The organism is Streptomyces viridifaciens (assembly GCF_001888885.2).
GTDB classification, from domain to species: domain Bacteria; phylum Actinomycetota; class Actinomycetes; order Streptomycetales; family Streptomycetaceae; genus Kitasatospora; species Kitasatospora aureofaciens.
Genome location: NZ_CP090841.1, coordinates 2480299 through 2537969 on the forward strand (window position 1 = coordinate 2480299; position 57671 = coordinate 2537969).

The 57671-nt window shown below is 72.4% G+C and carries 41 protein-coding genes, 5 tRNA genes and 1 pseudogene (2 of these 47 only partly in view); 12 read left to right on the forward strand and 35 right to left on the reverse strand.

The genetic code is table 11. From position 1 onward, the window contains the following. Positions 1–602, reverse strand: partial view of a lysophospholipid acyltransferase family protein gene (locus tag BOQ63_RS18135; RefSeq protein ID WP_046386900.1) — the 5' portion only. The gene continues 232 nt to the left of window position 1, outside the view; only the first 602 of its 834 coding nucleotides appear in the window; its start codon is at positions 600–602; its stop codon lies off the left edge, out of view. Between the two features lie 229 nt (positions 603–831). Between BOQ63_RS18135 and cofC the strand changes: the two genes are divergently transcribed. Continuing rightward, the gene (gene cofC / locus BOQ63_RS18140) at positions 832–1515 is read left to right on the forward strand and encodes a 2-phospho-L-lactate guanylyltransferase (protein WP_046386901.1); all 684 of its coding nucleotides are present in this window, start codon (positions 832–834) and stop codon (positions 1513–1515) included. Positions 1516–1597: 82 nt separating this feature from the next. Then, positions 1598–1822: a hypothetical protein gene (locus tag BOQ63_RS18145; RefSeq protein ID WP_030288047.1), complete on the forward strand. Its 225-nt coding sequence runs from the start codon at positions 1598–1600 to the stop codon at positions 1820–1822. A gap of 190 nt (positions 1823–2012) precedes the next feature. Here BOQ63_RS18145 and BOQ63_RS18150 read toward each other — a convergent pair whose 3' ends face one another. The 4 genes from BOQ63_RS18150 to leuC all read right to left on the reverse strand — a co-directional run bounded on the left by BOQ63_RS18150 (position 2013) and on the right by leuC (position 5423). Then, positions 2013–2726: an HU family DNA-binding protein gene (locus BOQ63_RS18150; RefSeq protein WP_030288049.1), complete on the reverse strand. Its 714-nt coding sequence runs from the start codon at positions 2724–2726 to the stop codon at positions 2013–2015. A 133-nt stretch (positions 2727–2859) separates the two neighbouring features. Further along, positions 2860–3129 carry an SCO5555 family protein gene (locus tag BOQ63_RS18155; RefSeq protein WP_454130567.1) on the reverse strand — a complete coding sequence of 90 codons (270 nt, stop codon included), beginning with the start codon at positions 3127–3129 and terminating at the stop codon, positions 2860–2862. Between the two features lie 263 nt (positions 3130–3392). Beyond that, a complete protein-coding gene (gene leuD / locus BOQ63_RS18160) occupies positions 3393–3989 on the reverse strand; it encodes a 3-isopropylmalate dehydratase small subunit (RefSeq protein ID WP_030288053.1) in 597 nt (198 codons plus the stop codon). A 3-nt stretch (positions 3990–3992) separates the two neighbouring features. Further along, the gene (gene leuC, locus BOQ63_RS18165) at positions 3993–5423 is read right to left on the reverse strand and encodes a 3-isopropylmalate dehydratase large subunit (RefSeq protein ID WP_030288056.1); all 1431 of its coding nucleotides are present in this window, start codon (positions 5421–5423) and stop codon (positions 3993–3995) included. Between the two features lie 231 nt (positions 5424–5654). On the opposite strand from leuC, the gene BOQ63_RS18170 reads away from it, so the two are divergent. Beyond that, positions 5655–6368, forward strand: a complete 714-nt coding sequence (locus tag BOQ63_RS18170; protein WP_030246527.1) for an IclR family transcriptional regulator — start codon at positions 5655–5657, stop codon at positions 6366–6368. Positions 6369–6496: 128 nt separating this feature from the next. Here the strand turns inward: BOQ63_RS18170 and BOQ63_RS18175 are convergent. From BOQ63_RS18175 to BOQ63_RS18210, 8 genes are all read right to left on the reverse strand, one after another. Next, positions 6497–6571 (reverse strand) — tRNA-Gln (locus tag BOQ63_RS18175). Between the two features lie 49 nt (positions 6572–6620). Beyond that, positions 6621–6693, reverse strand: a tRNA-Glu gene (locus tag BOQ63_RS18180). Between the two features lie 26 nt (positions 6694–6719). After that, positions 6720–6792 (reverse strand) — tRNA-Glu (locus tag BOQ63_RS18185). Positions 6793–6819: 27 nt separating this feature from the next. Then, positions 6820–6892 (reverse strand) — tRNA-Glu (locus tag BOQ63_RS18190). A 48-nt stretch (positions 6893–6940) separates the two neighbouring features. Next, a tRNA-Gln gene (locus BOQ63_RS18195) sits at positions 6941–7012 on the reverse strand. A gap of 249 nt (positions 7013–7261) precedes the next feature. Continuing rightward, positions 7262–8761, reverse strand: coding sequence for a glutamate--tRNA ligase (gene gltX, locus BOQ63_RS18200; RefSeq protein ID WP_030288059.1), 1500 nt, complete (start codon positions 8759–8761; stop codon positions 7262–7264). Continuing rightward, positions 8754–9554: a fumarylacetoacetate hydrolase family protein gene (locus tag BOQ63_RS18205; protein ID WP_030288062.1), complete on the reverse strand. Its 801-nt coding sequence runs from the start codon at positions 9552–9554 to the stop codon at positions 8754–8756. The genes gltX and BOQ63_RS18205 overlap by 8 nt, the downstream gene beginning before the upstream one ends. Positions 9555–9791: 237 nt before the next feature. After that, positions 9792–10058 carry a hypothetical protein gene (locus BOQ63_RS18210; protein ID WP_305953132.1) on the reverse strand — a complete coding sequence of 89 codons (267 nt, stop codon included), beginning with the start codon at positions 10056–10058 and terminating at the stop codon, positions 9792–9794. A 590-nt stretch (positions 10059–10648) separates the two neighbouring features. On the opposite strand from BOQ63_RS18210, the gene BOQ63_RS18215 reads away from it, so the two are divergent. From BOQ63_RS18215 to BOQ63_RS18250, 8 genes are all read left to right on the forward strand, one after another. After that, positions 10649–14356 (forward strand): nitrate- and nitrite sensing domain-containing protein, encoded by a 3708-nt coding sequence (locus BOQ63_RS18215; RefSeq protein ID WP_223885967.1) that lies wholly within the window; start codon positions 10649–10651, stop codon positions 14354–14356. A 10-nt stretch (positions 14357–14366) separates the two neighbouring features. Then, the gene (locus BOQ63_RS18220) at positions 14367–14780 is read left to right on the forward strand and encodes a roadblock/LC7 domain-containing protein (protein WP_030291361.1); all 414 of its coding nucleotides are present in this window, start codon (positions 14367–14369) and stop codon (positions 14778–14780) included. A 159-nt stretch (positions 14781–14939) separates the two neighbouring features. After that, positions 14940–15365, forward strand: coding sequence for a DUF742 domain-containing protein (locus BOQ63_RS18225; protein ID WP_030291321.1), 426 nt, complete (start codon positions 14940–14942; stop codon positions 15363–15365). Continuing rightward, on the forward strand, positions 15346–15924 hold the full coding sequence (locus BOQ63_RS18230; RefSeq protein WP_050366561.1) for a GTP-binding protein: 579 nt from the start codon (positions 15346–15348) through the stop codon (positions 15922–15924). Before BOQ63_RS18225 ends, BOQ63_RS18230 begins: the two co-directional genes overlap by 20 nt. Positions 15925–16629: 705 nt before the next feature. After that, on the forward strand, positions 16630–19974 hold the full coding sequence (locus BOQ63_RS18235) for a nitrate- and nitrite sensing domain-containing protein (RefSeq protein ID WP_072654632.1): 3345 nt from the start codon (positions 16630–16632) through the stop codon (positions 19972–19974). Positions 19975–19984: 10 nt separating this feature from the next. Further along, the gene (locus BOQ63_RS18240) at positions 19985–20398 is read left to right on the forward strand and encodes a roadblock/LC7 domain-containing protein (RefSeq protein ID WP_030291361.1); all 414 of its coding nucleotides are present in this window, start codon (positions 19985–19987) and stop codon (positions 20396–20398) included. 161 nt (positions 20399–20559) lie between these two features. After that, positions 20560–21228, forward strand: coding sequence for a DUF742 domain-containing protein (locus BOQ63_RS18245; RefSeq protein ID WP_072654633.1), 669 nt, complete (start codon positions 20560–20562; stop codon positions 21226–21228). Further along, the gene (locus BOQ63_RS18250; protein WP_046386153.1) at positions 21209–21793 is read left to right on the forward strand and encodes a GTP-binding protein; all 585 of its coding nucleotides are present in this window, start codon (positions 21209–21211) and stop codon (positions 21791–21793) included. Before BOQ63_RS18245 ends, BOQ63_RS18250 begins: the two co-directional genes overlap by 20 nt. 111 nt (positions 21794–21904) lie before the next feature. Here BOQ63_RS18250 and cimA read toward each other — a convergent pair whose 3' ends face one another. From cimA to BOQ63_RS18270, 4 genes are all read right to left on the reverse strand, one after another. Then, complete coding sequence (gene cimA / locus BOQ63_RS18255) at positions 21905–23509, reverse strand: citramalate synthase (protein ID WP_030286958.1); 1605 nt, start codon at positions 23507–23509, stop codon at positions 21905–21907. A gap of 387 nt (positions 23510–23896) precedes the next feature. Then, on the reverse strand, positions 23897–25009 hold the full coding sequence (locus BOQ63_RS18260; protein WP_030286959.1) for a branched-chain amino acid aminotransferase: 1113 nt from the start codon (positions 25007–25009) through the stop codon (positions 23897–23899). Positions 25010–25222: 213 nt separating this feature from the next. After that, a complete protein-coding gene (locus BOQ63_RS18265; RefSeq protein ID WP_030286960.1) occupies positions 25223–26260 on the reverse strand; it encodes a 3-isopropylmalate dehydrogenase in 1038 nt (345 codons plus the stop codon). Positions 26261–26319: 59 nt separating this feature from the next. Next, on the reverse strand, positions 26320–26883 hold the full coding sequence (locus BOQ63_RS18270) for a Uma2 family endonuclease (RefSeq protein ID WP_030286961.1): 564 nt from the start codon (positions 26881–26883) through the stop codon (positions 26320–26322). A gap of 158 nt (positions 26884–27041) precedes the next feature. Between BOQ63_RS18270 and BOQ63_RS18275 the strand changes: the two genes are divergently transcribed. Continuing rightward, complete coding sequence (locus BOQ63_RS18275; protein WP_191093573.1) at positions 27042–29516, forward strand: YfhO family protein; 2475 nt, start codon at positions 27042–27044, stop codon at positions 29514–29516. Between the two features lie 102 nt (positions 29517–29618). On the opposite strand, the gene BOQ63_RS18280 is transcribed toward BOQ63_RS18275, so the two are convergent. The 18 genes and pseudogenes from BOQ63_RS18280 to BOQ63_RS18365 all read right to left on the reverse strand — a co-directional run. Further along, positions 29619–32960 (reverse strand): S8 family serine peptidase, encoded by a 3342-nt coding sequence (locus tag BOQ63_RS18280; protein ID WP_150475981.1) that lies wholly within the window; start codon positions 32958–32960, stop codon positions 29619–29621. Between the two features lie 248 nt (positions 32961–33208). Then, on the reverse strand, positions 33209–33370 hold the full coding sequence (locus BOQ63_RS18285) for a hypothetical protein (protein WP_167395758.1): 162 nt from the start codon (positions 33368–33370) through the stop codon (positions 33209–33211). Positions 33371–33658: 288 nt separating this feature from the next. Next, positions 33659–35239 (reverse strand): phosphoglycerate dehydrogenase, encoded by a 1581-nt coding sequence (gene serA, locus BOQ63_RS18290; RefSeq protein WP_030286965.1) that lies wholly within the window; start codon positions 35237–35239, stop codon positions 33659–33661. A gap of 242 nt (positions 35240–35481) precedes the next feature. Then, complete coding sequence (gene ilvC, locus BOQ63_RS18295; RefSeq protein ID WP_030286967.1) at positions 35482–36480, reverse strand: ketol-acid reductoisomerase; 999 nt, start codon at positions 36478–36480, stop codon at positions 35482–35484. Positions 36481–36551: 71 nt separating this feature from the next. Continuing rightward, positions 36552–37076 carry an acetolactate synthase small subunit gene (ilvN, locus tag BOQ63_RS18300; RefSeq protein ID WP_030286969.1) on the reverse strand — a complete coding sequence of 175 codons (525 nt, stop codon included), beginning with the start codon at positions 37074–37076 and terminating at the stop codon, positions 36552–36554. 34 nt (positions 37077–37110) lie between these two features. Further along, positions 37111–38964, reverse strand: coding sequence for an acetolactate synthase large subunit (locus tag BOQ63_RS18305; protein WP_030286971.1), 1854 nt, complete (start codon positions 38962–38964; stop codon positions 37111–37113). Between the two features lie 329 nt (positions 38965–39293). Then, positions 39294–42230 (reverse strand): putative bifunctional diguanylate cyclase/phosphodiesterase, encoded by a 2937-nt coding sequence (locus BOQ63_RS18310; RefSeq protein WP_030553720.1) that lies wholly within the window; start codon positions 42228–42230, stop codon positions 39294–39296. Between the two features lie 477 nt (positions 42231–42707). Further along, positions 42708–45755 (reverse strand): helix-turn-helix transcriptional regulator, encoded by a 3048-nt coding sequence (locus BOQ63_RS18315; RefSeq protein ID WP_223885968.1) that lies wholly within the window; start codon positions 45753–45755, stop codon positions 42708–42710. Positions 45756–45889: 134 nt separating this feature from the next. Beyond that, positions 45890–46048: a hypothetical protein gene (locus tag BOQ63_RS18320; protein WP_157846589.1), complete on the reverse strand. Its 159-nt coding sequence runs from the start codon at positions 46046–46048 to the stop codon at positions 45890–45892. Between the two features lie 289 nt (positions 46049–46337). Next, positions 46338–47849 (reverse strand): Asp-tRNA(Asn)/Glu-tRNA(Gln) amidotransferase subunit GatB, encoded by a 1512-nt coding sequence (gatB, locus tag BOQ63_RS18325; RefSeq protein ID WP_030286977.1) that lies wholly within the window; start codon positions 47847–47849, stop codon positions 46338–46340. Positions 47850–47935: 86 nt separating this feature from the next. After that, a complete protein-coding gene (locus tag BOQ63_RS18330) occupies positions 47936–48196 on the reverse strand; it encodes a hypothetical protein (RefSeq protein ID WP_078656666.1) in 261 nt (86 codons plus the stop codon). Further along, entirely contained in the window at positions 48193–49686 is a 1494-nt protein-coding gene (gene gatA, locus BOQ63_RS18335; RefSeq protein WP_030286981.1) for an Asp-tRNA(Asn)/Glu-tRNA(Gln) amidotransferase subunit GatA, read from the reverse strand. The genes BOQ63_RS18330 and gatA overlap by 4 nt, the downstream gene beginning before the upstream one ends. A gap of 5 nt (positions 49687–49691) precedes the next feature. Continuing rightward, the gene (gene gatC, locus BOQ63_RS18340; protein WP_030057414.1) at positions 49692–49988 is read right to left on the reverse strand and encodes an Asp-tRNA(Asn)/Glu-tRNA(Gln) amidotransferase subunit GatC; all 297 of its coding nucleotides are present in this window, start codon (positions 49986–49988) and stop codon (positions 49692–49694) included. A gap of 409 nt (positions 49989–50397) precedes the next feature. Further along, a pseudogene (locus BOQ63_RS18345) lies at positions 50398–51903 on the reverse strand (putative bifunctional diguanylate cyclase/phosphodiesterase); the annotation flags it as partial. Between the two features lie 385 nt (positions 51904–52288). Further along, complete coding sequence (gene ligA, locus BOQ63_RS18350) at positions 52289–54577, reverse strand: NAD-dependent DNA ligase LigA (protein ID WP_030286985.1); 2289 nt, start codon at positions 54575–54577, stop codon at positions 52289–52291. A gap of 19 nt (positions 54578–54596) precedes the next feature. Next, the gene (locus tag BOQ63_RS18355; protein WP_046386616.1) at positions 54597–55616 is read right to left on the reverse strand and encodes a methionine synthase; all 1020 of its coding nucleotides are present in this window, start codon (positions 55614–55616) and stop codon (positions 54597–54599) included. Between the two features lie 185 nt (positions 55617–55801). Further along, the gene (locus tag BOQ63_RS18360; protein WP_078867470.1) at positions 55802–57139 is read right to left on the reverse strand and encodes an MFS transporter; all 1338 of its coding nucleotides are present in this window, start codon (positions 57137–57139) and stop codon (positions 55802–55804) included. Positions 57140–57197: 58 nt separating this feature from the next. Then, a protein-coding gene (locus BOQ63_RS18365) for a non-ribosomal peptide synthetase (protein WP_072654637.1) crosses the window boundary here: on the reverse strand, positions 57198–57671 show its 3' end. It continues 4575 nt past the right edge of the window; the window shows 474 of its 5049 coding nt (coding positions 4576–5049); its start codon lies off the right edge, out of view — the gene reads right to left on this strand; its stop codon occupies positions 57198–57200.

Here is a 57671-nt window from a genome sequence, read left to right on the forward strand (position 1 = left end):
TCCACCGCCGGTCCGGCCGCCACGGTCACCCGGTGCCGCGGGAACAGGTTGAACTTGCCCTTGCCGTAACCGGCCCGGCCGTACGGCGGGATGATCTCGTGGGCGCCCCAGTGGGCGACCGGGATGACCGGCGCACCCGTCATCAGCGCGACCCGGGCGACCCCGTTCTTGCCGGTCATCGGCCACAGGTCCGGATCCCGGGTGAGCGTTCCCTCCGGGTAGAACTGCACGCACTGGCCGTTGTTGACGGCGTCGATCGCGGCCCGGAAAGCCTGCGCGGCGTCGGTGGACTCGCGGAACACCGGAATCTGGCCGGTCTTACGGAGCATGAATCCGATGAAGGGAATCGAGAACAGCGAGGACTTCCCGAGAATCCGCGGCGGACGCCCGCTGTTGTACTGCCAGTGCGCGTAGATCACCGGGTCGATGATCGAATTGTGGTTCACCGCGGCGATGAAGCCGCCTTCCTTCGGAATGTGCTCCCAGCCCCGCCAGTCGGGCTTCACCAGGGCAGTCGTCACCGGCTTCACCAGCACGGCCGCGAAGCGGTACCAGATGCCGTAGTCGGCGTTGCCGAACTTGGCGTACGAGCGGCGGGCCACCCCAGCTCCTTCTCTTCGATGCGGCACGTGGGGTGCCGCGGTCATAGCCTCCCGGCGCCGCGCACCACTGCGACCGGGGCCCGGCGCACGGGCGCGGAACAGTGTCGCCCGCCTGCTCACCGGCTGTCGAGCGACCGCACCAACCCGCCGGGCGGGCGTGATCAAACGCACGTCCGCACAGGTCGGACGGCCTGGCGACGGCTCCGGGACCGGCGTCACAATGACGCCGATGACCCAGGACACCGTACGCCCCAGCGGGCCCGTCGCGCCCGCCGCACCCGCCACCGACTGGTCGCTGGTGCTGCCGCTCAAGCCGCTCGCCCTGGCGAAGAGCCGGCTGGCCCCGTACGCGGGGCCGCACCGGGCCGGTCTGGCCCTGTCCTTCGCCCTCGACACGGTCACCGCCGCACTGGCCACCCCTGGCGTCGCACGCGTCCTGGTGGTCACCCGGGACGCCGCGGCCGGCGCCCGGCTGGCCGCGCTCGGCGCCGTGGTGGTCGCGGACGAACCCGGCGGCGGCCTCAACCGGGCGCTGTCGCACGGCGCCTCGGCCGCCCTGGCGCTCGCGCCGCGGGCACCGCTGGCCGCCCTCTCGGCGGACCTGCCGGCCCTGCGCCCGGCCGAACTGGCCAGAGTGCTGCGGGCGGTGCCGCCGGACGGCCGGGCCTTCCTGCCCGACTCCCCCGGCCTGGGCACCACCCTGCTCGCCAGCGCCCCAGGCCGTCCGCTCTCCCCCGCTTTCGGGGACGGCTCACGGGCCCGGCACGCGGCCGGCGGGGCGCTCGAACTGCGCCTGGCGGGCGTGGAGTCGGTGCGCCGGGACGTCGACACCGGCACGGACCTCGGCGAGGCGGCGGCGCTCGGCCTGGGCCCGTACACCAGTGCGCTGTTCGCCCGGATGAGTCGTCCCTGACCCGCGTCCGAGGCGTTGCGGAGCCGCTCCCGGAGCGCTCCTGAGCGGTGGGCCCACCCCGGCCGATCGCTATGCTGCTGGCATGCAGGCCACCGCGTTCACCTTCGACCCCGCCACCCGGGCCGGCTCCGTGCTGCTCGACGACGGGACCCCGGTGCCGTTCGACGCGGCCGCCTTCGACGCCGGCGGCCTGCGGCTGCTGCGGCCCGGACAACGGGTGCGGATCCGCACCGAGGGCACCGGCGAGGCCCGCCGGGTGGTCTTCGTGACGCTGCAGACCTTCCCCGACCCCGCCGACGGGCGCTGACCCCTCGGGGCTCCGCCCATCCCCCCGGTCCCCCCGGTCCCGCGGTTCCCCGCACCCGGCCGACGGCTGCCGCCGAATCCTGACTGAGCGCCCGGATATCGAGAGAGCCGCGGCCACCCCGGTCTCCGCGTTCGCGGAAGGGGTGCCGCGGCTCTGAGCCGAAGGCCGTCCGAGGACAGTCGCGCGGGACCTACTTGGCAGAGGTCTTGCGCGCGGTGGTCTTGCGGGTGGCGGTCTTCTTCGCCGGCGCCGTCTTCTTGGCCGTGGCGGTCGCCTTCTTGGCGGTGGCCGTGGTCTTCTTGGCGGCAGCCGTGGTGGTCGCCTTCTTCGCGGCGGCCGTCTTCTTGGTCGCGGTCGCCGTGGTCTTCTTGGCGGCGGCGGTGGTGGTCGCCTTCTTCGCGGCGGGCGCCTTCTTCGCGGCGGTGGCCGTGGTCTTCTTGGCGGCAGCCGTGGTGGTCGCCTTCTTGGCCGCGGTCTTCTTGGTGGCGGCCGGGGCGGCGGCGGCAGCGGTGGCGGCGCGCTTGGTGGCGGCACGCTTGGCGGCCGGGGTCGCGGCGACGCCGGTCTTGCCCGGGGTGAGGGAGCCCTTGGGGGCCTTCTTCACCGAGGGGCCTTCCTTCGGCAGCTTCTTGCTGCCGCTGACCAGGTCCTTGAAGCCCTGGCCCGGACGGAAGCGGGGGACCGAGGTCTTCTTGACCTTGACCCGCTCGCCGGTCTGCGGGTTGCGGGCGAAGCGCGCGGAGCGCTCCACCTTCTCGAAGGTGCCGAAACCGGTGACCGAAACCCGGTCACCGGCCACAACGGCACGGACCATGGTGTCGAGCACTGCGTCGACGGCCTCTGCGGCAGCCTTGCGACCGCCCAGCTGCTCGGCCACCGCTTCGACAAGCTGAGCCTTGTTCACGTCTTCCCCTTCGGAAACGGGCGCCGGATGATTCCATCCGTTCTTTTCGCACGTTAGGTATGTATCTGCGGACTTTCAATTACCAAACGCGCGAATCACCCTAGTGTCGCAATGGATTTGCGCGTCCGCGACCTCAGTCGAGCGGCGGGTGCCCCTCGTCGAGGTCATGTACAAAGCGACTCAACCGCCTTGCCGCCTCCGGAAGATCGCGCTTGGCGGTCTCGGTGACGATGAGCAGTTGACGGGTGAGAGCGGTCTTTGCATCGACAGACACGTTCAGCGCATGCACGCGGGCGTGAGCTTGCTTCAACCGCTCGGCCACGAGCGCGTAGAGCGCTGCGACTTCCGGGTCGTCCGGCGCCTCAGCTGGTGTTGCGGAGGTGACGTCCGGCCGATCGTCAATTCGGCGTTCGGATCCCCGGCCCATGGACTCCTCGGACGCGGGTTCGCCGCCCGCGTACGGAGGTTCATGGTGCCGGTGCATGTACTGATTGTGCCATCTACCCGCAGTTGTACTTGCGCGGGGCCCTCTTCCGCAAAGCCGAATGGGCAATCCGGGGAGGGCCCGGCGCTAACTCGTGCTCCGGAACGCCGGATGGCCCGGCCCCCCCGAGGGGGAGCGCGGGCCATCCGGTCGATCGTCAGAATGCTTGTTCTGAGGGGAACTCAGGAGACCGGCAGAGTACGGGGCTTGAACGCCGGACGGGTCGCCTCGAAGGCGGCGATGTCGGCCTCGTTCTGCAGGGTGATGCTGATGTCGTCCAGGCCGTTGAGCAGCCGCCACCGGACGTTGTCGTCCAGTTCGAAGGACGCGGTGACGCCTTCGGCCCGGACTTCCCGCTTCTCCAGATCAACGGTGATCTCGGCCGAAGGGTCACTCTCGGTGAGCGACCAGAGTCGTTCCACGGTCTCCTGGGGCAGTACGACGGTCAGCAGGCCGTTCTTCAGCGAGTTGCCGCGGAAGATGTCGGCGAAGCGCGAGGAGATGACCGCGTGGAAGCCGTAGTTCTGCAGCGCCCAGACGGCGTGCTCGCGGGAGGAACCGGTGCCGAACTCGGGACCGGCCACCAGGACGGTGGCGCCCCGGCGCTCGGGCCGGTTGAGGATGAACGACTCGTCCTTGCGCCAGGCCTCGAACAGCCCGTCCTCGAAACCGGATCGGGTGACCTTCTTGAGCCAGTGGGCCGGGATGATCTGGTCGGTGTCCACGTTGCTGCGGCGCAGCGGGACGGCCCGGCCGGTGTGGGTGGTGAACTTCTCCATGGCTCAGGCCTCCACGGCGACGTCGGCGAAACGGTCGGACAGGTCGGACGGGGAGGCCAGGCGGCCCAGGACGGCGGTCGCGGCGGCGACCTGCGGGGAGACCAGGTGGGTGCGGCCGCCCTTGCCCTGCCTGCCCTCGAAGTTGCGGTTCGAGGTGGAGGCGCAGCGCTCGCCGGGGGCGAGCTGGTCGGGGTTCATGCCCAGGCACATCGAGCAGCCGGCGTGCCGCCATTCGGCCCCCGCGGCGGTGAACACCTTGTCCAGACCCTCCTCGACGGCCTGCAGTGCGACCCGGACGGATCCGGGGACGACCAGCATCCGCACCCGGTCGGCGACCTTGCGGCCTTCCAGAACCGCGGCGGCGGCGCGCAGGTCCTCGATCCGGCCGTTGGTGCAGGAGCCGACGAAGACGGCGTCGACGGCGACCTCGCGCAGCGGGGTGCCGGCCTCAAGGCCCATGTACCTCAGGGCGTTCTCGGCGGCCACCCGCTCCTGCGGGTCCGCGAAGTCCTCGGGGTGGGGGACGTTCGAGCCGAGCGGGGCGCCCTGACCGGGGTTGGTGCCCCAGGTGACGAACGGGGTGAGCTCGCTCGCGTCGATGAACACCTCGTGATCGAAGACCGCGTCCTCGTCGGTGACCAGGGTCCGCCAGTACTCGACGGCGGCGTCCCAGTCCTCGCCCTGCGGGGCGTGCGGGCGGCCCTTGAGGTACGCGAAGGTGGTCTCGTCCGGGGCGATCATGCCGGCCCGGGCACCCGCCTCGATGGACATGTTGCAGACGGTCATCCGGGCCTCCATGGACAGGCTCCGGATCGCCGAACCGCGGTACTCCAGGACGTAGCCCTGGCCGCCGCCGGTGCCGATCCTCGCGATGACGGCCAGGATCAGGTCCTTGGCCGTGACGCCCTCGGGCAGTTCGCCCTCGACGGTGATCGCCATGGTCCGGAACGGCGCCAGCGGCAGGGTCTGGGTGGCCAGCACGTGTTCGACCTGGCTGGTGCCGATGCCGAACGCCAGCGCGCCGAAGGCGCCGTGGGTGGAGGTGTGGGAGTCACCACAGACCACGGTGGTGCCGGGCTGGGTCAGGCCGAGCTGGGGGCCGACCACGTGCACCACGCCCTGCTCGACGTCGCCGAGCGAGTGGATCCGGACGCCGAACTCGGCCGCGTTGCGGCGCAGGGTCTCCAGCTGCACCCGGGAGACCGGGTCGGCGATCGGCTTGTCGATGTCCAGGGTCGGGGTGTTGTGGTCCTCGGTGGCGATCGTCAGATCGGTGCGGCGGACCTTGCGGCCGGCCAGCCGCAGCCCGTCGAAGGCCTGCGGGCTGGTGACCTCGTGGAGCAGGTGCAGGTCGATGAACAGGAGGTCGGGCTCGCCCTCCACGCGCCGCACGACGTGGTCGTCCCAGACCTTCTCTGCGAGTGTCCGTCCCATCGGATTCCCTCCAGCCGGCCGCGTTGCCGGCCTTCTCGTGTCGTCGGGGTCACTGCGTGCGCCGTCCGTGCGGAGCGCGTTCGCGAGACCTGCACGCCGGATCGCTGTCCACGATGCGGACACTCTGGCGAGGTCCCATCCTGGATGTCTCCCGGGCTGCTGCATCCAGAGTGGCGCTTTTCCCGGAAGATTGAACTTGCGTCTCGCGGAATGAGACTGCAGTCTTAGGGCATGGACAACACTAGCGGCGTCGGCGTTCTCGACAAGGCCGCTCTGGTGCTGAGCGCACTGGAGTCGGGCCCCGCCACGTTGGCGGGGCTGGTCGCCGCCACCGGTCTGGCGCGCCCCACGGCCCACAGACTCGCCGTCGCACTCGAACACCACCGTCTGGTCACCAGGGACATGCAGGGGCGTTTCATCCTCGGCCCCCGCCTGTCCGAACTCTCCGCCGCGGCGGGCGAGGACCGGCTGCTCGCCACCGCGGGCCCGGTCCTGACCCACCTGCGCGACGTCACCGGCGAGAGCGCACAGCTCTACCGCCGCCAGGGCGAGATGCGGATCTGCGTAGCCGCCGCCGAGCGGCTCTCCGGCCTGCGGGACACCGTCCCAGTCGGCAGCACCCTGCCGATGAAGGCCGGCTCGGCCGCCCAGGTCCTGCTGGCCTGGGAGGAGCCCGAGCGGCTCCACCGCGGTCTCCAGGGCGCCCGCTTCACCGCCACCGCGCTGAGCGGCGTCCGGCGGCGCGGCTGGGCCCAGTCGATCGGCGAGCGGGAGCCGGGCGTGGCGTCCGTCTCCGCGCCCGTGCGCGGCCCCTCCAACCGCGTGGTGGCCGCCGTCTCCGTCTCCGGCCCGATCGAGCGCCTGACCCGCCACCCGGGCCGGCTGCACGCCCAGGCCATCATCGAGGCCGCGAACCGGCTCACCGAGGCGCTGCGCCGGAGCTGACCCGCCCACCCCTCCCCCACTCCCCCGCCGAAAACGAAAGGGCCCCGCTCGACTCCGAGCGGGGCCCTTCGAAAGCATTCGGGGGCGGAAACAAAAAAGACCCCGCCGGGCGGGGCCTTTCCATTTACTGGCTGGGGTACCAGGACTCGAACCTAGACTAAATGAACCAGAATCACTCGTGCTGCCAATTACACCATACCCCAACACAAAGCAAGGGCCGATGGGCGAGCCCACCGGCTTCCTGCTCTGAAGTACCCCCGACCGGATTCGAACCGGCGCTACTGCCGTGAGAGGGCAGCGTGCTAGGCCGCTACACAACGGGGGCTTCCTGGCGATCCCTTGCGGGATCAGTACCCCCGACCGGATTCGAACCGGCGCTACTGCCGTGAGAGGGCAGCGTGCTAGGCCGCTACACAACGGGGGCTTTCCAGGTGATCCCTTGCGGGATCAGTACCCCCGACCGGATTCGAACCGGCGCTACTGCCGTGAGAGGGCAGCGTGCTAGGCCGCTACACAACGGGGGCTTGGATCTTCATTTGTACTGCGGTGCGACCGTTGCCGATCGTACAGCGCTGGGGTACCAGGACTCGAACCTAGACTAACTGAACCAGAATCAGTCGTGCTGCCAATTACACCATACCCCACCAGAGTTGAACCCCTGCGGGGCCTTCTCAGGCGTTGCGCCTCTCGGTCGGTCCCGTTCCGAGGGGCTTTCGCTCCCTCGTCCGTTCCCTCCCGGGCGGCGCAGAAAGAACATTACCCGACGTCTGCCCTGGCTCCAAAATCGATAACCGCAGGCAGCGGCCGGGAGGCCGTCCCGTGGCCTCCGGGTGCACCGCGGGCCCGGCACGGAGCCGGGCCCGCGGGCTGCTCAGCGGCCCGTCCGCACGGTCTCAGGCGGCCGGGAGGGCGTCCAGGGCGGAGCGCAGCCGGCGGAGCGTCTCGGGGCGGCCGAGCAGCTCCATCGACTCGAACAGCGGCGGCGAGACCCGGCGGCCCGTGACGGCCACCCGCAGCGGCGTGAAGGCGAACTTGGGCTTGATGCCCAGGCCCTCCACCAGCGCCTCGCGCAGCGCGGCCTGGATCGGCTCCGGAGTGAAGTCCGCGAGCTCCTCCAGCGCCTTGACGCTGGCCTCCAGCACCGGGCGGGCGTCCGCGGTCAGCACCTTGGCGGCGTCGTCCGGGTCGACGGTGAAGTCGGCCGGGTCGACGAACAGGAAGCCGGCCATGTTCACGATCTCGCTCAGCACGACCATCCGCTCCTGGGTGAGCGGCGCGATCCGGGCGAGCAGGTCCATCTGCTCGGCGGTCGGCTCGGCCGGCAGCAGGCCGGGGCCCTGGAGGAACGGCACCAGGCGCCGGACGAAGTCCTCCGGGGCCAGCCTGCGGACGTGCTCGGCGTTGATCGCCTCGCACTTCTTCAGGTCGAAGCGGGCCGGGTTGGAGTTCACCTTGGTGACGTCGAAGGCGGCGACCATCTCGTCCATGTCGAACAGGTCGCGGTCCTCGGCCAGCGACCAGCCCAGCAGGGACAGGTAGTTGAGCAGGCCCTCGCGGATGAAGCCGCGCTCGCGGTACAGGTTGAGCGAGGACTGCGGGTCGCGCTTGGAGAGCTTCTTGTTGCCCTCGCCCATCACGTACGGCAGGTGGCCGAAGCGCGGGGTGGCGCCGGTGCCCACGCCGATCTCGGCGAGTGCCGCGTACAGCGCGATCTGCCGCGGGGTGGAGGACAGCAGGTCCTCGCCGCGCAGCACGTGGGTGATGCCCATCAGGGCGTCGTCCACCGGGTTGACCAGGGTGTACAGCGGGGCGCCGTTGGCCCGGACGATGCCGTAGTCCGGCACGTTCTCCGGCTCGAAGGTCAGGGTGCCGCGGACCAGGTCGTCGAAGGAGATGGTCCGGTCGGGCATCCGGAAGCGCAGGATCGGCTCGCGCCTCTCCAGCTTGTAGACCGCGACCTGGTCGTCGGTCAGATTCCGGCAGTGGCCGTCGTAGCCGGAGGGCTTGCCGGCCGCGCGGGCTGCCTCGCGGCGGGCGTCCAGCTCCTCGGTGCTGCAGTAGCAGTGGTAGGCGTGGCCGGCCTCGTGCAGACGGCGGGCGACGTCGGCGTAGATGTCCATCCGCTCCGACTGGCGGTACGGCGCGTGCGGGCCGCCGACCTCCGGACCCTCGTCCCAGTCGAGCCCGAGCCAGCTCATGGCGTCGAGCAGCTGGGTGTACGACTCCTCGGAGTCGCGGGCGGAGTCGGTGTCCTCGATCCGGAAGACCATGGTGCCGCCGGTGTGGCGCGCGTAGGCCCAGTTGAACAGGGCGGTGCGGACCATGCCCACGTGGGGGTTGCCGGTCGGGGACGGACAGAAGCGAACCCGGACGGCCGGGTCAGTGTTAGCCACGCTTGATCACCTTGTTGGTGAGAGTGCCGATGCCTTCGATGGAGACGGCGACCTCGTCGCCGACGTTGAGCGGGCCCACCCCTGCGGGCGTGCCGGTGAGGATGACGTCGCCGGGCAGCAGCGTCATGGCCTCGGAGATGTGGACGATCAGCTCGGCGACCGAGCGGACCATCAGGGAGGTGCGGCCGGTCTGGCGGAGCTCGCCGTTGACCGTGCAGGTGATGGCGAGGTCGCCCGGGTCCAGGTCGGTCTCGATCCACGGCCCCAGCGGGCAGGCGGTGTCGAAGCCCTTGGCCCGCGCCCACTGGCCCTCGCGCTGCTGGACGTCCCGGGCGGTGACGTCGTTGGCGCAGGTGTAGCCGAGGATCACCTCGGGCACCCGGTCCAGCGGCACCTCGCGGCACATCCGGCCGATCACGACGGCGAGTTCGGCCTCGTGGTGGACGTCGGAGGAGAACGGCGGGTACGCGATGTTCTCGGTCGGGCCGATCACCGAGGTGGACGGCTTGAAGAAGGTGAGCGGGACGTCCGGGACCTCGTTGCCCAGCTCGGCCGCGTGGGCCGCGTAGTTGCGGCCGACCGCCACGATCTTGTTGGGGAGCATCGGGCTGAGCAGCCTGACGTCCTGGAAGCGGTAGCTCTCGCCGGTGGGCTGGGGTTGGCCGAACGGGTGGCCGGCCAGCTCGTGGACGACCAGCGAGTCGGGCCGGGAAGGGTCCCCCTCGACCACGCCGAAGGAGACGCTGCCGGCGGCAGGGCTCCCTTCCCGAACGGAAAACCTGGCAATGCGCACGGCTGGGCTACCCCTCGCTTCGTCGGCCGCCCGGGGCGCCCCCGGGCGCTGCGCGGGCGCCTCGCCCGCACCGGGCGCGGCCCCGTCAATCGACGTCCAGGCTATCGCGTGGGGCCCCTCCCGACCGCTTTACCCCTGTTCAGCGTGGTTGGGGTGGAAACCGGCGGGACGCAGCACGAGGGCGCCGTGAACCCCGCGCGCAGGGTCCACGGCGCCCTCGGCGGAGCGCTGGCCGGATCAGTCCCGGACGGTGACCACCGGGGCGACCATCAGCTGGGTGCGGCGCGGGTTCGCCGTGACGGCCGGCAGCTCGGTGCCGTAGGTGACGACGTCCTCGGGCTTGCGGGCGCCCGGGATCTTGCTGAAGTCCTCGACCGAGGCCAGCGTGGTCCGGCGCGGGTTCGCCGTCGAGCGGCAGGACAGCGTGGACTTGGTGGCCTTCTTCGCCAGGGACATCGAGAGCACCTCGTGGTCGTGGCCGGGCGGACCGCCAGGGATCTGCACCGGCCGGAGTGGTTCCGATTGATTCGGAGGGGTTCTGGGCAGGCTGGTCAGGGCCGTGCTCCGGAGACAGCCAGATTACGAGATCTCATTCCACAGAGGCCGTGACCAAAGCTACACATTCGTCTGTGATTTTGGCCACAAATTGACGCACAAATTACCGATAACCGACATTTCGCCGCATCGGAATTTTCCGACATTCCGCGCATAAGGGGCACTCCGGCAGGTCTGCGACTCTTGTCGATCTCGGGCCACGTTGGCATGTATCCGGCGAGTGTCCGAAAAAGGCGGTATTCCGGTCCGGTTACCGCACAGTCAGTGAGAACGTGCGTGCGGTCGGTAGTACCCGGCGGCCGGTCCCGGCGGCCCTTGTTGGGATTCCCTCGCTGTGCTGGAATGCCACGGACCGTGGGTAGGGAGCAGTCCACCCCGGTGACCCGCTCTCCCGGACCGGCCGGGGTGCGGATGGAAACTCGACACCGTCCAGGCCGTGGCGACGCGGCGGGACGCCCGGTCCAGAGGTTGCGACGCCAGTGCAGGGACGTTTCAAAAGGGGTAGCGGCGCCGCGGGTGACCCGGAGTCGCGCGAGCCTGTGGCAGCCCCCCAGCAGGCGGCGGCCCCCGGCGGCCCGGCCGACCCGGTGACGCCCGAGGCCCCCGGCCGCCCGGAGGACGACGGCCAGGAGCAGAAGTCCACCCGGGACAAGCTGCGGACCACCCTGACCAGGCGCCGCGCCACCGGTCTGAGCCGGCTCGCGATGCGCAACTGGCGCATCCGCACCCGCCTGATCGCCCTGCTCGCGCTGCCCGTCCTGGTCTCGCTGGTCCTCGGTGGCCTGCGCATCCAGACCTCGATGGAGAACTCGCAGCAACTCGCCCAGATGGCCAACCTGTCCGACCTGGCCAAGAAGGCGACCAACCTCGCGGACGCCCTGCAGACCGAGCGCGACATCAGCGCCGGCTACATCACCAACAAGCCGAACGCCCCGCTGGACGACGAGATCGTCGCGGCCCGCAAGTCCACCGACGACCTCAGCCGCACCTTCACCGCCTCGTCGGACAAGTTCGAGAACCTCGAACTCTCCGGTGGGAAGGCGCTGCTGTTCCAGATCCGCAAGGACCTGAACTCGATCGCGGACGCGCGCAACACGCCGTACCAGAACAACCAGAACATCCAGGCGACGATCACCGCGTACGACGTGATCATCCGCGACCTGCTGGACATCACCCAGGACATCGCGCTCGCCTCCAACAACAAGGACCTGCTGGTCGCCACCCGCGCCCTGCAGCAGTTCTCGCTGGCCAAGGACGCCACCTCGCAGCAGCGCGCGCTGATCAGCGCCGGTCTGGCCAACCCCAAGGCCCCGGACCTGAGCGCGAGCGACGAGTCCTTCGGCATCCGCCTGCGCACCACGTACGACAACGCGCTCAACGGCTTCAACAACATCTACTCCGCGCACGACCTGGACAACCTGCGCGGCCAGCTGAGCTACAACAACGTGGTCGCCGAGGCCGACCGCTACTCGCGCTCGATCCTCCAGCCGGGCGGCATCCACCAGACCGAGCCGGTCACGTACAAGGACTGGTACGAGAAGGCCAGCACCAAGATCACCGCCGAGCGCCGGATCGAGTCCAAGCTGATCGAGGACCTCGACGGAAAGGCCCAGGACCTGCAGTCCCAGGCCGACACCGAGGCCCTGATCATCGGTGCCGCGGTCGCCCTGACCCTGCTCGTCGCCCTCGGCGGCGCCGGTCTGATCGCCCGCTCGATGGTGCGCTCGCTGACCCGTCTGCAGAAGGCGGCCGAGGACGTCGCGGAGCGGCGCCTGCCCGAGCTGGTCAAGACGCTCTCCGAGAGCGACCCGCACGACGTCGACACCACGGTCGAGCCGGTCGCCGTCGACTCGACCGACGAGATCGGCCACGTGGCCCACGCGTTCGACATGGTGCACAGCGAGGCCGTCCGCCTCGCCGCCGAGCAGGCCCTCCTGCGAGGCAACATCAACGCGATGTTCACCAACCTCTCGCGCCGCAGCCAGGGCCTCATCCAGCGCCAGCTCTCGCTCATCTCCGAGCTGGAGAGCCGCGAGGCCGACCCGGACCAGCTGGCCAACCTGTTCAAGCTGGACCACCTCGCGACCCGCATGCGCCGCAACGGTGAGAACCTCCTCGTCCTCGCCGGTGAGGACCCGGGCCGCCGCTGGACCCGACCCGTCCCGCTGGTCGACGTGCTCCGCGCCGCCGCCTCCGAGGTGGAGCAGTACGAGCGCATCGAGCTCGCCGCCGTACCGTCGGCCGAGGTCGCCGGCCGCGTCGTCAACGACCTCGTCCACCTGCTCGCCGAGCTGCTGGAGAACGCCACCTCCTTCTCCAGCCCGCAGACCCGCGTCCGGGTCACCGGCCACGCCCTACCCGACGGCCGGGTGCTGGTCGAGATCCACGACACCGGCATCGGCCTCAGCCCGGACGACCTCGCCGACATCAACGAGCGCCTGGCCAACCCGCCGACGGTGGACGTCTCCGTCTCCCGCCGCATGGGTCTCTTCGTGGTCGGCCGCCTGTCCCTGCGACACGGCATCCGGATCCAGCTGCGCCCGAGCGACTCCGGCGGCACCACCGCGCTGGTCATGCTCCCGGTCGACGTCACCAACTCCGCCGAGCGCCGGACCCCCGGCCGTCCGGGCCCCGGCGGCCCGGGCAAGCAGCAGCGCGGGGTCGCCCCGACGCCGCGCCAGCAGCGCCAGGTGCCGGCCGGTCGTCAGAATGGTCCCGCCGCGCTCGGCCAGGGCCCGTCCGGCGGTGCCCCGCAGGGCGGCCGTCCGCAGCTCGGCCAGGGCGGTCCGGCCGCCCCGGCCGCTCCCGCGGCCCCTGCCGCGCCGGCCGGCCCGGGTACGCCCGGCGGCCGCGCCGGCGGGCTGGGCGGACTGCCCACCCGTCAGGTCGGCCGGTCGCTGCACGAGAACCCGATGCCGCAGGGCCAGCAGGAACAGCAGGGTCGCGGCCAGGGTGCCGGTCTGCCCGGCCGGCGCGGCCAGGGCCGGCAGGCGCCCGCCCAGCAGGGACAGTCGCAGCAGGGCCAGCCCCAGCAGGCCCCGCAGCAGCAGGCCCCGCAGGGCCAGCCGCAGCAGTCGCCGCAGGGCGGTCTGCCGCAGCGCGCCCCCGGCCGCCAGGGCCCGCCGCAGGGCGGCCCCAACGGCCTGCCCCGCCGCGGCCAGGGCCGCCCCGGCCAGGAGCGCCCGCGCCCCGACGCCGGTCCGGGCGCCCCGGCCCCGCAGACCGGCGAGCAGCCCCAGCACGGCCGTCCGGGCGGACCCGGCGCCCCGCAGCAGCAGGGTGCCCGTCCGGGCAACCGTCCGCAGGGCGGTCTGCCGCAGCGCGCCCCCGGCCGTCAGGGCCCCGGTGCTCCCGCCCGTCAGGGTCAGGGGCCCCAGGGTCCGCAGGGCCAGCGCCGCCCGCAGCGCCCCGGTCCGGACGCGCCGCAGGCAGGCCGCCAGCCGCAGCTGCCCCCGCAGCAGCAGCCCCAGCCGCTGCCGTCGGCCGAGCCGGCGCCGGTGGAGAGCACCCAGCAGTTCGCCCGGCCGCGCTTCGAGGCCAGCCAGATCGACCCGCGTGACCCGCTGGGCCTCGGCCTGGTGGAGCCGGTGCTGCCGAACGTGCCGAACCCGGCCCAGCCGCAGCCGGTGCAGCCCCAGCCGGTCCAGCCGCAGCCGGTCCAGCAGCCGCAGCGGCAGGAGCCGATGGCGCTGCCGACCGGCCCGTCCGAGGCCACCGGCGAGCAGCCCTGGTACCCGCAGCCGGCCGAAGGCCGGTCGTACCAGCCGCGTCGGCCCGGCACCTCCGCGCCGGAGTTCCAGCAGGAGGACCGGCCGCAGCAGCAGCCCCAGCAGGCTCAGCCCCAGGTCCCGCAGCAGCAGGTCCCGCAGGGCCAGCCGCAGCCGGGCGTCGGTGACGCGCCCTGGCGCCCGTCCGCGAACGACGAGCGCTGGCGCCGGGCCGAGCAGGTCCGCGAGCCCTCGACCAGCGGTGTCACCATGTCGGGCCTCCCCCGGCGGACCCCGCAGGCCAACCTGGTCTCCGGCACCGCCGAGGCCTCACCGCTGACCGGTCCGCAGGTCTCCCGGGCTCCCGAGGAGGTCCGCGGCCGCCTGACCAACCTGCGCCGCGGCATCCAGCAGGGTCGCCGGGCCGGGGCCGAACAGGCCGCCAACCCGCCGGGCTTCCAGCATGGTGCCCAGCAGTCCGGATTCGATAGTTTCGGTGGCCGGACCGACGGCAACGGCGCAGATCACCAGGAGCGTTGAGTTGAACCAGATGAGCCAGGCCGCACAGAACCTGAACTGGCTGATCACCAATTTCGTGGACAACACCCCCGGGGTGTCCCACACCGTGGTGGTCTCCGCGGACGGCCTCCTGCTGTGCATGTCGGAAGGCTTCCCGCGTGACCGCGCCGACCAGCTCGCCGCCGTCGCCTCCGGCCTCACCTCCCTCACCTCCGGCGCCAGCCGGATCTTCGAAGGCGGCGAGGTCAACCAGACCGTCGTCGAGATGGAACGCGGCTTCCTGTTCCTGATGGCCATCAGCGACGGCTCCGCCCTGGCGGTCCTCGCCGCACCCGACTCCGACATCGGCCTCGTCGGCTACGAGATGGCCCTGCTCGTCGACCGAGCCGGCGCCGTCCTCACCCCCGCACTCCGCGCGGAACTCCAGGGCAGTCTCCTGCACTGACGGAACCCGCGCGGATCTTCCACCGTCCCACCCGCACCGGGTCCGACCCGACCGGACCCGGCGCCCCACCCTCAGCTACCCTCAGGCAGCTGATCCCGCCTCAGCTGGCACCGCCCCAGCTGGAACCGGCTGCCCAAGGCTGCAGCACTAGGAGGACCCATGACCCCGCCCTCGACACCCGCCGGCCCGTACGGCAACGGGTACGGCAGCGGCTACGGCGGGCAGCAGTCCGACGGCTACGAGCAGCAGCCGCTGGTCCGCCCGTACGCGATGACCGGCGGCCGGACCCGGCCCCGGTACCAGCTCGCGATCGAGGCCCTGATCTCGACCACGGGCTCGGCCGAGCGCACCACCGGGCTGCTGCCCGAGCACGCCCGGATCGTGAACCTCTGCCGTGAGGTCAAGTCCATCGCGGAGATCTCCGCACTGGCCGGCGTGCCGCTCGGTGTGGCCCGCATCCTCGTGGCCGACCTGGCCGAGGCCGGTCTCGTCGCCATCCACCAGCCCGCCGCCGCGGGCGAGTCGGGCGGAACGCCCGATGTCACGCTGCTCGAAAGGGTCCTCAGTGGACTTCGCAAGCTCTAACGGACCCGCCCGCGCCACGACCTCCGCGAAGATCGTCATCGCGGGCGGCTTCGGTGTCGGCAAGACCACGCTCGTCGGCGCCGTCTCCGAGATCAACCCCCTGCGCACCGAAGCCGTCATGACCTCGGCCTCCGCCGGCATCGACGACCTCAGCCACGTCTCCGGCAAGACGACCACCACCGTCGCCATGGACTTCGGCCGCATCACCCTCGACGAAGACCTCATCCTCTACCTCTTCGGCACCCCCGGACAGGACCGCTTCTGGTTCATGTGGGACGACCTCGTCCGAGGCGCCATCGGAGCCGTCGTCCTCGTCGACACCCGACGCCTCGCCGACTGCTTCCCCGCCCTCGACTACTTCGAGAACAGCGGCCTGCCCTTCGTCGTCGCCCTCAACGGCTTCGACGGCCACCAGCCGCACACCGCCGAAGAAGTCCGCGAAGCCCTCCAGCTCGGCGCCGAAACCCCCGTCATCACCCTCGACGCCCGCCGCCGGGACAGCGCCAAGAGCGCCCTGATCACCCTCGTCGAACACGCCCTGCTCGCCCGCCTGCGATAACCGAACACACCAACGGCCACCGCGAACACACAAGCGCGCGAGTGCGCGAGCACCGCGCCGAGCCGAAGGGGCGCGCCGGTGCCGAAAGGGAGAAGGGCCGAGCCGCCGACGGAGGAGGTGGCACAGTGCCCGCCGACCGTCGGCACCGGGTCCGAGCGCCCCGGAGGCGAGTGCGCGAGCGCCGCGCCGAGCCGAAGGGGCGCGCCGGTGCCGAAAGGGAGAAGGGCCGAGCCGCCGACGGAGGAGGTGGCACAGTGCCCGCCGACCGTCGGCACCGGGTCCGAGCGCCCCGGAGGCGAGTGCGCGAGCAACGGAACCGTCCGGCCCCGGCGAGCCGTCACACTGACGGGTCGCCGGGGCGGCGGCGCTTACCGGCCGGTGTCCTCCGGGAGCCGCGCGCAAGACCCGTGTATAAGCAGCGGATAACAGTTCGGTAGGCATTTTGTGATCAACAATGACGCAGCGTGGCGAATCAGCGTCACTCAGCGCCAGATGACCACGGATTTGCTCCGCCATGTCACTGATTGTCCGGATTGCGACAACGCGGGAGTCATACGGCAGCTGTTTGTCCCCCATCCCTGCACGTGCTGAAATTCCAGCTACCCCTGAACATCCCGCGCCGGCCGTCCGGGCGGCGGGCCAGGGCCCCGGGGGTAGCGCTGGATTGATCCATGGCCGGCAAGTCGGCCGAGAGGTAGTAGTCGAGTGAGGCGTAAGCAGCAACCCGCCCCGCAGCGGCGCTCCGAGCCCCGCCAGAGCGAGCCGAAGGGCGCCGCCGCGGAACAGGCCGGATTCTCCGCGTTCACTCCCACCGAGGAGCGCACCCCGACCACCCCGGCCCCGAAGCCTCCGACCGCGGCCAACGAGCCGCGCCCGGGCGCCGGTCAGGCGGGCGACGGCGCCAGCCGGTACGACTTCCTCCGTCCGCGCAACTGGCGCGTGCCGACCCGTCTGATCGCGATCCTGCTGATCCCCGTGATCATCAGTCTGGTCTTCGGCGGTCTGCGAGTGAACACCTCGGTCGACGGCTACATCAAGGCGTCCCGCGCCGAGAAGACCGCCGAGCTGGCCAAGGCGGCGACCGAACTCGCCGAAGCGCTCGAGAACGAGCGCGACAAGACGCTGATACCCCTGATGACCGGGCAGGACCCGAACAACGAGGTCACCAAGCGCCGCGCCGACACCGACGCCGCGCTGAAGGCCTACGAGGCCGCGTACGCGGCCTCCGACAAGTCCGGCGAGCTGCCGCGCCGCCACGAGGCCTTCGAGACCCTCGTGGTCGACCTGCCGCACCTGCGCCAGGTCGCGTACAGCAAGGAGCTGTTCGCCAGCGCCACCGCGAGCGCCTACTCGACGATGTTCGCCCCGCTGCTGGCCTACGACAACTCGGTCGGCAACGGCTCCGCCAACGCCACCAGCAAGGGCCGCGCGATCTACGCGATGTCGCTGGCCAAGGCGTCCGCCTCGACCCAGCGCTCGCTGATGCTCAGCCTGCTGGTCGGCGCCGCGACGGGCGCGACCACGCGGTACGAGAACCAGGACATGACCCAGCAGATCCTGGTCTCCGAGAAGCTGGAACAGGTCTCGATCAGCGAGTTCACCACCGGTAGCGACCCCGTGGACGCCAAGAAGTACGCGGACGCGCAGGTCGCCCTGGCCAGCGCCCAGGACCGCTCGGCCTACAAGATGCCCAACGGCACCGTGCCCACCATGCAGGGCCTGCTGGCGCTCGCGGCCAACTACGCCGAGGCCGCCGCCATCGGGCAGCAGAAGGGCAAGGCCGCCGCCGACGCCGCGTACGCCGAGGCCAAGAACGCCGGTCTGACCCCGGACAACTGGAACCAGGCCGCCGGCAACCACATCCAGGCCCTGCGGAACACCGAAGTCGCGCTGCTGGACGACGTCCTCACCGACTCCCGCAACCTCAAGGACAACGCGCTCTACGACGCCATCCTCAACACGGTCATCGTCGTCGCCGCACTGATCCTGGCCGGCCTGCTCACCGGCTACGTCGCCCGCTCGATGATCCTCGGCATGCGCACCCTGCGCAGCGCCGCCCTGGAGATCGCCGACCACCGCCTGCCGGACCTGGTCGAGAAGCTCTCCAAGACCGACCCCGACCGGGTCGACACCTCGGTGACCGCGATCCCGCTGCACGGCAAGGACGAGATCGGCGAAGTCGCCCGGGCCTTCGACCAGGTCCACCAGCAGGCCGTGGCGCTCGCCGCCGAGCAGGCGCTGCTGCGAGGGAACGTCAACGCGATCTTCACCAACCTGTCGCGCCGCAGCCAGGGCCTGATCCAGCGCCAGCTGGCGCTGATCACCGACCTGGAGAACAACGAGGCCGACCCGGACCAGCTGGAGAACCTCTTCAAGCTGGACCACCTCGCGACCCGCATGCGCCGCAACGGTGAGAACCTGCTCGTCCTCGCGGGCGAGGAGGCCGGTCGCCGCTGGAACACCCCGGTCCCGCTGGTCGACGTGCTGCGCGCCGCCGCCTCCGAGGTGGAGCAGTACGAGCGCGTCGAGCTGTCCGGCATCCCCGAGGTCGAGGTCGTCGGCGCCGCCGTGACCGACCTCGTCCACCTGCTCGCCGAGCTGCTGGAGAACGCCACCTCGTTCTCCAGCCCGCAGACCCGGGTGCTGGTCAACGCGACCCGCCTGCCGGACGGCCGGGTGCTGGTCGAGATCCACGACAAGGGCATCGGCCTCACCGCCGACGACTTCGCGGAGATCAACGAGAAGCTGTCCGAGCCGCCCACGGTCGACGCCACCATCTCCCGCCGCATGGGCCTCTTCGTGGTCGGCCGGCTCTCCCAGCGGCACGACATCCGCGTCCAGCTGCGCCCGTCCGGCGAGTCGGCGGGCACCACCTCGCTGGTCATGCTCCCGCCGTTCGTCACCCAGTCCGCGGTGGCGCCGGAGCCGGAGGAGCAGTTCACCGTCTCCCGGATCTTCGCCGACCAGGAGCCGACCTCCGAGTGGGCCCCCGACGGCCGCGACCGCAGCGCCGCGGAGCTGGGCTTCGACGATCACCTCACCGGCATCGGCAACGCCGGCTCCTCCGGCTTCAGCCCGGCCCTGGAGGCCGTCCAGCGCTCGCAGCGCCTCGACCAGGTCCGCCGCGCGGCCCTGGAGGGCGGCCCGCAGCCGCCGGTGGTGGACGCCGAGGTCGAGGAGGACTACCAGCAGGGCTACGACCAGTACGCCCCGCAGCAGGGCTACGACCAGGGCTATGCCGAGGGCCAGTACGCCGACGACCAGTACGGCTACGACCAGGGCGGCTACCAGCAGGAGGAGTACGCCCAGGACGGCTACGGCCAGTACCCGCAGCAGGGTTACGACCAGGGCGGCTACACCGACGGCCAGTACGCCGACGACCAGTACGGCTACCAGCAGGACGGGTACGCCCAGGACGGCTACGGCCGCCGGGCCGAGGATGCCCCGGCCGGCCACCCGTACACCCCGGAGCCGCCCGCGCTGCCCGCCGCCGAGCCCGCCGCCACCCTGCCGTCCGGGCTGCCCCAGCGCCGCCCCGGCCAGCAGCTGGCGGGCGGGAGCCTGGGCAGCGCCCCGGACGCCGGCAGCCCCTCCGGGGAGACCCCGAACTGGTTCGCGGGCGCCAAGGACAACTCCTCGCCCATCGAGACCCGCGGCCACGACGTGTCCGCCCTCGGCGGATACGGCCCGACCGGCCCGACCGCCAGTGCCAGCTGGCAGTCGCCGAACGACGGCGACTGGCAGCGCGCCGAGCAGCTGCGCGAGCCCTCGTCCGCCGGCACCACCGGCGCCGGACTGCCCCGGCGCGTTCCCAAGCAGAACCTGGTGCCCGGCAACGCCAAGCCCACCCCGCAGGAAGGGCCGCAGGTCTCCCGCAGCCCCGAGGAGGTCCGTGGCCGCCTCACCAACCTGCGCCGCGGTGTGGAGCAGGGCCGCAGCGCCGGCAACACCGGAAGCTTCCGGATCGACCCCGATCAGGTAGACCAGTCCGGCAACGGACAGAACCGGAGCACCGATCTCTTCGGCGGCTCGAACCACCAGGAGCGTTGAGTTGACTCAGATGAGCCAGGCCGCACAGAACCTGAACTGGCTGATCACCAATTTCGTGGACAACACCCCCGGGGTGTCCCACACCGTGGTGGTCTCCGCGGACGGCCTCCTGCTGTGCATGTCGGAAGGCTTCCCGCGTGACCGCGCCGACCAGCTCGCCGCCGTCGCCTCCGGCCTCACCTCCCTCACCTCCGGCGCCAGCCGGATCTTCGAAGGCGGCGAGGTCAACCAGACCGTCGTCGAGATGGAACGCGGCTTCCTGTTCCTGATGGCCATCAGCGACGGCTCCGCCCTCGCGGTCCTCGCCGCACCCGACTCCGACATCGGCCTCGTCGGCTACGAGATGGCCCTGCTCGTCGACCGAGCCGGCGCCGTCCTCACCCCCGCACTCCGCGCGGAACTCCAGGGCAGTCTCCTGCACTGACGGTTCGTCGGATACCGTCCAGGTATTCGAAGTACCTCCGCGTCCTTCCCGGGCCCGCTTCGGCGGGCTCGGGTTCGGACGTCGTACGGCCTTCGCACCACCGGCTCCGGACTCGTACCGAAGCTCGCACCGCACCGCCGCACCTTGTGAGGAGAGGAACCGTGACACCGCCCGACGACCGCAGCGGCCAGTACGGCGTTCCGTACCCTGGCACAGGCCATGACGCCTTCGGAGCACCCGGCGCCGGCCACGGTCAGCCGTACGGTCGGCCGCAGTACGGACAGCCCCAGCAGGACCCGTACGCCCGGCCCGAGCAGCAGTACGGCCAGTACGGCCAGCCCGACCCGTACTCCCGGCCGCAGCCCGCCTTCGACGCCCCGCCGGCCGGCTACCCGGCTTCGGCGCCCGGCCCGGCTCCCGCCCCGGCCCCCGGCTACCAGCCGGCCCAGGAGCCCGGGCACGTCGAGGAGTTCGAGGACGAACCGGACTCCGGCCCGCTGATCCGACCGTTCGCCATGACCGGCGGTCGCACCCGGCCCCGCTACGAGCTCGCGCTGGAGGCCCTGGTCTCCGCCGACGTCGACCCGCAGCGCCTGGCCACCCTCCTCCCGGAGCACCAGCGGATCTGCACCCTGTGCAGAGAGGTGAAATCCGTCGCCGAGGTCTCGGCGCTGCTCTCCCTTCCCCTGGGAGTGGCCCGCATCCTCGTGGCCGACCTGGCCGAAGCCGGCCTGGTCGCCATCCACCAGCCCGCTTCCGGCGGCGAATCCGGAAACCAGCCCGACGTCACGCTGCTCGAAAGGGTCCTCAGTGGACTTCGCAAGCTCTAACGCGGCCGCCCCCACCCGCGCCACCACCTCCGCGAAGATCGTCATCGCGGGCGGCTTCGGTGTCGGCAAGACCACGCTCGTCGGCGCCGTCTCCGAGATCAACCCCCTGCGCACCGAAGCCGTCATGACCTCGGCCTCCGCCGGCATCGACGACCTCAGCCACGTCTCCGGCAAGACGACCACCACCGTCGCCATGGACTTCGGCCGCATCACCCTCGACGAAGACCTCATCCTCTACCTCTTCGGCACCCCCGGACAGGACCGCTTCTGGTTCATGTGGGACGACCTCGTCCGAGGCGCCATCGGAGCCGTCGTCCTCGTCGACACCCGACGCCTCGCCGACTGCTTCCCCGCCCTCGACTACTTCGAGAACAGCGGCCTGCCCTTCGTCGTCGCCCTCAACGGCTTCGACGGCCACCAGCCGCACACCGCCGAAGAAGTCCGCGAAGCCCTCCAGCTCGGCGCCGAAACCCCCGTCATCACCCTCGACGCCCGCCGCCGGGACAGCGCCAAGAGCGCCCTGATCACCCTCGTCGAACACGCCCTGCTCGCCCGCCTGCGATAACCGAACACACCAACGGCCACCGCGAACACACAAGCGCGCGAGTGCGCGAGCACCAGCTGTGGCCCACGGGAACCGGTCAAGTCCCGCGGGCCACAGGGGGTTTCGGTGCGCCTACTCGGTCGGCTCCAGCCCGGAGCGGATCAGGCCGTAGGTGTACGCGTCCTCAAGTGCCAGCCAGGAGGCGGCGATCACGTTGTCGGCCACGCCGACCGTGGACCAGGTGGCGGTGCCGTCGGTGGACTCGATCAGCACCCGGGTCTTGGAGCCGGTGCCGTGCTGCCCCTCCAGGATGCGGACCTTGTAGTCCACCAACTCGAAGGTGGCCAGCGGCGGGTAGATGCCCTCCAGGGCCGTCCGCAGCGCCTGGTCCAGCGCGTTGACCGGGCCGTTGCCCTCGCCGATGGCGATCCGGCGCTCGCCCTTGGCCCACAGCTTGACGGTCGCCTCGTTGCCGGAAACCCCGTGCGGGCCCTGTTCGCTGATGGTCCGCCAGGACTCCAGCCGGTAGAAGCGCTCCCGGCTGCCGCGCACCTCGTCGCGCAGCAGCAGCTCGAAGGAGGCGTCGGCGGACTCGTAGGTGTAGCCGAGGTTCTCCTGCTGCTTCACCTTGGCCACCACCCGGCCGGCCAGGTCCCGGTCGGTGGACAGGTCGTAACCCAGCTCCTTGCCCTTGAGCTCCACCGAGGCCCGGCCCGCCATGTCGGAGACCAGCATCCGCATGGTGTTGCCGACCAGCTCGGGGTCGGTGTGCTGGTACAGGTCCGGGTCGACCTTGATCGCGGAGGCGTGCAGGCCCGCCTTGTGGGCGAAGGCCGAGAAGCCGACGTACGGCTGGTGGGTGGAGGGGGCCAGGTTGACCAGCTCGGCGATCGCGTGCGAGATCCGGGTCATCTCGGCCAGCCGGCCCTCGGGCAGCACCCGGCGGTCGTACTTCAGCTCCAGCGCGCCGACCACCGGGAACAGGTTGGCGTTGCCGACCCGCTCGCCGTAGCCGTTCGCGGTGCACTGCACGTGGGTGGCGCCTGCGTCCACCGCGGCCAGCGTGTTGGCCACCGCGCAGCCGGTGTCGTCCTGGGCGTGGATGCCGATCCGGGCCCCGGTCGCCGCGATCACGTCCGCGACGGTGTCCCGGACGCCGGCCGGCAGCATGCCGCCGTTGGTGTCGCACAGCACCACCACGTCCGCCCCGGCCCGGTGCGCGGTGCGGACCACCGCGAGGGCGTACTCCCGGTTCGCCCGGTAGCCGTCGAAGAAGTGCTCGCAGTCCAGGAACACCCGACGACCCTGGGCGCGCAGGAACTCGACGCTGTCCCGGACCATCTCCAGGTTCTCGTCCAGCGTGGTGCGCAGCGCCAGCTCGACGTGCCGGTCGTGGGACTTGGCGACCAGGGTGACCACGGGCGCGCCGGAGGCGACCAGCGCGGCCAGCTGCGGGTCCTCGGCCGCCTTGCCGCCGGCCCGGCGAGTGGCGCCGAAGGCGACCAGCTGGGCGGTGCGCAGCTCCAGTTCGGCGGCGGCCCGGGCGAAGAACTCGGTGTCCCGGGGGTTGGCACCGGGCCAGCCGCCTTCGATGAAGCCGACCCCGAACTCGTCCAGGTGCCGGGCGATGGCCAGCTTGTCCGCCACCGTCAGGTTGATGCCCTCCCGCTGCGCGCCGTCGCGCAGGGTGGTGTCGAACACGTGGAAGCTGTCGTCGGTACGGCTGACCTCGGTCATGACCCCTGGTTCTCCGTTCGGGGAGGTTGGTACTGCTCTGCCGGATTCTCGTCCCGGCTCCACTGTCCAGGATCCCGCGCGCGGCTCCGGTGTCCCCGGGCCCCTCGTGGGGGCCGTCGGCCGGTCCGGGCTGTGCTTTCAACGGGGCGGTGCCCGGAAAGCGAAAAGACCCCTCGCGGGTGCGAGAGGTCTGCGCGCGGGTCTGGACGCTCGTGGTCGCTCCGCATCGGGTCCTGCGGAAGCGGTCACTGCGGACCGGCGCGCCTGCTGCCAATAATCAGCGAAAGCGAGGACACGCTCGCAGTCTGGCACAGCCTCCGGGATCCGGCCCGCCCGTCTCGCGATGCGAAACGGGGCAGGCCGGAGCGGGTTCCGGTGTCCGGATGATCAGACGATCTTGTGCAGCCAGTTGTGGGTGTCCGGCTGCTGGCCGCCCTGGATGGCCAGCAGCGCGCGGCGCAGCTCCATGGTGATCGGGCCGGGCTCGCCGTTGCCGACGGTCCAGTCGGCGGCCGCGGACTTCACCGAGCCGACCGGCGTGATGACGGCGGCGGTGCCGCAGGCGAAGACCTCGGTGAGGGTGCCGTCGGCGTTCGCCTGCTGCCACTCGTCGGTGGAGATCTTCCGCTCCTCGACCGCGTAGCCCAGGTCGGCGGCGAGCTGCAGCAGCGAGTCACGGGTGATGCCGGGCAGCAGCGCGCCGGACAGCTCGGGGGTGACGATCCTGGCGTCCTTGCCCTCGCCGAAGACGAAGTAGAGGTTCATGCCGCCCATCTCCTCGACCCACCGGTGCTCGGCGGCGTCGAGCCAGACCACCTGGTCGCAGCCCTTCTCGGCGGCCTGGGCCTGGGCGACCAGCGAGGCCGCGTAGTTGCCCGCGCACTTGGCGGCGCCGGTGCCACCGGGCGCGGCGCGGACGTACTCCTTGGACAGCCAGACCGAGACCGGCTTGATGCCGCCCTGGAAGTAGGCGCCGGCCGGAGAGGCGATGATCATGAAGAGGTAGGAGTTCGCCGGGCGGACACCCAGGCCGACCTCGGTGGCGAACATGAACGGCCGCAGGTAGAGGCTCTGTTCCGGCTCGCTCGGAACCCAGCCCTGCTCCTGCTGGACCAGCAGCTCGACGGCCTCGACGAAGGTCTCCACCGGCAGCTCCGGCATCGCCAGGCGGCGGGCCGAGGCCTGGAAGCGCAGGGCGTTGGCCTCCGGGCGGAAGGTCGCGATCGAACCGTCGGCTTGGCGGTAGGCCTTCAGGCCCTCGAAGATCGCCTGGCCGTAGTGAAGGGTCATGTTCGCCGGGTCCATCTCCACCGGCGCGTACGGAACCAGCTGGGCGTCGTGCCAACCGCGGCCCTCCGTCCAGCGGATGGTGACCATGTGGTCGGTGAAGACGCGGCCGAAGCCGGGGTTGGTCAGCCGGGCCTCGCGCTCCGCTGCGGGAAGCGGGTGGGCGGAGGGCTTGAGGTCGAACGTGATGGGCGCCTGGGTGGGCGTACTCATGGCTGTTTCCTTCACCGTGGGGTTCGTTCGGGCCGCCCCACCGGAGGAACGTCACGGCGATCCAGCGCCGGAACGCACGCCAACGGCACGGCCCACTGTCGATACTCGCATCCAGAGGGCCGTGCCGAACAGCTGCCCGCTCCTTGGGGAGCTGCAAGCCGCGGTTATGTGGTCCGGCCCTCTCAGCCGGACCCCGCTCCCGGTTCCGGCCCGCTAGCCGGATACTCGGCCGGCGAGCGCGTCGCCGACCTGGGAGGTGGAACGGGTGCCGGTGCGCTCGGCGAGGTCCGCCGCGACGGCGGCCTCGACGCGGGCGGCCTCGGCCGCGTAGCCGAGGTGCTCCAGCAGCATGGCGACCGACAGCACGGTGGCGGTCGGGTCGGCCTTGCCCTGGCCGGCGATGTCCGGGGCCGAGCCGTGCACCGGCTCGAACATGGACGGGAACTCGCCGCTCGGGTTGATGTTGCCGCTCGCGGCCAGGCCGATGCCACCGGTGACGGCGGCGGCCAGGTCGGTCAGGATGTCGCCGAACAGATTGTCGGTGACGATGACGTCGAAGCGCTCCGGCTGGGTGACGAAGAAGATCGTGGCCGCGTCGACGTGCAGGTAGTCGGTGGTGACCTCGGGAAACTCCGCGCCGACCTCGGCGAAGATCCGCGACCACAGGTGCCCGGCGTGCACCAGCACGTTGTTCTTGTGCACCAGGGTGAGCTTCTTGCGCGGCCGCGCCTGGGCCCGGCGGTAGGCGTCGCGCACCACGCGCTCGATGCCGTACGCGGTGTTCAGGCTGACCTCGGTGGCCACCTCGTGCGGCGTCCCGGTGCGCAGCGAGCCGCCGTTGCCGACGTACGGGCCCTCGGTGCCCTCCCGGACGACCACGAAGTCGATCTCCGGCTGACCGGCCAGGGGCGACGACACCCCGGGGAACAGCCGACCCGGCCGCAGGTTGATGTGGTGGTCGAAGGCGAACCGCAGCTTCAGCAGCAGCCCCCGCTCCAGCACCCCGGACGGCACGCTCGGGTCCCCGATGGCACCCAGCAGGATCGCGTCGAAGCCCTTGAGCTCGGCCAGCACGCTGTCCGGCAGCGTCTCCCCGGTGCGGTGGTAGCGCCGGGCGCCGAGGTCGTACTCGGTGGTCTCCAGCTTCACGTCGGCGGGAAGCGCGGCCTCCAGGACCTTCAGGCCCTCGGCCACCACCTCCTGCCCGATGCCGTCACCCGGGACAACTGCGAGACGAATGGTGCGAGACATGCTCGGACCCTACTCCGCCGTCCCAGCCACTGACACCTCACGTCCAGCATCTGGACCAGTCAGGTCAGATCGATCTCCACCGGGAACGGCTGATCGACCTTCAACTGCTTGTGGTAGATCCCCGAAACGACGTAGCCGGTAGCGGGATCCAGCTCGTAGGCGTAGACGACCGGCCTGCCGTCGTCATCGCTTTCCACACGCCAGAAATGCCTGATGCCCGCCGCCGCGTACTTGCGAGGCTTGGTGTCCCGGTCCCGTTGCTGGGATTCCTCGGAGACGACCTCGACCGCAAGCAACACATCCCTCGCGTCACAGAAGGTCTGCTTCGGGCCAGTGACTCCTCGCTCGTCAACCACCAGGAGGTCCGGTTCCGGGCGGTTGCGGCGGTCCAGCCTCACCGTCATCTCCCGCCAGACGTCCCAGCCCTCCGGCACCGCCGTCTCCAGGGCGCGCTCCAGCCTGCGGAGGGTTCGCATGTGGAACGCGGTCTGCGGACTCACGAAGATCAGGCTCCCGTCGATCAGCTCGGTGTGCGGCGGGAGATCAGGCAGCCGGTCAAGATCCTCTGCGGTGTAGCCACCAGCGGGAGGCCGAATCCAGTCGGGGTACGGCGCGATGCTCATGGTTCCTCCCATACGGGCATCCTGACGGCCCTCCCAGGCTACTCGGCAAAGCCTCCTCGGACGCCACTCCTTCGAGGGAGCGCGGGTGATCAGAGTCGCGCCCGCAGCGCGCTTAGGGTGGCGTGATCTGGGGTTTCCGGCAGGAACGGGGCGCGTGGGTGAGGACCGAGTGGCGGCGGGAGCTGCTGGTCTGCGGGGGTGCGGCCGGGCTGGCGGCGGGCGGGTTCGCGCTCGCCGCGGGGCTGCGCGGGCGGTGGCCGGCCGGGGCGGGGGCGGTCGCCGTGCCGTACCACGCGCACCTGTGGGACCTGCTGCACGGCCAGGCCGCCGGGGACCTGCTGTTCAACTGGAACAGCGGCTACGGCGTCCCGTTCCTGGCCGACTTCTTCGCCTACCTGATGAATCCGTTCTCCTGGCCGGCCGCCCTGCTCCCCCGCGACCAGGGGCAGCTCGCCGTCTTCCTGGTCGCCCTGGCCACCATCGGCCTCGGCACCGCCCTGATGGCCCACCTGCTCGGGCGGCTGCACCCCGGCCCCCGGTGGCTGCGGGTGCTCGCCGCCCTCGGCTACGGGCTCTGCGCCTGGGTGCTGGACGTGGGCGGGGCCGCGCCGATGTGGCTCTGGGGCCTGGTCTCGCTGCCGCTGCTCGGCCTGGTCGGGGACTGGTGCCTGCACGAGCGCCGCTGGGTGGCCGGTTCGCTGTGCGTCGCCCTGGTCTGGGCGGGCAACCTCTACACCGCCGCGCTGGCCACCCTGATGGCCGGACTCGTGTTCGCGGTACGGCTGTTCGCCACCCCGCGCGCCTTCCGGCACCGGGTCCGGGCGACCGGGCGGGCGATCACCCTGACCACCGCCGGGGTGCTGCTCGCCTCCCCGGTGCTGTTCGTCGCCGTCCGGGCGGCGCGCGGCGCCCAGCCGGAGTCCCCGGTGCAGCCGCTCGGCCGGTCCGGGCTCGGCGGGCACCTCGCCGAGCTGCTGCCCACCACCACCGGCGGGCGGCCGCTGCCGGACATCGCGATCGGGGTGCTCGGGCTGCTGCTGGTGTGCGGGCTGCCGTTCAACCGCCGCGTGCGCGTCCGTGAGCGGGCGGTCTGGTGCGCGGCGCTGGTGCTGATCGTGCTCGGCTTCGTCTGGACCCCGACCGTGCTGGTCTGGCACGGCCTGGCGATCCCGGCCGGCGGGCCGTACCGCGTCGCCTTCGTGCTCAGCGGGCTGCTGGTGCTGGCCGGCTGGGTGTCGCTCGCCCACCGGCCGGACCTGCTCACCCTGCTGGGCGGCGCCGCCCTGGTCGCGCTGATCGTCGCGCTGGCGGCCACCCGCCGCTCGGTGCACACCTCCACCTGGGTGCTGCTGGCCGTCGGCGGCGCCGTCGTGCTCGCCGCGCTGTGGGCGCTGGAGCACCGGCACACCGACCGCCGGGCGAACGCCCTGGCCACCTGGGTGCTCGGCGGTGCGGTGCTCGGCAACGCCGTCTGGTCCGGGTACGCGTCGCTCGGCGCGGCCCCCGACGACTCCGTCCCCCCGGCCGCCGTCCGGGCCGGGCACGCGGCCGTCCGGGCGGGCGCCGACTGGCCGGACGGGCGCAGCGATCCCGGCCCGCACGCCTTCACCCCCAACGACCCGCTGCTGCTGAACGGCCAGGGCGGCGGCTACTTCAGCGGCTATCTGCCGACCGTGGTCGCCCAGCTGCTGCACGACCTCGGCGCGGGCTGGACGGCCGGCGGGCGGCAGACCGGCAGCGTCACCGACCCGGTCGGGCAGGCACTGTTCGGGATCCGCGCCCACCTCGACGACGGGCCGCCCGCGTACGGCTTCACCCCCGGCCGGGCGCCCGCCCCGCCACTGGTCACCGTGCTGCCGCCGGGCGCCCGGCCGGAGACCTCCTCGGTCTGGGCCCGCCAGGAGTCGCTGCTCGGCAGCCAGGTGTACGACGCCCCGCTGCCCGTGCCGGCCGGCGGCCCGGCGCCCACCCTGCACGGGACCAGCGGCTGGTCGGTGCCGCCCGGCGGGGACGGCACGGTGTTCACCGCAGCCTGCACCCCGGGCTCGACGGCCTACTTCCACGGGGTCTGGTACGACGGCACGGTCAGCGGCCTGGGCACCAGCTACCGCAGCGGCGGTGAACAGCCCACCACGGCGGTGGCCGTCCACCGGCTGGGGACTGTCCCGGCGGACGGGGTGGTCCGGGTGACCCTGCGCTCGGACGTGGTCAGCCAGGTCCCGGCCCGCCCGATCGGCTGCCTGCGGGCCGACGCCCTGGCCGCCGCGGTCTCCCGCCTCACCGCCACCGGCGCCACCCGCGTCGAGGCCGGCGGCCACACCGTCTCGGCCACCCTCCCGCCGGGCTCCACCGGCACCGCGCTGCTGTCCGTCCCCGCCACCGAGGGCTGGACCTGCGCCACCGACGGCGGCGCCCCCGCCGTGCCCACGCCGGTCCTGGGCATGATCGGCGTCCCGCTCGGCGCCGGCGCCTCCCGCGTCTCCTGCGCCTTCCGCCCGCCCGGCCTCACCGAGGGCCTCACCGTCACCTCCGGCACGGCCGCCACCCTCGCCCTGGTCGCCGTCTTCACCCGCCTCGCCCGCCGCGAACACCGCCCGCCCCGCCGCGAACGCCGCGCCGCCGCCCGGGCTTAGGGCCTGCCGGCGGGTCCTTCCGGCCACCCGACGCCGGACGGCGTCAGAGGCAGCGGAAGGGGCGGCCCTCCGGAGTCCGGTGGGCCACCCCTTCCGAGCGCGCTACAGCAGGGTGAGGACCTGGGCCCTCCGGTCGGCCGGGTTGAGGTGGTACAGCAGCAGGAGCCGGGAGGTGTCGCCCGGGGCGCGCCGCACGTCGAGGACGGTGCCGGGGCCGGCCGGGGTCACCATCGCGGTCGGTCCGGTGAGGCCGGCCCGGACGGTGAGGGCGGGGTGCAGGACGTCCACCGGGACGGTGGGGCGGGTGCCGCGCAGGCCGATGGCGGAGTAGGCCCCGGCCGGGTCGGGCGTGCCGGGCCCGGTGGTACCGGCCCACACGCCGTAGTGGACGGTGCTGTGGCCGGGCTTGACCCCGGGCAGGGCACCCAGCCGGACCGGGAGGACCACGACGTCGCTGTCCAGCAGCGCGGTGTCGGTGTCGCCCCAGTGGGCGTTGAGCGGCTGGACGTCGAGTTCGGCTCCGGTGCGGGCGTCGAGGGCGCGGGAGACCAGGACGTCGCTACCGCGCACCCGGTCGGCCTTGAGGATCACGTCGGTGACGCCGTCCCCGTCGGTGTCCAGCGACACCCGTACGCCGTACAGCCCGACCGGTGTGGCCGCCGGGGACCACAGCCGCGCGCCGACGTACAGCAGGTCGGAGTCGACGGCGGCGCCCGCGGCCCGCAGGTCGGCGGCCCGGTCGCCGGGGTGCTCGACGCAGAGGTCCTGGGGCGGGTCGGCCGGCTCCGTCGCGGCCTCGGGCCGGATGCCCGCCCCGGGGCCGACGGCCTTGCCGCTGTCGGGCGGGCAGTCGGGCCAGCGGGGTCCCTCGCCGCCGAGCACGAGGGCGCTGACCAGTCCGGGCGCCTCGCCGGGGGCGGCGCTGCCGCCGAGGGTGACGAGGGTGCCGTCCCGGGCGGTGCGGACGGAGGCGGTGACGCCGAGGTCGCCGGTGGGGCGCGGGGCGGCGAACACCGGGACCCGCAGCTGCGGCAGCTCGCGGTCGCCGAGCGGGCTGAACAGCACCCGTCCGGAGAGTTCGCCGCGGTAGCTGCGCGCCCGGCCGCCCTGCACGGTGTCGATGGTCGGGTCGGGCGTGCGCCCCAGCTCCCCCGGTACGGACAGCGTCACCCGCACCCGGGCGGTGCCGCCGGCCGGCACCTCGATCCGGTCCGGCGACACCTGGAAGGCGGCGCCCGGCAGTTCGGTGGCCGCCGCGTAGCCGGTGCGGTAACTGACCGGCGCGGAGGAGTAGTTGTGCAGCTCGATCGCGCGGTCCAGGGCCGTCGGCCCGCCGACCTCGACCGGCCCGTAGGAGACCCCGACACTGCCCGCCAGGGCGCCCTCCCCCGCCGCGTAGGCCACCACCGGGGTGCGGACGGCCCGGTCGGCCTGGGCGCGTCCGGCGCCGGTGCGTTCGGGTCCGTAGACCGGTCCGGAGTGGTCCTCGCCGAGGTAGGTGTCCGTGCCGGTGTTCATCAGCGCGGCCTTGACCTGCTCGACCGGCCAGTCCGGGTGGGCGGCGCGGACCAGGGCGGCCAGTCCGGCGACGTGCGGGGCGGCCATCGAGGTGCCGTTCTCGCGCTGGCCGCCGCTGCCGCTGCCGACCAGGGCGGACCAGATGGTCTCCCCGGGGGCGGCCAGGTCGGGCTTGACCACCCCGGGCAGTCCGATGCCCCGGGAGGAGAAGTCGGTGAGGGTGTCGGCGCGGGCCGGCTGGTTCTGCGCGACCGAGCCGTGCAGCGGGTTGCCGGGTGCGGCGAGCCGGACCTGCGTACCGCCCCCGGCGGCAGCCTTCAGCAGCCGTTCGCCGTCCGCGCGGCCGAGCAGGACGGCGGGGATCCGGTCGTTGCCGGAGATCTCGGCGAGGTGGTCGGTGTCGGCGGCGTAGAGCGCGCCGATCGCCCCCGCGTCGGCGGCGTGGTCGGCGCGCGGGCCGGAGTTGCAGGCCCGGTCGGCGTCGCGGGTGCGCCAGGTGAGCACCGCGATCCTGCCCTTCAGCCGTTGCCGGTCGGCCGCGCTGAAGTCCGTGCAGCCGTCCGCCTGGTCGACGGGCGCGGCGAGGGCGCCGCTCACCTCGGTGGTGGACCAGCCGCGGTAGCGCTCGCTCCAGTGGCCGGGCACGACCCCGGCGAGCGCGGCGGGGGCGAGCACGGTGATGCCGTCCACGTCGGCGTGCCCGTGCACGGAGGCGGCGACGGTGACCGCCCGCACGGCGGTGCCGGGGCTGCCGCCGACGCCGTACACGTCGCCCTCGTTGCCCGCGGCCGCGACCACCACGGTGCCCAGTTCGGAGAGCCGGTCGACGGCCAGCGCGTCGGCGTCGTCCGGGGTGCCGAAGCGGCTGCCGAGCGACAGGTTGACCACGTCGAGCCGGTCGCCGAGGTCGCCGTCGCCGTTCGGGTCGGCGGCCAGGTCGAGCGCCTGGGCGAGCCGGTCGGTGGAGCCGTCGCAGCCGAACACCCGGATCGCGTACAGCTGGGCGCCGGGGGCGGCGCCGGGGCCGATCCGGAACGAGGCCGGGTCGAGCCCGGGCCGGTACGGGCCGGTGTACGGGTGGCCGTCGGCGGTGACGCCGTACCCGGCGGCCGTCCCGGCGACGTGGGTGCCGTGCCCGTTGCGCACGCAGTCGAGCGGGTTGTCGCTGGGGTGCGGGACGGGCTGGTGGTTCGGGGCGGTCGGGTCGGGGTTGTAGTCGTCACCGACCAGGTCCTTGCCGCCGACCACCTTGGCGTTGGGGAACAGCGCGGCCGGCGCGGGCCTGCCGCGCTCGACCGAGCGGAAGGCCTCCTCGGTGCCGGGGCCGCCGAAGTCGGCGTGGGTGTAGTCGATGCCGCTGTCGATGATGCCGATCCGCATGCCCTGGCCGGTGTTCCCGGCCACCGCGGCGTCCCCGGCCCAGATCTGCGGGGCGCCGGTCAGCGGGACGGAGTAGGCGTTGTCCCGCTGCTTGTTCACGATCGGGTGGACGGCCCGGACTCCGGGCAGCGCCCGCAGCGCGGGCAGCCGCTCGGCGGGGGCGTCGACCGCCAGGCCGGTGAGCAGGGTGCGGGTGCGGTAGAGCTCGCGGGCGGCGGGGGCCGACCGGTGGACGGCCTCGGCGAGCCGGTCCAGCGCGTCGCCGGACCGGGTCCGCTGGGCGGCTCCGGCCCGGGCGGCGTCCCGGCGGACGGCCTCCGGCGAGCGCTGGGCCCGCCGGGCGGTGTCGGCGGCGCGCCGCCAGGCGGGGCCGGCCGCCTCGGTGCCGAGTTCGAGCAGGACGGCGGCCGTACGGCCCTGGCCGGGCGGTCCGGCGCCGGCCGGGCCGCCCGCGGCCGGGGTGGCGGCGAGCGCCGCACCCCCGGCCAGCAGCGTCAGGGTGAGGCCGATCCGGGCGAGCGGTCGGCGGACGGGTGGCAGGCGCACGAGGGACCCTCTCCCCCGGCAGGGGGGAATGATCCGCACACCGAGGAGGTCGCTGGCGCCCGCCCACACGGACGTCGATCACCCTTCCGGGGGCCCCAAATTAGGATGATCGCGCCACCCTGGGCGAGCAACTTCCCTCGGTCGGGCCTCAGTTGCACTCTACGGGGTGACTCGGCGCCAACCCGATCGGCCCAGTTGCCCGATGAACGCCACCCGGCGGCACCACTCGGCCGCGGCCGTGGCCGCGCTCAGTGGTGGCCGGTGGCGCCGCCGTTGTCCCGGCGGTCCAGCGAACGCTGCAGCGCGGCGGCGGCGAAGGGGTTCCGCTCAGCGGCCCGGCGGCGGCGCGGGGCGCGGACGGGGGTGGCGGCGGGGACGGGGGTGGCGTGGCGGTCGGCGGTGGTGGGCATACCGGGCTCCTTGGAAGCGGCGCTGCGCGACAGCAGCGCGATGAGGGGAGATGGGTACGCGCGGGGCAGGGATCGCCTGCCCGTTGGGGCGCACGCACAGACGGGCCGCATGCCCTGGCTACAGGGGCGGCACACCGTATGGCCCTTCCACGGTACGACCCCGCTCCGGCCGTGTCTGCACGAATACTTGGATTTCCTAGTATCTGAGACGGGTGCCACCCGGGGGAACGCAGCAGGGTCCGGACCACCGTTCCCACGGCGGTCCGGACCCTGTGGGGCGCGCGGGACTCAGCCCAGGTCGACCGAGCGCGCGAAGCGGGCGCCGATCTCGGCGGCGATCACCGTCAGCACGTCCTGCGGGATCTCGCTGTCCACCGTGATGGAGGCCAGCGCGCTGCCGCCGTCCCGGGCGACCTGCATGCCCGCGATGTTGATGCCCGCGTCGCCGAGGTGGCGGCCGAGCACGCCGACCACGCCGGGGCGGTCCTCGTACTTGAAGAAGGCCATGTGGTCGGTGAGCGCCACGTCGACGTCGAAGGTGTCCACGCCGACGATCTTCTGGGTCTGCTTCGGGCCGGCCAGCGTGCCGGAAATGGCGATCTCCTCGCCGTTCGCCAGCGTGCCGCGCACGGTGATCACGTTGCGGTGCTCGGGGCTCTCGCTGGAGGTGGTCAGGCGGACCTCGACGCCGCGCTCCTGGGCGAACAGCGGGGCGTTGACGTAGGACACCGTCTCGGCCACCACGTCCTCGAAAACGCCCTTCAGCGCGGACAGTTCGAGCACCTTCACGTCGTGCTGGGTGATCTCGCCGCGGACCTCGACGTCCAGGCGGACGGCCACCTCGCCGGCCAGCGCGGTGAAGATCCGGCCGAGCTTCTCGGCCAGCGGCAGGCCCGGGCGCACGTCCTCGGCGATCACGCCGCCCTGGACGTTCACGGCGTCCGGCACCAGCTCGCCGGCCAGCGCCAGGCGCACCGACCTGGCGACCGCGATGCCGGCCTTCTCCTGCGCCTCGTCGGTGGAGGCGCCCAGGTGCGGGGTGGCGACCACGTTGTCGAAGGCGAACAGCGGGGAGTCGGTGCACGGCTCCTTGGCGTACACGTCCAGGCCCGCGCCGGCCACCCGGCCCTCGCGCAGGGCGGCGGCGAGCGCCTCCTCGTCCACGATGCCGCCGCGGGCGGCGTTGACGATGCGCACGCTCGGCTTGACCTTGTGCAGCGCCTCCTCGCCGATCAGGCCGATCGTCTCGGGGGTCTTGGGGAGGTGGACGGTGATGAAGTCCGAGACCTCCAGCAGCTCCTCCAGCGAGACCAGCTTGACGCCCATCTGCGCGGCGCGGGCGGCCTGGATGTAGGGGTCGTACGCGACGATCTTCATCCCGAACGCGGACATCCGCTGGGCGACCAGGACGCCGATCCGGCCGAGGCCGACCACGCCGAGGGTCTTCTCGCTCAGCTCGACGCCGGTGTACTTGTTGCGCTTCCACTCGCCCTGCTTGAGCGCCGCGTTGGCCGGGGCGATGTTGCGGGCGACGGAGATCAGCAGGCCGCAGGCGAGTTCGGCGGCGGTGACGATGTTGGAGGTCGGCGCGTTGACGACCATGACGCCGGCCTTGGTGGCGGCGGCGACGTCCACGTTGTCCAGGCCGACGCCGGCCCGGGCGACCACCTTGAGCTTGCGGGCGGCGGCCAGCGCCTCGGCGTCGACCTTGGTGGCGGAGCGGATCAGGATCGCGTCGACGTCGGCGATCGCGGTGAGCAGCTCGGTGCGGTCGGCGCCGTTGCAGTGGCGGATCTCGAAGTCGGGGCCGAGGGCGTCGACGGTGGCGGGCGAAAGCTCTTCGGCGATCAGTACTACGCCAGTTTTCACAGTTGTGGCAGCGCTCACGACAGTGGGTCCTTAACTGTCCGGTTCCCCCGGGCACGTAGGTGGCGTGACGGGCGGGGGAAGGTGGCATGGCCGCGTAGGTAGACGCACGACGCTGTGGGCCTGACGCGCACTCGGGAGTGTATCGGCGGGCAGGGTACGGGGCTGCTCCCGTCCGGCGAAATCACCCGGACGGGAGCAGCCTACTTGTACAAGGGAATTGCGGAATTCCGGGGCGGGAAGGCTCAGGCCTTCTCGTTGACCCAGCTCATCAGCGAGCGCAGCTTCTTGCCGGTGGTCTCCAGCAGGTGGTCCTCGTCGGCCTTCTTGTACTCGTTGTACTTGGGCAGGCCGGCCTTGTACTCGGCGATCCAGGTCTTGGCGAAGGTGCCGTCCTGGATCTCGGCGAGGACCTTCTTCATCTCGGCCTTGGTGGCGTCGGTGATGATGCGCGGGCCGGTGACGTAGTCGCCCCACTCGGCGGTCTCGGAGACCGACCAGCGCATCTTCTCCAGGCCGCCCTCGTACATCAGGTCGACGATCAGCTTCAGCTCGTGCAGGCACTCGAAGTAGGCGATCTCCGGCTGGTAGCCGGCCTCGACCAGGGTCTCGAAACCGGCCTTCACCAGGGCGGCGGTGCCACCGCAGAGGACGGCCTGCTCGCCGAACAGGTCGGTCTCGGTCTCCTCGGTGAAGGTGGTCTTGATGACGCCGGCCTTGGTGGCGCCCAGGCCCTTGGCGTACGACAGGGCCAGCTCGAAGGCCTTGCCCGAGGCGTTCTGCTCGACCGCGACGATCGCCGGGACGCCGCGGCCCTCCTCGTACTGGCGGCGGACCAGGTGGCCCGGGCCCTTCGGGGCGACCATGCAGACGTCGACGTCCGCCGGGGGCTTGATGAAGCCGTAGCGGATGTTCAGGCCGTGGCCGAAGAACAGGGCGTCGCCGGCCTTCAGGTGCGGGGCGATGTCGGCCTCGTAGACATCGGCCTGGATCGGGTCCGGCACCAGGATCATGATGACGTCGGCCTCGGCCGCGGCCTCGGCCGGGGTGACCACGCGCAGTCCGGCCTCCTCGGCCTTGGCACGGGACTTGGACTCCGGCTTCAGGCCGACCCGGACGTCGGCGCCGGAGTCGCGCAGGGACAGCGCGTGGGCGTGGCCCTGGCTGCCGTAGCCGATGACCGCGACCTTGCGGCCCTGGATGATGGACAGGTCGGCGTCGTCTTCGTAGAACAGCTCGGCCACGGGGGCACATCTCCTTGCGTGATGGGTGCCGGGGGTCGCCCCCGGCGGGTTGGGTCTTTGCTACGGCGAAGTCAGGCGCTGCGGTCGAGGGCGCGCAGCGAGCGGTCCGTGATGGAACGCGCGCCGCGGCCGATGGCGACCAGGCCGGACTGGACCAACTCCTTGATGCCGTACGGCTCCAGCATCCGGAGCATGGCCTCCAGCTTGTCCGAACTTCCGGTGGCCTCGATGGTCACCGCTTCGGGTGACACGTCGACGGTCTTGGCACGGAACAGCTGGACGATCTCGACGATCTGCGACCGGGTCTCGTTGTCGGCGCGGACCTTCACCAGGACCAGTTCCCGCTGGATCGCAGCGGACTGGTCGAGTTCGACGATCTTTATCACGTTCACGAGCTTGTTGAGCTGCTTGGTGACCTGTTCCAGCGGGAGGTCCTCGACGTTGACCACGATCGTCATCCGGGACACGTCCGGGTGCTCGGTCGGGCCGACGGCGAGGGAGTCGATGTTGAAGCCCCGACGGGAGAACAGCGCGGCGATGCGGGCGAGCACGCCGGGCTTGTTCTCGACCAGGACGGAGAGGGTGTGCTTGGACATGTGGTTCCTCAGTCGTTCTGGGTTGGCAGGGCCGTCAGTCGAGATCGTCGCCGAAGTCGGGGCGGACGCCCTTGGCGAACTGGATCTCGTCGTTGCTGGTGCCGGCCGCGACCATCGGCCACACCATCGCGTCCTGGTGGACGATGAAGTCGATGACCACCGGGCGGTCGTTGATCTCCATCGCCTGCTTGATGACCGCGTCCAGGTCCTCGGGGCGCTCGCAGCGCAGGCCGACGCAGCCCATCGCCTCGGACAGCAGGACGAAGTCGGGGATGCGGGTGCCCTGGGCCGGCGGCTCGATGCCGTCGTGGCCGGGGCCGGAGTGCAGCACGGTGTTGGAGTAGCGCTGGTTGTAGAAGAGCGTCTGCCACTGCCGGACCATGCCCAGCGACCCGTTGTTGATGACCGCGACCTTGATCGGGATGTCGTTCAGGGCGCAGGTGACCAGCTCCTGGTTGGTCATCTGGAAGCAGCCGTCGCCGTCGATGGCCCAGACCGCCGCCTCCGGGCGGCCCGCCTTGGCGCCCATCGCCGCCGGGACGGCGTAGCCCATGGTGCCGGCGCCACCGGAGTTGAGCCAGGTGCCGGGCTTCTCGAAGCGGATGTACTGCGAGCTCCACATCTGGTGCTGGCCGACGCCGGCGGCGTAGATCGCGTCCGGCCCGACCAGCCGGCCGATCCGCTCGATGACCTGCTGCGGGGAGAGCTGGCCGTTCGGGGCCGGCTCGAAGCCCAGCGGGTAGGTCCGCTTCCACTCGTCGAGCTTCTCCCACCATTCCGCGTAGTCGCCCTTGTGTCCGGCGTCGAACTCGGCCTGGACGGCGACGATCAGGTCGGCCAGCACCTCGCGGGCGTCGCCGACGATCGGGACGTCCGCCGGGCGGTTCTTGCCGATCTCGGCCGGGTCGATGTCGGCGTGCACGATCTTGGCGTACGGGGCGAAGCCGTCCAGCTTGCCGGTGACCCGGTCGTCGAAGCGGGCGCCGAGGGTGAACAGCAGGTCCGACTTCTGCAGCGCGGTGACGGCCGGGACGGAGCCGTGCATGCCGGGCATGCCCAGGTGCTGCGGGTGGCTGTCCGGGAAGGCGCCGAGCGCCATCAGGGTGGTGACGACCGGGGCGCCGGTCAGCTCGGCGAGGATCCGCAGCTCGGCGGTGGCCTGGGCCTTGATCACGCCGCCGCCGACGTAGAGGACCGGACGCTTGCTGCTGACCAGCATCTTCGCGGCCTCGCGGATCTGCTTGGCGTGCGGCTTGGTGACCGGCCGGTAGCCCGGCAGCGCGGTCTCGACCGGCCACCGGAAGGTGGTGGTGGCCTGCAGCGCGTCCTTGGCGATGTCGACCAGGACCGGGCCGGGTCGGCCGGTGGCGGCGATGTGGAAGGCCTCGGCGATCACCCGGGGGATCTCGGCCGGGTCGGTCACCAGGTAGTTGTGCTTGGTGATCGGCATCGTGATGCCGCAGATGTCCGCCTCCTGGAAGGCGTCGGTGCCGATCGCCTTGGAGGAGACCTGGCCGGTGATCGCGACCACCGGCACGGAGTCCATGTAGGCGTCGGCGATCGGGGTGACCAGGTTGGTCGCGCCGGGGCCGGAGGTGGCCATGCAGACCCCGACCTTGCCGGTGGCCTGGGCGTAGCCGGTGGCGGCGTGGCCGGCGCCCTGCTCGTGGCGGACCAGGATGTGGCGCACCTTGACCGAGTCCATCAGCGGGTCGTACGCGGGAAGGATGGCCCCGCCCGGGATGCCGAAGACGGTGTCCGCGCCCACGGCTTCGAGCGAGCGGATGAGCGACTGGGCTCCGGTCATGGTCTCGGCGACGTGCTGGGGAGCGGGAGCGTGGGCGGCCGGGTTGTCCCCGCGGCGGGGGGATGCGGCGTGCTCGGTCATCTGCCTGTCTCTTCTCGGGTTTTGCCGGTCCGGTGCTGCGGGCCCCGGTGGTGCGAGGGTGGGGTCCCGGGCCGGGCCGATCGCCGGCTCTGCCTCAATCGTCCCGCTCGATCCGACGAGTCGGACCCTCCGGGGCGGTCGGGGCCAGGGGTCTTGCGGTGGGAACAGCGTCAGTGCAACAAAAAACCCCTCGTGCCCAAGGGCATGCGAGGGGTGGCGCGTCGGTCTGTCACGAGCGGGGCGTGCGAGCCCACTCAGCCGACGCGCCCGCCAAGTACGAGAATTCGGGTGCGCATGGCAACGACCTTCCTCCCGTCCGGGGTGGCGTGTCAAGCAGGTGGGATGACCGTCTCGCCATGCGGACCGGCTGCCGGACCGGCGGCGGCCGGGCGTTCGGGCAGGTCGGAGGCCCCGCGGTGATGTACGACACGCCCTCCCGCGGGGTCCGCACGGCCACTCGTACGGGGGTCTGCGGCCAGCTGGGCGCGGCGGGCGGACAGCGAGCCGAGCGGCTTGGGCAGCGGGTAGCCGCGGCGGGCCAGCGCCCGGCGCAGCCGGGTCTCGTCCAGCGGCGGCGCGAAGGCCGAGCCCTGGGCCAGCCGGCAGCCCAGCTCCTGCAGCGCGGCGACCTGCCGCGGGAGGTCCACCCCCTCGGCGGCGGTGGCCATCCCGAGGTCCCGGCCGAGTCGCAGGGCGTGCCCGGCCAGGGTGTGGCTGAGCGCGGACTCGCCGAGACCCTGGACCAGCGTGCGGTCCAGCTTGAGCCCGTCCAGCGGCAGCCGCGCGAGCGCCCCCAGGGAGCCGCTGCCGGCGCCGTATCCGGCCAGCCAGGTGGAGACGCCGAGTCCGCGCAGCGCGGTCAGCCGACGGCCGAGCTCGTCGGCGAGCTGGTCCGGACCCGTCCGGGCCACCTCGATCACCAGGTCGCCGGCCGGCAGCCCGGTGTCGCGCAGCGCCGCGGCCACCGTCTCGTACAGGCCGGGTGAGCAGAGCCGCTCGGCGGAGAGCCGGACGGCCACCGGGACGGGCACCGGCACGCCGCCGCGGGCCCGGCCGGACTGCGCGCGCCGGTCGGCGGCGGCCGTGACCGCCTCCTGCACCAGCCAGCGGGAGAACCGGGTCGCCGCGTCGCCGTGTTCGGCGGAGCGCAGGAACTCGGCCGGGGTGAGCAGCAGGCCGCCCGCCGAGCGCCAGCGGGCCTGGGCCTCGATGCCGGTCACCGCGCCGCTCCCGAGGTCCACCACGGGCTGGTGGAGCAGGGTGAAGCCGCCCTCCCGGACGGCCACCCGCAGCCGTTCCTCCAGCTCGGTGCGGCGCTCCAGGTCGGCCCGCATCGCGGGGGCGTAGAGCACCACCCGGCCCTTGCCCTCGGACTTGGCCCGGTACATCGCGAGGTCGGCGTTGCGCATCAGCTCGTCGGCGGCGGCTCTCGGGTCGGCGGCCGGGCCGCGTTCGGGGGTGCCGAAGGCGATGCCGATGCTGGCGGCGACGCCGAGTTCGACGCCGCCGATCCAGTACGGCTCGGAGAGCGCGATCCGCAGCCGCTCGGCCAGCTCCTGGACCTGCAGCCTGCCGAGCGGGCCGCAGACCAGCGCGGCGAACTCGTCGCCGCCGAACCGGGCGACGGTGTCTCCGCAGCGGACGGCGCCCTGCAGCCGGCGGGCGGCCTGCACCAGCAGTTCGTCGCCGACCTGGTGGCCGGCGGTGTCGTTGACCGCCTTGAAGCCGTCCAGGTCGAGGAAGAGCACGGCGATGCCGGCGCCCGTCCCGCCCTGCTGGCCGCGGGTGCCGAGGGCGGCGCGCAGCCGCTGGGCGAACAGCGCGCGGTTGGGCAGGTCGGTGAGCGGGTCGTGGAAGGCGTTGTGCTGCAACTGGGCCTGGAGCATGACCCGTTCGGTGACGTCCCGGCTGTTGAGCAGCAGGCCGTCGCGGTGCCGGCTGACCGTCGACTCGACGTGCAGCCACTCGCCGATGCCGGAGCTGATCCGGCACTCCACCCGGGCCGAGGCCTCCACGGTGCCCGGGGTGCGGTGGGCGGCCAGCCTGACCCGCGCCAGGTAGCGGCGGACCTCGGAGAGCACCCGGCCGACGTCCTCGGGGTGGACCAGGTCCAGCAGGTTGCCACCGACCAGTTCCTCCGGGTCCCGCCCGTAGACGCCGAGCGCCGCCGGGGAGACGTACGAGAGCACGCCGTTGGCCCCGGCGATCATGATGACGTCACTGGAGCCCTGCACCAGGGAGCGGAAGTGCGCCTCCTTGTGGGCGAGTTCCTGGGCCAGTGAGAGATTGTCGAGCAGCATGACGCCTTGCCTGAGGATCAGCGCCAGCCCGACGGTGCATGCAGCCGCGGCCACCACGCGGTCCAACTGGCGCCCGCCGAGGGCGTTGTAGAGGATTCCGGCGGTGCAGACCGCGGCAGCCGCGTACGGGGTGAGCGCGCTGAAGGTGGTGGCCACCCGGCGGCGCGGCAGCCCGCCGGCCGAGGGGTGCTCGCGCAGCGGGCGACGCCAGCGCTGGGACCACGGCGCCCAGGCGAGCAGCAGACTGCCGGTGAACCAGCCCGCGTCCAGCAGGTCGCCGGAGTGGTAGCTGCTGTGCAGCTGCGGGGAGGTGAACAGGGCGTCGCAGATCACCGTGACGGCGAGCGCGAGCATCGCGGTGTGCACCGCCGCCCGGTTGCCGTCCCGGCCGCTGAAGCGCAGCCCCACCACCAGGCTGACCAGCAGGATGTCCAGCACCGGGTAGGCGAGGTTGAGGGCCAGCCGCAGCGGGGAGCAGCCCTCGCCGGCCGCGATCCGGCCGAGCGCCAGGCTCCAGCTGAGGGTGAACAGCGAGCCGGCGATCAGCCAGCCGTCGAGCAGCAGGCACAGCCAGCCGGCCGCCGAGCGGGGGTGCTGGGCGAGCACCAGGACACCGGTGATGGCGAGCGGGGCGAACAGCAGGAAGGCGCAGTCGGCGAGCGAGTCCCGCGGCGGCTGGGTGCGCACGATCAGTTCGTACCAGCCCCAGGTGCCGTTGCCGAGGGAGACCACGAACGAGGAGAGGCCGAACAGTAGCCAGGCCGGGCGGGCGTGGCCGCCGACCGTGCAGCCGTACACCAGGCAGGACAGCGCGGCCGCGAGGGCAGCCGCGGCCAGCCCGAAATCACCCATGAAGATGGCCAGTTGGTGCGATCCCCAGCCGGTGGCGGCGCCCAGCGCGTAGGCCGCGCAGAGCCCGCCGAGTGCGAGGCCGGGCAGCGCGCGGCTCTCCCGGAGCCGACGCAGCGGGCCGCGCCCGGCGGGTGCCGGCGGCTCGGCGGCGGACGTGTCGGTGGGCGGTGCGCCCGGTCGTCCGGGCCCGGGCAGCACCGTATCGGTGGAGCTCACTCGGCCTCTCCCCCTCCGGCCCGGGGCCTGGCGCCCCGGCCACGGGCCACCGGCCGCGCGCCTCTCGGCCGTACGCAGGGGCCTGGCGCCCCGTCAGGACGGCGGCCCAGGGGGCGGGCGGCCTTCCGGTCGCCGCACCGCACCGATGCTCCCGATCGGGACCCTACACCAATTCCGTCACTCAATGACACGCACACTCAACTTAGAGTAATGGCGACAGAGCGGGGAACTGCACTCGATTCCGACCAATCGGCCCGGTTGGCGGCGGCGCGCGGGCAGGGGCTCACGCGGCGCGCACGGGAGCACGCAACGGCGCTCGCCCCTCGCGGCCGCCCTGGCCGCCGACCGTACGGGTACGGTCGGCGGCCTGCGGATTCACCGGCCCGCGGGGGCCAGGTCGTCGGGGAACAGCCGCAACCGGTGGGCCAGCGCGGCCGCCTCGCCCCGGCCGCCGACCTCGAGCTTGCCGAGGATGTTGGACACGTGCACGCTCGCGGTCTTCGGAGAGATGTACAGCTCCTCGGCGATCTGCCGGTTGGTCCACCCCCGCGCGAGCAACCGGAGCACGTCCCGCTCACGGGGGGTGAGCCCGAAGGAGTCGCCGACGGCCTGCACCGGGGCGGCCGCGGCGGCCGGTCGCGCGGCCGGGGTCAGGGTGAGTCCGGCCCGCTCGGCCAGGGCGGCGATCTGCGCCCCGAGCGGCCGATCGCCCCGCGCGGCCGCCAGTTCGGCCGCCTCCCGCAGCAGTTCGGCCGCGGACTCCCGCCGACCGGCCCGGACCTCCGCCTCGGCGGCCCGCAGCAGCGCGAGGGCCAGCGGGTACGGCAGGCCGGTCGGCCGCAGTTCGGTGACCGCCCGCGCCCACTGCTCCGGCGTGTCCGCGGCCCTGGCGCGGGCCAGTTCGGCCTCCAGCAGCCGGGCCCAGCCGTGGTGCAGCGGCGACTGGGGTCGCAGGTCGGCGCCCGCCGCGGCGATCGCGGCCAGCACCTCGGCCCGGCCCGCCTCGGCCTCCGGCAGGCCCAGGCTGTCCGCCTCCACCCCGGCGGCCTCCACCAGCAGCGGGTAGACGTCGGCCTCGTAGCCGAGCCGCCCCTCCTCGGCGAGCGCGGCGAGCAGTTCGGCCCGGGCCTCCAGCGGCCGCCCGCCGTACGCGGCGAGCCGCACGGCCAGCCGGCTGATCGGCACGCTGTGCTGCGCCTGGCCGACCCGGTTCGCCGCCCGGGCCTGCGCCAGCAGGGTCGCCGCGGTGGCGAAGTCCCCCCGCAGGACGGCGAGGTCGCCGCCCATCCGGTCCAGGAACTCGGCGTGGGAGCCGGGCAGGCCGACCAGCTCGCTGGCGGCGAGCAGTTCCTGGGCCTCCCGGACCTGCCCGAGGTCGGCCAGCGCCTCGACCAGGTTGCCGGTCAGGATGTTGCCGATGTTGCGCTGCAGCCCGTTGCCGTCCGCGTACTCCAGGCCCTCCCGGGCCAGCCGCACGGCCTCCTCGGCCCGGCCCAGTCCGCGCTGCATGCTGGCCAGGTTGTTGATGCCGCGCAGCAGGAGGTCCGGCACGCCCAGCTGCCGGGCCCGCTCGACCGCCGCGGTCAGCTCGGCCAGTCCGCCCTCGGCGTCGCCCAGGAGGTCGTAGCGCAGGCTGCCGAGGGTCATCCGGGCGTGCACCTCGACCGAGTGAGCGCCGACCTGTTCGGCGATCCGGATCGCCCGCTGGGCCAGTTCCAGGTGTTCGAGGCGGGGCGATCTGACCACGGCCACCCCGGCCGCCAGGGCGAACACCTCGGCCTGCACGGCGGACGGCGGCAGGCCGTCCACCAGCCGGTACGCGCGGGCGATCTCCTCGTCGTCCCCCGAGCGGCGCAGATTGCCCAGCATCCGGGCCCGGTTGATCCGGAACCACGCCGAGCGCACCGGGTGCTCCGCCTCGTCGACGAGCCGGAGACCGCGCTTGGCCAGGCTCAGGCCGCGCTCGCGGTCGCCGCAGCGCCTGGCCGCGACCACCGCCTCGGCCAGCACGTCGACCAGCTGGATCCGGTCGCAGTCGGCGTCGGCCGGGCTGTGGTCGCAGGAGCCGGGCGGGTAGGTCTCGGCCCAGTCGTACGGGCGCAGGGTGTGCGTCAGCACCTCCTCGGAGACCTGGTCCCACAGCTCCAGGGCGCGTTCCAGCATGCCGAGTTGCTCGGCGAAGGCGTTGCGGCGCCGGGCCGCGCGGGCGGCGTCCAGGGCCGTCGGCAGGGCGCGCGCCGGATCGTGCGCGTGGTACCAGTAGTTGGCCAGCCGGGCGGGCAGCGCGTCGCAGGGGACGAGCTGCGGCTGGGCCTCCACGGCGAGCGCGAACTTGCGGTTGATCCGGTGCCGTTCGCCGGGCAGCAGGTCGTCCGAGACCGCCTCCCGGACCAGCGCGTGCCGGAAGCGGTAGCCCTCGCCCTCGCTGTCCGGGCGCAGGATGTTGGCGCCGACGGCCGCCCGCAGCGCCTCGATCAGCGCCTCCTCGTCGTCGTCCAGGACGGCGGCCAGCAGGGCGTGTTCGACGTGCGAGCCGCCCTCGGCGGCGATCCGCACCACCCGCTGGGCCTCCTCGTCCAGCCCCTCGACCCGGACCAGCAGGATGTCCCGCAGCGAGTCGGTCAGCCCGGCGCCGCAGCCGTCCTCGAAGGCGGTGGCCAGTTCCTCGACGAAGAACGGGTTGCCCTCCGAGCGGCGGAGGATGCGGTCCACCAGCTGGTGGTCGGGGGCGCCGGTGCCGAGGATGCCGGCCAGCTGGGCCGCGACCTCGCGGCGGCCGAACCGCGCCAGCTCCAGCCGCTGGACGGTGCGCAGCCGTTCGAGCTCGGCGAGGAAGGGGCGCAGCGGGTGGCGGCGGTGCAGGTCGTCGGTGCGGTAGGTGGCGACCAGCAACACCCGCGAGCGGTGCAGGGTGCGCACCAGGAAGGCGAGCAGTTCCCGGGTGGAGCGGTCGGACCAGTGCAGGTCCTCGACGGCGAGCACGAGGGTACGTTCCGCGCCGAACCGTTCGAACAGCCTCGCGGTGTGCTCGAACAGCCGGGCCCGGCCGTACTCGTCGTTGGGTTCGCCGTCCGCCTCGCCGAACTCGGAGAGCAGCCGGGCCAGGTGGCCCTCGCTGCCGGCGGCCGCGGCCTCGAACTCGGCGCCCAGCGAGCGGTGCAGCCGGCGCAGCGCGGTGGCCAGCGGCGCGTACGGCAGGCCCTCGGCGCCGACCTCCAGACAGCTGCCGAGCGTGGTGACCGCTCCCCCGTCGCAGGCCCGCTGCAGGAACTCCTCCAGCAGCCGGGTCTTGCCGATGCCGGCCTCGCCGCCGATCAGCACGGCCTGCGGGCTGCCGGTGCCCGCGCGGCGCAGCGCGTCGGTCAGTTCGGTGATCTCGCTGCCGCGGCCGACGAAGACGGGACTGACCGATATCTGCTGCATGGAGGCGAGCATGCCATAGCCGGAGCCGCCGGTGAGAGGGGTTATCTCGCCCGGCGAACGCCCGGAGGGGGAGGCGCTCTCCCGTGGCGCCTCCCCCTCCGGAACTCCTCCGGCACCGCCATGGTGCCGCACCGTCAGCACTCCGGCTGACGCACGGGGCGCCGCTGGAAGCGGGCGGCCACCGGACGGCGGCGGAGGCGGCCGGTCCGCCTGGCCTCGCGGACCAGACGCTCGTGCTCGGCACGGAGTTCGAGCTCGTGGGCCTGCTGCTGGATGAGCTGGTACTCGATCACTTCGGTTCCCCTTCGGGTTTCACCTTCGTTTCCCTGACGAGTAAGAGCTTCCTCCCCCAGTGGGGGGTGCCACATCGGGAGCGTGCCCCATCTTCCGAAGGCCGGATGCCTTAGATGGGGCGCCGAAAAAGGCTTAAGGCCCTGTCTCACCTAGATACATAGGTGAGACAGGGCCTTAGGCCTTACTTAGAGGGCCTTAGACGCCTTAGACGCCTTAGGAAGGTGGCCTCAACGGCTCAGGCGACCATGGATGACTCAGGCGGAGACGCCCGGCTTCTCCAGAGCGTGCCTACTGTCCTTCCGCGCCGAGCCGCTCCAGGATCAGATCCTTGACGCGCGCCGCGTCCGCCTGGCCGCGGGTGGCCTTCATGACCGCACCGACCAGCGCGCCCACGGCCGCGACCTTGCCGTCGCGGATCTTGGCGGCGACGGCCTCGTTCTCGGCGATGGCCTGGTCGACGGCCGCACCCAGGGCGGAGTCGTCCGAGACCACGGCCAGGCCGCGCTTCTCGACGACCTCGTCCGGCTCGCCCTCGCCGGCCAGCACGGCCTCGATGACCTGACGGGCCAGCTTGTCGTTCAGCTTGCCCTCGGCGACCAGCGCGGTGACCCGGGCGACCTGCGCCGGGGTGATCGGCTGCTCGGCCAGCTCGGTGCCGGTCTCGTTGGCGCGGCGGGCCAGCTCGCCCATCCACCACTTGCGGGCCTGGTCGGCCGGGGCGCCGGCCGCGATGGTCTCCTGGATCGGCTCGACCGCACCGGCGTTGAGCACGGACTGCATGTCCTTGTCGGACAGGCCCCACTCGGCCTGCAGCCGGGCGCGACGCACCCGCGGCAGCTCCGGCAGCGCGGCGCGCAGCTCCTCGACCCACTCGCGGGAGGGGGCCACCGGCACCAGGTCCGGCTCCGGGAAGTAGCGGTAGTCCTCGGCGTTGTCCTTGATCCGGCCCGAGGTGGTGGTGCCGTCGTCCTCGTGGAAGTGGCGGGTCTCCTGGACGATGGTGCCGCCGTCGGTCAGCACGGTGGCGTGGCGCTGGATCTCGAACCGGGCGGCCCGCTCCACGCTGCGCAGCGAGTTGACGTTCTTGGTCTCGGAACGGGTGCCGAAGGTCTCGGTGCCGTGCGGGCGCAGCGACAGGTTGACGTCGCAGCGCATCTGGCCCTTGTCCATCCGGGCCTCGGAGACGCCCAGGGACTTGATCAGCTCGCGCAGCTCGGCGACGTACGCCTTGGCGACCTCGGGGGCGCGCTCGCCCGCGCCGACGATCGGCTTGGTGACGATCTCGATCAGCGGGATGCCGGCCCGGTTGTAGTCGAGCAGCGAGTGGGTGGCCCCGTGGATGCGGCCGGTGGCGCCGCCGACGTGGCTGGACTTGCCGGTGTCCTCCTCCATGTGGGCGCGCTCGATCTCCACGCGGAAGGTCGAGCCGTCCTCCAGCTGCACGTCGAGGTAGCCGTTGAAGGCGATCGGCTCGTCGTACTGCGAGGTCTGGAAGTTCTTGGGCATGTCCGGGTAGAAGTAGTTCTTCCGCGCGAACCGGCACCACTCGGCGATCTCGCAGTTCAGCGCCAGGCCGATCTTGACCGCCGACTCCACGCCCACCGCGTTGACCACCGGCAGCGAGCCCGGCAGGCCCAGGCAGGTCGGGCAGGTCTGGCTGTTCGGCTCGGCGCCCAGCTCGGTCGAGCAACCGCAGAACATCTTGGTCTTGGTACCGAGCTCGACGTGGACCTCAAGGCCCATCACCGGGTCGTACGACGCGAGAGCGTCCTCGTAGGAGACCAGGTTCATGACGCTCACAGCGTCCCTTCTCAATTCTGAAGACTCGGGAGGTACGGGCCCGGCCGCCGCGTGGCGCGGGGCCGGGCCGGGGCACTCGGCTCGGCTCAGCCCAGCAGCACGTCGTCGGAGCCCAGCTGACGGAGCTCCCGCACCAGCAGGGCGGTGCCGGTGATCAGCGCGGCGGCGCCGACCAGGGCGTTGACCAGCTTGAGGGTGTCGTTCTCCTCGCGGGCCTTGCGGGCGTCCTTGACGATGGAGATCGCGCCGAAGGCGCTGGTGCCGATGGACAGCCAGAGACCGGGCTTGCTGTGCTTGAAGCCCTTGAGCGAAGCGGACTGGGCCTTGGCCTTCTCGATCTTGCTCACAGTGCCGGTACCTCCTCCAGCAGGGTGTGCCCCCACTTGTCGTTGAGTGCGGCCTCGACGGCGCCGCCCACTCGGTACAGGCGGTCGTCCGCCATCGCGGGAGCGATGATCTGCAGGCCGACCGGGAGATTGTCCTCCGGAGCCAGGCCGACCGGCAGCGACATGGCCGCGTTGCCCGCCAGGTTCGACGGAATCGTGCACAGGTCGGCCAGGTACATCGCCATCGGGTCGTCGGCGCGCTCGCCGATCGGGAAGGCGGTGGTCGGCGTGGTCGGCGAGACCAGGACGTCCACGCCGGCGAAGGCGGAGTCGAAGTCGCGCGAGATCAGCGTGCGCACCTTCTGGGCCGAGCCGTAGTAGGCGTCGTAGTAGCCCGAGGAGAGGGCGTAGGTGCCCAGGATGATGCGGCGCTTGACCTCGTCGCCGAAGCCGGCCTCGCGGGTCAGCGCGGTGACCTCCTCGGCCGAGCGCGAGCCGTCGTCGCCGACCCGCAGGCCGTACCGCATGGCGTCGAAGCGGGCCAGGTTGGAGGAGCACTCCGACGGGGCGATCAGGTAGTACGCCGGCAGCGCCAGGGTGAAGGACGGGCAGGACACCTCGACGACCTCGGCGCCCAGCTCGCGCAGCAGTTCCACCGACTCGTCGAAGCGCTGCATCACGCCGGTCTGGTAGCCCTCGCCGGCGAACTCCTTGACGACGCCGATCCGCATGCCGCGGACGTCGCGCATCTTCGCCGCCTCGACCACGGCCGGGACGGGCGCGTCGATCGAGGTGGAGTCCAGCGGGTCGTGCCCGGCGATGGCCTCGTGCAGCAGCGCCGCGTCCAGCACCGTGCGGGCGCACGGGCCGCCCTGGTCCAGGCTGCTGGAGAAGGCGACCAGGCCGTAGCGGGACACCGAGCCGTAGGTCGGCTTGACGCCGACGGTGCCGGTGACGGCGCCGGGCTGGCGGATCGAGCCGCCGGTGTCGGTGCCGATCGCCAGGGGGGCCTCGAAGGCGGCCAGCGCGGCGGCCGAACCGCCGCCGGAGCCGCCGGGGATGCGGGTGAGGTCCCACGGGTTGCCGGTCGGGCCGTAGGCGGAGTTCTCGGTGGAGGAGCCCATCGCGAACTCGTCCATGTTGGTCTTGCCGAGGATGACCACACCGGCGTCCTTGAGACGGGTGGTCAGGGTGGCGTCGTAGGGCGGGATCCAGCCCTCCAGCATCTTCGACCCGCAGGTGGTCGGGATGCCCTTGGTGGTGAAGACGTCCTTGAGCGCGAGCGGGACGCCGGCCAGCGGGCCCAGCTCCTCGCCCTTGGCGCGCTTCTCGTCGACGGCCCGGGCGGCGGCCAGCGCGCCCTCGGTGTCGACGTGCAGGAAGGCGTTGACCTTCTTGTCGACGGCCTCGATGCGGTCCAGGTGCGCCTGGGCGACCTCGACGGCGGACACCTCGCCCTTGGCGATGGCGCCGGCGGTCTCAGCAGCGGTGAAGCGGATCAGCTCGGTCATCTCGGTCAGTCCTCCCCGAGGATCTGCGGGACACGGAAACGCTGCTCCTCGGCGGCGGGGGCGCCGGACAGCGCCTGCTCCGGGGTGAGCGACGGCCGCACCTCGTCCGCGCGCATGACGTTGGTCAGCGGCAGCGGGTGGGAGGTCGGCGGTACGTCCTGTCCGGCGACCTCGGAAACGCGGGCGACCGCGCCGATGATCACGTCGAGCTGCTCGGCGAAGTGGTCCAGCTCTTCGGGCTTCAGCTCAAGACGCGACAGCCGGGCGAGGTGGGCGACCTCCTCGCGCGTGATGCCAGGCATGCAGCGATCCTCAGGGTGAGTTCTGGTGAGACCCGGCGACGCCTTCGGCGGTACCGGGCCCGGGCAGGAGCAGCCGGGTTCGGCGCTCCGTCCTCGTGGTCTTTGGACCCCATCCTATGGGGCCCGGCCCGGCCACCGGCCAACGAGTAACCGCGCAGCCGCGTCACTGGGGCCTGGTACGGGCCCAACCCTGGGTGCCGGGCGCCGTGATGCCCAGCTGCGCGGCCGGGAGCGCCTGGCTGCGCTGCACGGCCTGGACGGCCGGCGGCAGCACCGGTGGGAGGGTCGGCGGCAGCACCGGGGGCCGCGCGGCGGGCTGGACCGCCGGCTTGATCGCGGAGGGCGGGCCGACCGGCTTGATGATCGACGGGAGCTGCGGCGGCACGGCGAGCCGCTCCACGGTCGGGGCGCCCGCGGTGCGGTGCACCCGCAGCCAGGCGGTGGCCTGTTCGGCGGGCAGCGCGGCCGACACCAGCCAGCCCTGGACGGCGTCCACGCCCATGCAGTGCAGCCGCTCCCAGGTCTCGTCGTCCTCGACGCCCTCGGCGACCACGGTCAGGCCGAGCGAGTGTGCCAGCTCCACCGAGCAGCGGACCACCGCCGCGTCGTGGTCGTCGGCGACCATCCGGGAGACGAAGGAGCGGTCGATCTTCAGCTCGCCGACCGGCAGGCTGCGCAGCCGCACCAGCGAGGAGTGGCCGGTGCCGAAGTCGTCCAGGGACATCCCGACGCCGTAGCCGCGCAGCTCGGCCAGGGTGTCGGCGGCGCGCCGGGAGTCGTCCAGCAGCAGCCGCTCGGTGATCTCCAGCTGGAGCGCGTGGGCCGGCACCTGGTGGCGGACCAGGTGCCCGGCGACGCGCTGGGCGAAGCCGGGGTTCAGCACGTCGCGCGGGGAGACGTTGACCGCGACCTGCACCTGGAGGCCCTGGTCGCGCCAGTAGGCCAGCTGGCCCACCGCCGCCTCCAGCACGTAGTCGGTGAGCCGGGGCATCAGCCCGCTGGACTCGGCGAGCCCGACGAACTCGTCCGGCGAGACCTTCCCCTGCCCGGGCCGCTCCCAGCGCAGCAGGGCCTCCAGGCCGACCACCCGGCCGTCGAAGGCCACCTTCGGCTGGTAGTGCAGCTGCACCTCGCCGGTCTCCAGGGCCCGGCGCAGGTCCCCGAGCAGGCCGATCCGGTAGGGGGTGTCGGCGTCCTGGGTCTCGTCGTACTGGGCCACCCCGCTGCACTCGCGCTGGGCGTGGCCCATCGCCACGTCGGCGCGGCGCAGCAGTGACTCGGCGTCCTGGGCGCCCTGCGGGTAGACGCAGACGCCGGCGCTGGCCTCCAGCACCAGCAGCAGGCCGTCCAGCCGGATCGGTGCGGCGAGCTCGGCGATCAGCGCCTTGGCCACTCGTTCCAGGCTGTCGGGGCAGTTGATGCCGGGCATCAGGACGGCGAACTCGTCGCCGCCCATCCGGGCCACCATCGGGCGGCCGCGACGGTAGTGCCGGGGCAGGCCGGCGAAGACGTCGTCGATGGACTCCCGGGTTTCGCTGCCGGCCGGGCCGCCGGAGCGCAGCGCCCGATGGAGTCGGCGGGCGATGTGAACCAGCAGCCGGTCACCTGCCGTATGTCCAAGTGTGTCATTGAGTGATCGGAATCGATCGAGGTCGAGCAGGATGAGACCTACGCTGTAGCCCTCCTCGCGCTCGACTATCGCCTCCTGGGCGGCCAGGAGTAAGGCCTGACGGTTGGGCAGGTCCGTCAGCGGGTCGGTCAGCTGGTCGCGGGCGCGGTCCCGGGCGATCCGCCAGGCCGCCACCAGGACGGCCAGCGGCACCGCGAACAGCGGCAGCAGTTCGGGTTCGTACCGGTAGACCAGGACGGCCAGCGGGATGAGCGGCGCAGCTCCGGCCAGCAGCACGCCGAGCAGCAGGACCGCACCTGCCACCCCCTGCGGCGGGCGTGTGGGCGCGCCGCCGGTCGTACGATCCATAAGCCCTGTCCTCCGTCGGGCCCGCCCCGTCAGGCCGCCTTACGGTGAGGCACCGCGCTGGTACCGACAGCTGCCGGGCATGGAGCGACCCCGAGGAGCACCGGCTCAGCCGGTGCCCCCACCCCTGCTGACACTCTGTTGCGCTCCAGGGTATGCCGGGGTCCACCCGGTGGGCAGACTTTCGGACAACCGGAAACGCACCACCGCGCCCGAGTGTCACACAGTGACACAATGCCCGCTTTCACTGCACGGCACCCGGTGACGTTGCATCAGGACGATAACAACACGGATCCGGCCACCGGCGGATCGGGTCCGCTCCGGATCAGCCCTCGGCGGGGGTCCCGGCGGGCCCGGCGGCCTCCTCGGGCTCCGGAAGTCCCAGGTGGGCACGGGCGGCCGACGGTCCGTCGGACAGCAGCACGGCGAAGCCCGCGTCATCCAGGACCGGCAGTCCGAGCTGAACGGCCTTGTCGTACTTGGATCCTGGGTTGTCGCCAGCGACCACAAAATCGGTCTTTTTCGAAACCGAACCGGTCACCTTCGCTCCGCGCGAGGTCAGCGCCTCCTTGGCGCCGTCCCGGGTGTGGCCGGACAGCGTGCCCGTCACGACCACCGTCAGCCCCTCCAGCGGGCGCTCCGCCGCCTCCTCGTCCACGAACTCCTCGGTGAAGCGGACGCCCGCGGCGCGCCACTTCTCCAGGATGTCCCGGTGCCACTCCTCCTCGAACCACTCCTTGATCGAGCGGGCGATGGTCGGCCCGACCCCCTCGACCGCGGCCAGCTCCTCCTCGGTGGCCGAGAAGATCCGGTCCAGGTCACGGAACTCCCGCGCCAGCTCCTGGGCCGCGACCGGGCCGACGTGCCGGATCGACAGGCCGTTGAGGAAGCGCCAGAGCGGGCGCTCCTTCGCCCCCTCCAGGTTGTCCAGCAGCGCCCGGAGCGACTTCTTCGGCTCGCCCTTGGTGGTCGCGAAGAAGAACACCTCCTTCTCCTTGCCGGTCCGGTCGTCCAGCTTGGGCATGCCGGTCTTCTGGTCGCGCACCAGCACCTTGATGGGCAGCAGCTGCTCCTCGGTCAGGCCGAAGACGTCGCCCTCGTTGCGCACCGGCGCCTCGGCCGGCTCCAGCGGCTGGGTCAGCGCGGTGGCCGCGACGTACCCGAGGCCCTCGACGTCCAGGCAGGACCGCCCGCCGAGGAAGGCGATCCGCTCCCGGATCTGCGCCGGGCAGTGCTGGGCGTTGGGGCAGCGCAGGTCGATGTCCCCCTCGGACATGGGGCGCAGCTCCGTGCCGCACTCCGGGCAGTGCGAGGGCATCACGAAGGCCTGCTCGGTGCCGTCCCGCAGGTCGTAGACCGGGCCGAGGATCTCCGGGATGACGTCACCGGCCTTGCGCAGCACCACGGTGTCGCCCAGCAGCACGTCCTTGGCCTTGACGATCTCCTGGTTGTGCAGCGTCGCGTACTGCACCATCGAGCCGGCCACCTTCACCGGCTCGGCCAGCACCGCGTACGGGGTGGCCCGGCCGGTGCGGCCGATGCCGACCTTGATCTCGGCGAGCTTGCCGGTGACCTCCTCCGGCGGGTACTTCCAGGCGATCGCCCAGCGCGGGGACTTGGAGGTGGCGCCGAGCCGGCCCTGCAGCGCGATCTCGTCCACCTTGACCACGACGCCGTCGATCTCGTGCTCGACCGAGTGCCGTTGCTCGCCGAAGTGCTTGATGAAGGCCCGGACTTCGGCCAGCGTGCCGACGACCTTGTTGTGCCGGGCGGTGGGCAGGCCCCAGTCGTGCAGCAGCTGGTAGGCGTGCGACTGGTTGTCGATGTCGAAGCCGACCCGGGCACCGATGCCGTGCACCACCATGTGCAGCGGCCGGGAGGCGGTGACGTGCGGGTCCTTCTGGCGCAGCGAACCGGCGGCCGCGTTGCGGGGGTTCATGAACAGCCGGATCATCGCCCGGGGCCGCTTGCCCTCCTTGGCGCGCTCCTCGTTCTCCTGCCGGCGGCGCTCGTTCTCCTCCGAGAAGGAGGCGTTGAGCGCGAGGAACTCCTCGGTCGGGAAGTAGACCTCGCCGCGGATCTCCACCAGCTCCGGGACGTTGTCGCCCCTGAGCCGGTGCGGGATCTCCTTGATGGTGCGGATGTTGGCGGTGATGTCCTCGCCGACCCGGCCGTCGCCACGGGTCGCCGCCTGCACCAACTGGCCGTTCTCGTAGGTGAGGTTGACGGCCAGGCCGTCCACCTTGAGCTCGCACAGGTAGTGGTAGTCGATGCCGTGCAGCTCGGTGGCGACCCGGTCCGCCCAGGCGCCCAACTCCTCGTCGTCCATCGCGTTGTCGAGACTGAGCAGGCGCTCGCGGTGCTCGACCGCCGCGAACAGCGCGGTGGGGGCGCCGCCGACCCGCTGGGTCGGCGACTCCGGCGTCACCAGGGCCGGGTGCTCGGCCTCCATCGCCTCCAGCTCGCGCATCAGCGCGTCGAACTCGGCGTCGCTGACGACCGGTGCGTCCTGCTCGTAGTACCGGGCACGGTGGTCGGTGATCTCCTGCGCCAGCTCGGCGTGCCGTCGGCGCACCTCCGCCGGAACGTCCTCCCAGCCCTCGACAGCCGTCACCGCAAGCCCTCCTACGTTCTCATTCCGGGTTGTCCACCAGGCTCTGCGCCGCCCGCGCCGCGAGCGACAGCGCCCTGCGCGCGTACGCCGGGGAGGCCCCGGCCAGCCCACAGGTCGGCGTCACCAGCACGCGGCGGCCCAACAGCTCCGGAGCGAACCCGAGCCTGCGCCACAAGGTCCTGACTCCCTGGACACTACCGGCCGGGTCGGACACCGCCTGGTCAGTGGCCGGGACGACACCAGCGAGGATCACCGTGCCGCCCTCCACCGCCTCGCCCAGGTCGTCGTCCTGGCGCTCGGTGAGGAGCGAGAAGTCCAGCGAGATCCCGGCCACCCCGGCCCGGCGCAGCAGCGGCACCGGGACGTCCGGGGCGCAGGAGTGCACGACGACGGGCGCGTCCAGCCCTCGGATCAGCTCCCGCAGCACCTCCTCGGCGACCTGCCGGTCCACGGCGCGCAGCCGCTGGAAGCCGCTGGCGGTCTTCACCGCACCCGCGAGGACGGCGGGCAGCGAGGGCTCGTCCAGCTGGAGCAGCACCTCCGCGCCCGGCACCCGCTTGCGGACCTCCGCGAGGTGGCGGCGCAGGCCCTCGGTGAGCGAGCCGGCGATGTCCCGGCAGGCGCCCGGGTCGGCGAGCGCCTTCTCGCCGTGCTTGAGCTCGATGTTCGCCGCCAGCGTCCACGGCCCGACGGCCTGGACCTTCAGCGCGCCCTGGTGGCCCTGGGTGAACTCCTCCAGGGCGTCCAGGTCCTCGCCGAGCCAGGAGTGGGCGCGGCGGGTGTCCCGGCCGGGGCGGTCGGTGAACCGCCAGCCGCTGGGCTCGGTCTGCGCGAACAGCTCGACCAGCAGGCCGGCGCTGCGGCCGATCATGTCGGCGCCCGGGCCGCGTGCGGGCAGCTCGGGCAGGAACGGCAGGTGCTCCAGCGCGCCGGTGGCGGTCCTGGCGGCCTCCCGGGCGTCGGTGCCGGGCAGCGAGCCGACGCCGGTGGCGGCGCCGCGCAGGTCGGGGAAGGATGTGGGGACGGTGGGCGGCTTCATCAATGGTCCACAGTGTGATGTCGGGCGTTTCGGGATGTCGGTGGTCGCTGTTGCGGTCCCCATGATTCCTGATCCGGTGGGACGGCGCGTTCGATGCGAGGCGCACCGGGCACACCGCACGGGTGCACCCGGCGGGACCGTCCTCCGCCGAGTGCACCCGTCGTGGTTCGCGGCCGGTACCGTGCCTACGGCTGCTTGAGCAGGTTGTCGAGGTCCGCCTCCACCGCGGCGGTGAAGACGCGGGCCAGCGGGAGGAAGGCGAGCAGGCAGGCGATCGCGAAGGCGGCCATGGCGGTGGGGGCGGAGAACCACTCCGCCAGGGCGCCCGCGACGCCGGCGCCGACCGGCCCCGAGCCGAAGGCGAAGAGCCGGAAGACGGCACCGAAGCGGCCCATCATGGTCGAGGGGACGAGCGTCTGCATGACCGTGCGGACGTTGACGGTCCAGAGGGTTCCGCCCATGCCGCCGAGGAGGGCGGCGCAGCCGACCGCCCACCGGTCGGTGGACAACGCGGGGGCCGCCATCATCGCGCCGGTCAGGAAGATGTTGATCATCATGGCCCAGCGGCGCCCGAACAGCCGGTTGAACCAGCCGACGACGAGCGAGCCGGCGACGCCGCCGATGCCGAGGGCGCCGACGAGCAGGCCGTAGTCGGCCGACGTCAGCCCCATGGCGCCGGTCGCGTACAGCGGCATCAGGGCGAACCAGGCTCCCCAGCAGGAGCCCAGCACCGTCACCACGGCGGCCAGCATGCGCAGCAGCCGGTGCCGGAAGAGGAAGCCCAGGCCCTCACCGATCTGCGCGCGGACGGACGGGGCCGCCGCCGCCCCACCGCTCGCCGTCGCGGGCCGGTACCGGTAGACCAGCAGCACCAGCACGGCGGCGGTCAGCACGTAGCCGACCAGGGTCGCACCGAGCGCGAAGGACACTCCCACGCCGACGAGCAGGCCGCCGACGAAGGGGCCGACGAACTCCAGGCACACCGTTTCGGCGCCCGCCACCAGGGCGTTCGCCCGTTCCCGGCCGGAGACCGCCACGACGTCCGGGACGAGCGCCGCGGCGGACGTCCCGGCGATCACCTCGGCGATGCCGAGAGCCGCCCCGCAGGCGTAGATGACCGGCAGGTTCAGCAGGTCCGTGACGGCCAGCGCGAGCAGCGCGCCGCCCACGAGGACCTGGATCCCGTTGGCCAGCCACACCAGTTTGCGCCGGTCGACGCGGTCCACCAGGACCCCGATGTGCAGCGCGCTGAGCAGCCAGGGCAGCGACAGCGACATCGCCACGCCCGAGATGAGCGCCGGAGACTCGGTGAGTGAGGTGGCCACCAGCGGGAGGGCGATCTTCATGACGCCGTCCGCGAGGTTGGTGACGGTGGTGAACGCGACCAGCACCGCGGTGTTCCGCCGACTCGCACCGGTCGTGTCCACCGCGTCCACCGTGTCCACCTCGTCCACAGGCCCGGCCGCGACGTGGTGATCGGACGACGGCGTCGGCCGCTCCGTCGCCTTCGCGCCTTCAGTCATCAGAACTCCGTTCACTGGGGCCGGGATTCGAGGAACTGGCGGTGTGCTCCGCGCTGCGTCACATCGTGGCACCCGTGCGACGGCGCAGAACAGGTCGGGCCGGCCCGGTGGACACCGGCCGGGCTCCGATCGCGGCTACGGTCGGGGATTCGAACAGGTCGCGCACCGTCAGATCGAGGCCGGTGGCCGCCTGGATGCGGTTCACCAGCCTGGCGGCGAGCAGCGAGTGCCCACCGAGGTCGAAGAAGCTGTCGTGGATGCCCACGACGGGGACCTTGAGCACCTCCGCGAAGACCTCGCAGAGCGCGCGCTCGCGGGCGTCCCGAGGCGGAGTCCGGGTGCCCTCGGTGCCGACTTCCGGAAGCTCCAGCTTCCGGCGGTCGAGCTTCCCGTTCGCGGTCAGCGGCAGCGCGTCCAGCACCACGAAGGCCGCGGGCACCATGTACACCGGCAGCTTCGACGCGGCGAATCCGCGCAGCGAGGCGGGAGTCGGCCGCTCGTCCCCGGTCGGTGACGGCGTCACGAACGCCAC

Excerpts from the sequence above, each read along its gene's own strand:
- BOQ63_RS18270 (WP_030286961.1), bottom strand. The coding sequence starts at position 26,883 with ATGAGCATCGCGCCGTACCCCGACTGGATTCGGCCTCCCGCTGGTGGC.
- gatA (WP_030286981.1), bottom strand. The coding sequence starts at position 49,686 with ATGACCGAGCTGATCCGCTTCACCGCTGCTGAGACCGCCGGCGCCATC.
- gatC (WP_030057414.1), bottom strand. The coding sequence starts at position 49,988 with ATGCCTGGCATCACGCGCGAGGAGGTCGCCCACCTCGCCCGGCTGTCG.
- BOQ63_RS18260 (WP_030286959.1), bottom strand. The coding sequence starts at position 25,009 with ATGAGTACGCCCACCCAGGCGCCCATCACGTTCGACCTCAAGCCCTCC.
- BOQ63_RS18225 (WP_030291321.1), top strand. The coding sequence starts at position 14,940 with ATGACCCCGCCCTCGACACCCGCCGGCCCGTACGGCAACGGGTACGGC.
- BOQ63_RS18240 (WP_030291361.1), top strand. The coding sequence starts at position 19,985 with ATGAGCCAGGCCGCACAGAACCTGAACTGGCTGATCACCAATTTCGTG.
- BOQ63_RS18285 (WP_167395758.1), bottom strand. The coding sequence starts at position 33,370 with ATGCCCACCACCGCCGACCGCCACGCCACCCCCGTCCCCGCCGCCACC.
- leuD (WP_030288053.1), bottom strand. The coding sequence starts at position 3,989 with ATGGAGAAGTTCACCACCCACACCGGCCGGGCCGTCCCGCTGCGCCGC.
- leuC (WP_030288056.1), bottom strand. The coding sequence starts at position 5,423 with ATGGGACGGACACTCGCAGAGAAGGTCTGGGACGACCACGTCGTGCGG.
- BOQ63_RS18145 (WP_030288047.1), top strand. The coding sequence starts at position 1,598 with ATGCAGGCCACCGCGTTCACCTTCGACCCCGCCACCCGGGCCGGCTCC.
- BOQ63_RS18305 (WP_030286971.1), bottom strand. The coding sequence starts at position 38,964 with ATGACCGAGCACGCCGCATCCCCCCGCCGCGGGGACAACCCGGCCGCC.
- BOQ63_RS18265 (WP_030286960.1), bottom strand. The coding sequence starts at position 26,260 with ATGTCTCGCACCATTCGTCTCGCAGTTGTCCCGGGTGACGGCATCGGG.
- BOQ63_RS18360 (WP_078867470.1), bottom strand. The coding sequence starts at position 57,139 with ATGACTGAAGGCGCGAAGGCGACGGAGCGGCCGACGCCGTCGTCCGAT.
- cimA (WP_030286958.1), bottom strand. The coding sequence starts at position 23,509 with ATGACCGAGGTCAGCCGTACCGACGACAGCTTCCACGTGTTCGACACC.
- BOQ63_RS18355 (WP_046386616.1), bottom strand. The coding sequence starts at position 55,616 with ATGAAGCCGCCCACCGTCCCCACATCCTTCCCCGACCTGCGCGGCGCC.
- BOQ63_RS18315 (WP_223885968.1), bottom strand. The coding sequence starts at position 45,755 with ATGCAGCAGATATCGGTCAGTCCCGTCTTCGTCGGCCGCGGCAGCGAG.
- ilvN (WP_030286969.1), bottom strand. The coding sequence starts at position 37,076 with ATGTCCAAGCACACCCTCTCCGTCCTGGTCGAGAACAAGCCCGGCGTG.
- cofC (WP_046386901.1), top strand. The coding sequence starts at position 832 with ATGACCCAGGACACCGTACGCCCCAGCGGGCCCGTCGCGCCCGCCGCA.
- BOQ63_RS18220 (WP_030291361.1), top strand. The coding sequence starts at position 14,367 with ATGAGCCAGGCCGCACAGAACCTGAACTGGCTGATCACCAATTTCGTG.
- BOQ63_RS18170 (WP_030246527.1), top strand. The coding sequence starts at position 5,655 with ATGGACAACACTAGCGGCGTCGGCGTTCTCGACAAGGCCGCTCTGGTG.